We start from the raw sequence: 57,509 nt of genomic DNA, 5'->3' as shown, positions 1-57,509 counted from the left end.
GTCCTTCCGAGAATATAATTGAAATACCATTACTAAACTCAATATCTGTCTTGCTAAGGATGCCGTTCCAAAAGTCCTTAATGATCTCGTTTTGAACATACTCACGATCTGGATTCTCTACCAGGTAGTTATCGTAGTAAGCCTCAACGTAATCAAGATAAATGTTGTAAACCTGATTGATACTATAACACCCGTAGAGAGCCATGAGTTTGTCACTACGCTTTTTACTGAGGCGACGTGAAAACTCTTCTAGCGTCATGGCTTCATAACTAACCCACCAGTAGTAGCAAGAGCGTGAATCTCGTTCACCGTTATCTAAAACAGCTTCACGCCACTGTTCTTCTGTAGCTAATTTGTTTTGGTTGTCATGAAATTTCTCTAACATGTTCTCAAATCGCTCATAATCATCTTCATATTGCTCTTCCCAGAAAGCCATATTCAAGCTTTCATAAAGCTCACTCTCAACTGTGTTCGAAATAGGATAGTCAGAGATTCCATAGACATTATCGTTAATCTCATTCTCTATCAGACTCGTTATATCTTCATAAGTATTCGCATACAAATAGACATCTGTTCTGTGTCTGCGGTCAAAATTCCTTGTAAATCTTACAACTTTTTGGGTTTTCATAGGCCCCTCCTTGTTTAGTGCTGATTTAAGAGTTTGCCTGCTCTCAACTTCCTCTATATTATAACCCTTTAATTATTTATCGTCAAGTGTTTTTTTCTTTTCAATAAAAAACCCAACTTTGAAGCTGGGCTGTCTTATCATATTTTTAAACTAGGGGAAAATGGGAAAATGGTTGTTTAGTTATTCTTTACGCTTTACGTTTAACACCTGCCAATGCTACAGCTGAGAATAGAGTAGCAATACCAGCAGTTACCGCAAGTCCTGTCTCAACTTCACCTGTTTGTGGCAACGCTGGAGCTTGATAAGTAACTGGTGCTTTTGGTGTTTCAGACGGTGTGTAAGTGACTGGTGTTTTGGGAGTTTCAGTTGGTGTAGCTGGTTTAGCTGGTGCTTCAGGTTTTGGAGTTTCTTTAACTTCATAATAGTGAACAGTCACAGCTACTTTTGGTTTCCCTACAGTCACTTTTTCAAGAGTCAATACTGGTTTTGTTGGCTCTACAGGGATATTTGAATCTTCCCCAAAGATACCACCAACGATAGATGTGTTGTTTCCTGATGTTGCGTGCGTGAATGATGCTTTACGTGCTTTGCTATCACCGTACACCCAACGAATACTGTTAGAATCTAGCTTGCTTCCAGCAGCTTGTGTTACGTCACCAGCGCCAGCACCATAGGTTCCTGAACCTGTGGTTACATTTGCACCAGTTTCTACTGCTGTTCCATCAAATCCTGAAAGATCTGAGAGCGTTTGATCGTTGTCTAGGTCATTAAATGTAACAACTTTAACGCCTTCTGATGTTGCTAGAGCCAATTTATAGCTGTAGATATTAGTGAGTACGATATTTCCAGCACTACCAGCGCCAGATGCACCTTCACCAACGCCACCACCAGTATTAGCACCATTAACAAGGCCAAAGACTGACCAAGCAATACCGCCGTTTGGTGCGCCGTAGATAGCTACATAATTTGAAGTAGCTCCAGATGATTTGATATCAGAGAATGTCAAATCAACGTCACCTTTAGTAGTGTTTTTGACTTTCACTGTACCAGTTCCATTAATTTTGAAGATGCTGTCAAAGTTTGCATCTGTATTCTGGTTTAGATATGTTCCTTGAGTGGCATATTTAGCAGCAGTTTTCAATTTTCCATCGGCCCAATCGATGACTTGTTCGTCACCAGACTTGAACTCTGCGCCTTGGCCAGCTTCAAGCTGAACTCCGTTAGACCAAGTAAGACCTGTTGAGCTCACAACGCCATTCTTGAAATCTGTATAAGATTTAATGTAGTTGTCCAACTCTGTTTTAGCAGTTGCAGCTGTTGCTGATTGCTTAGCTACTGCTGAATCAACGGCAGTCCCATATTTCTTAGCATTGTCGTTGAGTTGTTTTTGAAGTTCTTCTGCTGTTTTAGCATTAGTTTGATACTTAGGTGTACCGTCTGCTGTCTTAACATTGACAGTCACTCCTGCTTTTTTAGCATCTGCTTCTACTTGATCAACAGCTTTAGTTGATGTTGCCAATTCTTTAGCTTTGGTATCAACTGATTCAACAGCTTTTTCTGCTGTTTTGATTGTTTTATCCTGCTCAGTCAAATCCGTTAAAATCTTGTTAGTTTCGTCTGTAGCAGTTTCATCTGTGATTGTTACTTCTGTTTTATCCTTAGCTTCCTCAACTGTGACACCCTTTTTCTGAGCTTCAGTAGCATCTGCTTTCAAAGTCGCTTGTGCATTATCTACAGTTTTAACTGCTTCAGCCTGAGTTACTGACTCAACTTTAGCAGGGATTTCTTTTGGAGCTTCCTGAGTTGTAGTAGGTGTTGCTGGAGTATTAGCATTTGTTGTAGCTGGAGCTGTAGTTGCGTTTGATGTTGTATCAGTTTCAGTTGTTACAGCGGTTGTTGGGGCATTAGAAGATGTAGCATTTGTAGCTGTTACTTCATCTGCTGATGCACTTCCACCGATAGCTACAATGGCAGCAACGGCCAATACAACGCCACCCAAGCTTTTAATAGCTTTGTTTTTACGAACTGAGAAAGTTTGACTTTGTTTGCACATTTTAATATAATCTCCTTAGGCAGGGAAGTCCCCTGTTATTTTCATTCATTGCTAGACACCCAGGCCAGTGGGTGTCTTTTTTAGTTAACATTAGTTAGTTGTTTTTTTCTTACCAAACAAGGCTAAGCCCATTGCTGTCATAATAGCACCTACCAGTGCAAATACACCAACTTGGCTATCTCCTGTCTCTGGAAGTGTTTCTTTTTTGCCTTCACTATTTGTAACAGTGTATGTTTTATCACTGTTCTTAGTTGCACCAAGATCTTCCAATTTAGCTTGTTGACCGTTATCAAGTGTCGCCACACCATTTTGAACTCCCGTGATAACTTGTCCTTGACTTGTTACGACAGGGTTCGCTGCGCTAACATTACGAACTTCTTGATTTGTGACAGGCGATACTTCACCAATTTGAGTAGCTACTGTTGGAGCTTCTTCTGTGCTTTCTGATGGCTTAGCAGACTCATCTGATTTTACAATCTTATCTGTAGAAGCACCTGGCTTAAGCACAGGAGTAGCTGCTGTGTGATCATTAGGTTTGACCTCATCTTTATCAGAAATCACAACATCACTTGGTTTAGTGTGGCTTTCTGAAGGCTTGCGGTTATTCCCTGTCTCCTTATCTGTAATAACAACATCACTTGGTTTTGTGTGATCACCAGTTGTTGGAGCTGGTGTTGTTGTCTCTGGAGTCGAGATAACAACATCGCTTGGTTTCGTGTGATCACCAGTCGTTGGAGCTGGTGTTGTTGTCTCTGGACTTGGAGCAACTGCATCACTTGGTTTAGTGGTGTCACCAGTCGTTGGAGCTGGTGTTGTTGTCTCTGTGCTTGGGGCAGTAGTGTTTGGTGCAGGGGCTGGAGCAGTGTTGTCATTAGCGATAACAACATTTGCGTAAGACTGATTTGATGTCGCCTCATCCGCATTTGCTACCGCTGCGCTTGCAGCAATGACTGTCACAGCTGCAAGAGCTGTCCCACATTTCAACCAAAATTTATTCATTCTGATTTTCCTTTCTTTTTCTCTAGTTTATTGACTTGGCGGTCTTTTGTTTACTTGTATAGTATGCCACATATAAAATAAAAAAACAAGCCCTAAAATGGAATTAATTCACGTTTAGGGCTATTTTTTTAATTTAATTTTTATACAATTTCAATTATTAACTCTTTAGCGTAGCTGTAGAGTTTTGAATGGTTTCTTTCCACGAATTTAACCGTTGTCGTTCTTAGCGTTTGGCCTAAAAATCGCTGGCTATCCTCGTTGCTTGTAAAGAGATTTTGGCATTGTTCTTTTGCGTTCTCATAGAGGACTTCTTTCAAATCTTCTACAATCTCACTGAATACTCTATCAAATCCGACCTCTTCGATTACTTCAGCTTTTCTAATAGCACCTTGCTTAACATATTCCTGAGAGACATTGACCATCTCTGTATTGCTTAAATTGGTGCTTCTTAGAACTGATTGAATTTGCGCAAACGTTGGTTGCGATTCCCCTAGCTCTGCTACTATTTTCGCTTTTGCCAACATAGAGCCTTCTACAAAACCTAGAGAGCTGATTTTCATAGCAGACATTAGGGTGAGGATAAGGTTATCAAATTTATGTTTAAGGAGCTTTAATTTAGCAGACTTATCCGAAAAGTCACTAATAACAGCTTGTAGTTCTGATTTATACTCTAACTCAATATTAGTCACCTCAGATTTAACACGAAAAACTCCTAGCTCATCAACCATTTTATCAAGGTTTTTATATTGCTCTTTCGCATGTTCCAAACGTGCTAACAATTTAGAGATTTTTTGATCAACATACTTAAGCCCAATCGCATCGCTTGCGGCCTTGATATCACCTGCTGGTTTCCCCAAGGCGTTCGCATAATGCCTCAATGCAATCTTTAGCTGTTCTGTTTCTTTTAACATCAAGACCATTGTTAGTTAGTTCCTTTCATCTTCACCAGTTAGTTTCTGGCCACTATGTAGTAATTTGCAAATGTGGTGTAATTTGCACGTCCAAGGCTTTCTGACAAAGTTTCTGTAATCAACCTTCCGCTATCTTCCAGGGCTAATTTTGTAAACAAGTCAGGGTAGACCTTAACTGCTTCGTAAATATCATTCTCATCTTGTAAAAAAGCAGCTTTTCTGAAGTTATTTCTCAAGTTTTGGTAATTTGGGCCAGCAAATACTTTTTCGGCCACATTCCATAGGTTTAATTCTGTAAAGAGCCTAGAAATATCTTTTGGTGTACGTCTCTCATACTTGCCTACTGAGATATTACTGAAGTTCGTTTTGGACAATATGCTGGACAACGTGTAGCTGTGTTTTAAATCTTTTAGCGTTAGCTCATCAAGATTTAAGCAGACATGTAAAATACGTTCCATCTCTTGTCTTACTTCCTTGGTTAGGCTAGTTAACGTGTATTGAATAACCAGATGCTCTTCTGCTGTTTGAATAATACGATCAATGATGGCTGGTTCAAGCTCAGCTTCCTCCAGGGAGTCTCTTAACCGAGCAGTGTTGATTAAGCTGTTTAAAGATGGATTTTTCTCCTCTTTGTATTTCGGGGTTAGCTTTTTCTTAATCAACTCATTATCAAATGCCATTGCATTTAAGCAATCGTAAGCATCTTCTGTGTAGTCATCTTTATTCCAATCAACTGGTTTTTCTGTGATAACTGTTAAATCAGTAACAACGCCATCAACGCTTAATGTTAAGTAAACTTCGCTATCTGAATCAAATTGACGTTGAATTAATTGTCTAACAAGATCATACTTTTCATCTGGTATCATTTTTATAACCCCTATTTTTTATTTGACAACTCTATTTTACTATAAAAATTCAATTTTGAAAAAAATCGCCCTAAACTTGCTTATATATAAGTTTGGATAATCTATTTTATTATGATACAATAATAAAAAAATAATAAGAGGTCTACAATGAATTTTTTAAACAAACTATTGAAAAGAAATAATGTCGAGGACGATACCGCCAAACTTGCAGAAGTTGAGGAGTTAGCAACTATCGCGGATTCAAACAGAAAGCAGGTTTTCCTAGAGTTTGATCGATACGTCAAACGCATGAATGAACTTGAAGGGTTAGTTGATCCTGAAACTGGCTATCCTGTCATGCTTGTTATGGCGGAAGCGAACAAATATGCTCAAGACCTGGACAAACAAAACAAAGATGAAGGCATGTACTACTTTAACTTGTTCGATACTTTCCTTGATCAAAAGGTTGAAATTGTGCATGGTAAATTCACCGATAATTCCGACGGATTGATTCGTGTTGTTCTTAAAGAGGATGATGAAGGCGAAATTTTATGGTACAAATACCGCCCCAATATTGATACTGAGCCCGTTCAGAAAAGCCTAGACTCTTTAACACACACGCTTAATGAAATGATGATGCTAGAGCGTTATCGTGACGATAATTCAGATGGCAGCGAATTTCAAACAAACGGTTACTTCGAGTTTGCCCTCTCTCCTTCCCGTGACTATCACAATCTAGAGAGCAAGGATGGCAGCGAACCTACTGCTGATGAAAAGATTAATGGTCTTAAATTTATCATCAGTTTGCAACAAATGGCCATCACCATGATACAAGATGCTCATGCCTGCATTGATGATTGTTACGAGTTATATGATCTTATCAATTCTCTTGAAGAAGACAACAAAAACAAATTTATCGCGTGGCTCGAAGAAAATAACTACTAAGTCAATAACATAAAAAAAGAAGCTCTTAGGCTTCTTTTTTTATGTTTTTAAGCTAGATTTCTCTCCATCTCATCAAATTCTGGACTAAATAACTTGCTTGAAGGAGAAACAATCAAAACCTGACGCTTTTCAGTGATATCAATTTCTGAAACCCTAAGGTCCTTGAATTTTTTCCATTTATTCAAGATGGTATATTTGTTTTCTTGCCATTGTTTAATGGTCAAGTAAATCATATCATCTTTGGTCCGATAATCAACGCCTGAGAGCAAGTTAAGTAATTGTTCTTGCTTTTTTTCAGGCATGTCAGTTGAATCAATTTCGATAAACCGCATAACATCACCTTAATAGTTTACAGTGCTTTGGAGCCCTTGGGCATAATGTAGCATCATGTTTGTAAAGTTCAAAGCAAACAAGACGGCAATTACAGCCATAACTAGGTATTTCCATCCTTCACGTTTACCTTTTACCCAAACGAGCCATCCGCCACGGATTGCACTAACAAATGCTCCAATCCAACCAACAACCGTAAGAACTGCTGAACCAATAAGTTGCATCGTAGCACTTGCATCACCACCGAAAAGTTTATTCATAATAAACTCGAAAATTTGTTGTACCATATTTTATTCTTTCTCCTTTTAAATAAATATCCGTGTCAGAATAACACAATTACTTGAATTTATCAACGACATTCTTAGCTTTGGTATAAGTATCAATACCCTTTCTTGCTGCTTTTCCGACACGTGTGTCAGGAAGCATCTTAATGGCATTAGAAGCTTTATCTGCGGCTGAGACTGTCTTCCAGGCTGTTCTGTAAGCCATGTTCTTCGCTCCCTTATGGATTTGACTAGCTCGCTCTGAGATAGCATCCACTGAGCTTGTTTGACCAGCAATAAACGCTTCAGGATCCGCTCCTGCTTTCGCATTTTGGTAAGTGTCATTAATCTTAAGCCACTCTTTACCTTCATCTGAAAGGACACGTTCACCACGACTATTAGTCACTCCAAAAGCTTCTAGAGCTTCAGCTTCTTCAGACTTCATAGTGTTGTAGTTATCTACAAACTGTTGACGTTGTTCTGCTTGCTCTTTCGTCTTAGGACGGCCTAGACCTCCAGGTTTACCATCTGGTGTCATGTATGAAGTACCATTTGTCAAAGCATTGACAAATTGTTCACTACCATATTTTTGTAGGAATCCAGCATCTTTACCCTTCATTCCAAGGGCGACACCTGCTTTACTTGCTGCGAATTTACTTGCTGAACCAAGTGCTCGTTTACCAAGGACTTTAGCGCCCATAGTAACCGCTGCTGAAGCACCACCTGTCATTGCTGCTGCCCCAATAGTTGTTGCTAATTTAGCACCTTTGACAAGTCGCTTAGTCTTAGCTGCTCGATCCAATAGATTTGATTGTGGATTGTTGCGTGGACTTTGTTCTTGGTCGTCATGATCGTTACCAAACTTGTTACCAATGTAGCTTCCAGCCGCACTTGTAAGAAGGTTACGCATGCCTCCGCCATTCTTGACGTTACCATTAAGGTTTTCTGCTTTAACATCGAAGTTACCTCCTGCATTACCGCCATAAAGCAGATTTTCAAAACGTTGAACAGGAGCTTTAACCCAGTCACTGAAAGCCAGTGCAATCAAGATAATAAGGTCAATTACTGATACTTTACCATTGCTACCAAAGGCTGGGTATTTAATCATCCGCCAGCTTAAACCAACTGCGATGACGATTGCAAAGAACCCCACCACAAACGGAACAAAGCTAAGAGCATCTGGTAAAGAGGTCATTGCTTTTGTAATGATAAAACCTGTCACTGCCCTAGAAACTTTCCCTAAAAGGAATGTCCACTTAAGTGTCAAATCAATAATGAAATACATGATGAACGCTGCTACTGAACCATTAGCGAAGATAGAAGCAAAATTCTTCCATTGTGGTCCTACCAAGCGTCCAAATCCAATACGAAGCAATGAGAACAGAACTCCTAATGACAAAATTGCTTGAGCAATTTGGTAGTAGGAAAGAATACTAATCTTACGCAAATAGTCACCTGCCCCATTGTTTGGGATGGTGTAACGCTGGAAGGCAACCCCGTTCGCAGCTGTAATACGTCCTTTATCCGCATCAGAGAAGTTTGCGTAGTAACCACTGTAGGTTAGCTTGTTAGAGCCAAATGTTGTTTGTAGAAGCATTGCTGTTGACTGATTTGAGAATCCACCAGATTTTGCTCTAGTGTTAGTTGTGTTTGTCCCAGCATATTTGTTAAACATCGCAATAGTGTAATTATTGGCCCATTGATAGTATTTTGACTCCTGGCCATAATATTTTGATTTTTCTTCGCCTTTTAAATCTTTACCTTTAGCCTCGTCCATTTTTTTCTTATGGTTATCTCTAGGATCACCATCTTTAGCGTCTACTGTGCTCGTTGCATCCTCTCCATTACCAATCTTTCCAGTTAATTTATCATTCATAGCGTTGCCTTTGCCAGATGTATAGTTAGCTAAATTAGCTGTCATGTAGGAGTTGCTGGCTTTAATTCCATAAAGGTAAGTCCAAGCATCTCCACGTCTCAAAGGTGTTGCTTGATAGTTTTCACTACTGTAAACAATTGATTTTGAGTCAATAAATGAGCGATAGCTATAATCTTTCTCTTTCGCTTCTTTGCTATCATCTTTTGGTTTGATGTTGTCAAAGAAGATCGGTTTGCCTTTAACAGTTAAGGTTTTCCCCATAACATTTTGCATATCACCAATATCTGCGACATCAAAGGTGGTTTCCGCCTTGTCACTCCAAGACATTCCTGTTTCTGACGGTAGGTTATTAGCATGCGCTGTTGTGTTGCTTCTATAACGTCCTGTAGAAGCCATCTCGATGCCAGCAATATATTCTGATACGTCGATGGTCTTTCCTGAAGTGATAGCCGCTAACGTACCTGTAACTTGTTCATCTGTCAACTCACTTGCTAGATCTGCTCCAAGAATGGTATTTACTTGCGTATTAGCCGCAAGAACGATATCATCTGTCACCTTGAACTTCGAGAAATCAGTCATGATACCCGTGTTACTTAATGAACCATAAGCATTAGGATAAATTACCTGTAGATCGTAGTTAGAAGCAACTGCTAATTTTAGGTTGTCAACTACAATGGTATCATTAAGTTTGCCATCGATTTTCAATTTATCAGTGTCTATCTTACCTTGCAAGGTTGTCATATTGTTCCATGAAGGGTAAGTCGATACAAATAGAATGGGAACTGAAATTTTAATAATCAATCTCCTAAAGGGCAATAGAGTTCCTTTAAGGTTACCTCTGATGAAGGCTGAGCCAACTGCTACACCTGCGGCTATAACCCATACAACCAGAGCAACGTTACGAACAATGGTGAGCATTTGATTCAAGTCACCAACCAAATTCGTGATGATAGCTCCAAATAGGTCTGTAATCCAGTTCTTGTCTCCATAAGTACCACTAGCGGTTTTCCCAACCCAATCGATTAAATTGGCTGGTGTAGACTTGTCTACAACCCAAGCGTAGGCATCTGAAAATACATTACCGATATCTGTTAACCCTTCACCGATTGTTCCGAGAATAACAGATATTCCTGTTGCGTAGGCTGTAACCACTTCCCCTACCGCCTTAGTGATGATTTCCCACCATGACGGGTGTGTTTTGTAAGTGACGAGCCAACCTTTTTTAGATAACACTTTGATGGTGTTAACTAGAGTTGCCCCTTCCGTCGTGTACTCGCCACCCTTACCAAGATTTGTATAATCAAAAACTTGATCATCAGCATCAGAATCAATCTTAGGATATTTTGCCAAGCTCTCGTAGTTGATTGAGATTTCCTTAATCCCTCCCTCAGAGCTTTCTGTATACAGAGCACTCTGATAGAGGTTTTGATACGTAGGCTCATCACCTAAGGACGCGTTCGCATCTGCCGTTCGACCTGTCATCAGTATTCCAAAGATAGCAAGAACGGCCGTTAATGTTGCTATTGTTGTTTTCTTTCTTAACCTAAACACTCTAACTTAACCTCCATTTCTTCATGAGATACATTCTGCAATAGAATACCCCGATTAGGAACAGTTAGTTTGAAGTGCTTCTTGCTTTCATCTTCGTAGATTGTTCTAGCAATCAATTCTTCAATCTCGTCTTCAACTGCCGTTTTCACCTTACGGGCTCCTCCTGAGCGACTGTCTGTCATATCTACCCTGACGGTCGCTAGGAAAACAGCTATTTCTTGAGCTTCAAAATCACTTGGAGCTCCAATGATCTCATCTTTCTTAATGGTGCTAGGTTTATTGAGTTCGACAACAATGCCTCTCTCTAGTTCTAGATCTGATAAATACTGGTTTAACAGCCGTTCTGCGATTTTAACACCGTGATATTGTGATAAACGCTTGTAGAGAACAAATTTATCCATCCGTCCTAGAAATTCTGGCGTGAAGCCGTAGGTTTTCAATAGCCTTTCTTTGACGCTTGATTCAAGTTCTTTTCGTTTGGCGCGTGATTGTGGTGTGTCTTTTGTCTCATCGTACTCATCACCACGTTTTTCATCACCTTCAAAAACTTCGTGTCCTGCATTTGAAGTAAAGATGAAGCAGGTGTTTTGAAGTGTTGAAGAATACGTTTCACGATCTCCCTCTTTATTCCTTGCGTCGTAGATAACTTTACCATTATCCGTTAGACTCAAGAACGTAGGGAGCAGGTTATTTTTAACCTTGTTGCTCTCTCGATAAACGCCTTTTTCAACCTCATCAATTAGGAAAATTGTTTGAGGATGGTGTCTCGCCTCCTCACCAATATCCCTACGGAGAACCAAGTCTCCTTCATCAATCATCGAATAGTCAGGAGTATTAATGAACTTCATGTTCGCTTCTCCGTCATATAAGACGCGATTAATGATTCTGGCTGTTTCTGTTTTACCAACCCCTGTAGGTCCTACGAAAAAGAACACGCCTAATGGTCGGCTACGCTGCCTTCCAACCCTAATGTTAAATCGTTTAAAGAAGTCCATAATCTGGAACTTGGCCATGTCTTGACCAATGATGTCGTGTTCCAGGTGGTAAAGAACATCCGCAGTGTTGAAGCGGACATTGGTGTGAACGCCATACAAACTTCTAAAGATATCTGCAACCACCTTCAACGAAGGTTTTGTTTGGTCAATCCGACACCAAGCCTCCAGCCCTTGGATAATCTTAATGGATCTCCTTGGCTCTGAAGATTCTTCTTTGTACCTCTGACCAAACTCTAGAACTTTATCTATGAACTCTCTTTGCAGTGGCGCTATCTCATTTCCTCCGAGGTCATCCCACCAAGATAACAAGATATTCTGTAACTCCGTGTGAGTAAATTTCTGGAACTCAATTGGAGTGAAACGCTCTTTCAAAGGATCATCTAGAGCAATAGAACGGTCATACTCTTTACGCGTTGTTGCGCCTACCACACAGACCTTTGCTGGTGTTAGCGAGCTTTTAAGTAAGTCTCCTCCGATTTTTGAACCTGGTCCAAAAATAGAAATGACAGTATGTATTTCATCGATGAACAGGATGAAGTGAATACTATTATCATTCATTACTTCACGCGCCTTCTGTTGCAAATGTTCAATCTCAGAAAGCAATTGTTGTAGTCCTGCTTGGAACTTATCTAGCCCCATTGCAGACATCAAACCGATTTGAACTTCTAGTACAACATATTTACGCGAAGTCCCCTTCATCTTACCCTCGTTCACCATTTTGGCAAAATAACGAACCAGGGTAGTTTTGCCCATACCAGCTTCAGCTAGTAGAATGGCGATTGGATCCTTTTTAAACTCCATAACCTTCTTCAGGGTATCAAGTTCTTTTTCCCGTCCGATGAACGGGTTTTTAGGCTCTTCCAGCAACAACATAGCATTAGCTATACTTGCATTGTAGTTATCAAACGATTCCCTAAATTCCTCGTTTTCCCAAAGAAGCTTAGAGATCGACACATAGTCATTAGCATCTTTTTCCGACACTTCTTTAGGTGGCGAGCCAGGTGAGTGTGGTAGTAATTCGATATCACCCACAATTTTGCTTAAATCAGTCATCTAAACCTCTCTTTCTTTATTTGTTGTAGACGAAAATCTTAGTTGAATAATCATCAAATAGAGACGGATCATATTTCAACTTACGATACTTCGATAAAGCTTCAGCCTGTGTGGTTTGGCTATCAGCTTGATCTTTTATTTGACTTTGCAGATCGTCAATATTTGATTTTGCAATTTCATCATCTGGATTCTCGTTATAACGTTTTTGGAAATCAGATAAGCGAGATTCTAACTTAGCAATCGTTGTCGCTGTTTTAGAAACCTTTCTAGAAGCAATGTCAATCATGTTCTGCTTATAAGTCATCGTCCAGAACGTTTTAAAGTCAAAGGTTGTCGTTCCGTCAGAGTCAGTTTTAAGAAGACTCTTTGTCTTCAATTTCGTTACTTTATAGTCGTTACTATCAAGAGCTGGATTCAAGGTAAGTTGGAATTTGATGCTGTCTCGTTTAGTCTTAGAAGCAGCTTTGCTTTCCTCAATCTCCCCTGTTCCTGCTCCAACGGTATTCGCTTCCGAAACAACTCGGGCAATAGAACCTTTTTCAGTATCAATTACCTTATTGTCATTCTTAACCTCGATATCATTACCCAAGTAATTACGGTTGGCAATAACAATGTGATAAACCTCTTTGGTTGGTTTAGGGATGATAAGGAATAGATCTCCGTCTGTTCCCATACGACCAAAGATAGCTGGTATGCTTGATTGATTCCCTTCGTAGTCTGTCAAAAGGACTAGGTAATCTGTCGCCTTATATGGCAATGGAGAACTACTGTTCTCATCCACAGAAATCGTAACACCAATAAAGCTTTCTGACTCATCAGTATAATAGTCTTTGATAGTCGCCTTGGCACTTGACCGCTCAAAGGTTGCTGAAGTTCCTAGCGCCGTAGCCGAATGGTTTTTCAAATAGATATTTCGACTATAGCCCTGGATATATAGACCAGTGCTCAGAACTAGCAAGCTAGCAATCGTAGCGATGTGCCTTGCCGCTCTACTCCCTTCTTTATCAAGAAATGTTTTTTTCATACAAATTTTCCCTTTCTGGTGTCATCTCCCTTTTAAAAAACTAATATTATTATAACATAAAAAAATAGCTCTAAACACTCTTTTTTTAATGTTTAGGGCTATTTTTTTAAAAACTTCGAATTTCCTTTAAGTACACCCGTAATCTTCTTAGTCCTCTGAAGGTTAAAAGACCTATAATGAGTGTGAATAGTGTGACATTTTCCCTTGTTTGAGCTTTGGAACGCTCATACATTTCTTGGTTGTGTCGTCTATTGAGGTAATCTCTCAAAGACTTGGCTTTTCTAGGATCGGTAGATTCCCAATTAGGGTTTTGTAAAACATAAAGAAAAACGAAAAATCCAAAGATGCCAATAAAAAGATTCTTACTGAAGATGAACTTCATAATGTGATAGAACAACGCCATTGATAGCGTATTATCTATGATACCGTATTGCTCTCCCAATTGAAAAAAGAAATAAATCGCTGGTATCAGGAGCAATCTTCCTAATCTCCAGCATCTTGAAACGTTAAGGGGAGTTTCATCAATGTAATAACTGAAAAAATAACTCCAGAAGAGAAAAACGAGGCCTAGTTTCTTAACAATTTGAAAGCAAAAATACATGGCCAATCCAGCAGAGGTTGACGGTGTATCGATGTAATAGCCGAACTCGAAATAATTATCCAGCAGCATTACAAACGGCCTTCTCCAATCAAGATAGCCTATCTCAATTCCTGGTGCTTTAGGAAGAAAGAGTAATTTTATAGACAACTCAATCACTTGCGCTACTAGAAGGATAACTACTCCCAATAGCAGTTTGTCTAGGTTGCTTTTTCGCCTCATATTGCTTCTCTCCTTACTGACGTGTTAATCTACATTTTCTACATAAAGTCCCTTTATAGTCTTCAACGGTACATAAAAAGGGAAAACGTTTCGTTCTGTTTTGCTTTCAAAACCAAATGGATGAACTAAAAATTCAAGCTGGTAACTATCTCCGTAAGAAACAAATTGTCTAGTATTTTCTTGTTTGTCGATTGATGCGCTATGATAAGGGCCAGACTCTGATGTTGTTTTAAGCAAATTCAACGTAACGCAATCACGGTAGTCTTCTTGAATTGCTTGCTTCTCAATAGCGCTCAACTTAGCATTTAGTTCATCAACTTTCAAGGTTTCGTACAAGGTGCCCTCTTCTAAGTCAGAAGGCTCTACACCTAGGTAGGTACCGTTTAACACTTTGCTAAAAAGGTAGTTATCAAATAGTGCTGAAGCTACATAGGTGCCACATAGATACAAGAAGAGGCTACCAGCACCCCATTGTACCGCTGAAGCGGTAGAAAGACCTACAGCAATCCCTGACGATACGAATTTCAAAAAGAATAATGCAACGGCCAAGGTCATCACCCACAGCCCTAAGTCAAAGCGACGTGCTTTGTTGTAATGACGTTTAATAAAGGGCCATAACATAACCACTACCAATAGCGTTAGCTGCATCCCAAAAGCAAAAGCATAGGCCTGTGTTTTTGGGAGGGAGTGGGCTAGAATGGTACCAACTTCAAATAAGGCGATGGCGACCAATTGCAATTTGAATAGTGTCTTTAGAAACCAGGTCAAAGTCAATGCTGCAAATAGTCGTACCCCTTTTGAAGTATTCGTCTTTACGGTGTTATTATCCATGAATTAGATTCTCCTTTTAGATAAACGGTAACAAGTCACAGAAGTGAAGCGTTGCTGTCTCACGTCTACGAATCAAAACACGACTCTGAACATTCTGAGATGCCAAGTGCGCACTCATTCGAGAAGTCAGACTTTGGTTAAACAAATGCTCAACTTGATCAATGTGCATTAAAGGAACACGTCCTAAGATGGCCCAATCAAAATCAAGGTCAAAATCAGAGTAAGCACGCCCTCCTCCTAGTGAGAAAATGTTGCTGTTATCCATCTCGGTTGTGTTGTCAAACGAATAGAGAACACGCACATTTTTCTTAGAGATCGCGTCAAATTCTTCTTTAAGGTATGAGTCAAAAAGACGGCCATCTAACTTGTTTGCTCCATGAATAACGATTAGGTCCCCTTCTTTTAGGGAATCCGAAACGTAGTTGATGATATTTACAAACTGCAACATTTTAGTCTTATCGTCACCAACTTTAGCAAATTCATAATAAGTTTGTTCTGCTGTTGGCAAGCGTAGACTGGTTGCACGTCCTAGAAGCGTCTTGTTATTTTCAATAACCTGGTCTAGGTTTGTTACCAGCGTTTCGGTAGCTGTGGCCAACTCACTCAAGTTACGTTCCAAGTGAACTTCCGTTTGAGTTTCTAGTGTCGCTGCAAGCGTAGATAGCGTTGGGAACAACTCAGGATTTTGATTAACCAACTTACCAAGGTTGGGTTTTTTATCGGCTTCTGTACTCCACTTACGTGTCTTATTGTAAGTCTCACGTAGGGCTTTCTCGATTTGGGCCTTGGCGTTGTTATCAAGTGTGAAGTTCTGTAGAATATCGAAAATCAAAGAGATCTTGCTTTGCATACGTTGGTAAATCATCTTCTGGTCTTCAACACTACCATAAGCCTGAATGACATTTACAGACTCTGTTGACACATCAATCTTTTGAATATCTGTTTCCTTGTGGCTGTAAAGGTCCACGTTTTCAGTTTGGGCATAATCAAAGTCATTTAAGACGAAATGAACAACCTTGTGGTTTTCCATAACAAATTGATTGGCGCAAGCTTGAGCCAGAACACTACTGATAGGGCTGATTTCTGAAGGTTCGTCTTTGCGTTTAAAGAAGATATGAGAAGCGTTCTTAGGAATAGCAATGGCTGCTCTACGGTGTGTGCTTCGCACAAAGTCATACATGATAGTATTTTGTGCGGTTGAGAAGGTATCATAGCCAATCTTAACACCGTTATCATCTTGCAACGTTGAAACCAAGTAAAAATCTAGACCGCTATAGTTATCTGGTGTAGAAGTTGATAGTGATGGATCATCTACATCCAAGTCATCAAAAAGTTTGCTATATTCTGAGCCTTGAGCTCCTGTTACAGGGTTTAGTTCAAAATATTTCAAACGCTCACGGCCTCTACTTGCTTCAGAAAGGCCATCCCAGTTATCACGAATAATCTCTAACTGTTCTTCAATCAGCTTAATGCTGGTAGCTCTAATAACAACCCTCCACTTAAAAGCAGTTCCTACACTATCATCAGAAGATTTCAATTGCTCATAGGCGTTGTAATGTCTCGCACGACCAGCAAGGAGGGTATTACGAAAATCATCTTCATCCCCCTCGTTAGCTGTGGCCGACGTCACCCTTTTGTTGAGCTTAAAATTCTTCATGAACTTCAGCATTTTTGAGTGGTTAATATTTTTATGTGCTTTAAAATAGCGAATATCACAGCCCGTCAAAACGTTGGAAGCTGTAATTTGCAAAATATCTTCTGTATCTAAGCCATAGCCTCGGCCTTCAGGAACGTCTAAAGAAAAGACGGTATAGTAATAACCGTCTTTCCAAGAGACATTTTTTCCTTCGACAAGGTTGAGCTCTCTTAATTCAACTGTCATCGTTAAACTCCCTCTAAGAACTTACGTGTCTCCTCTTCGGATAAAGTAACAACTCGTTTGAAGTTATTATTCAATAGCAAGCCTAGTGATTTCTTAACTTCTTCAAGTTCCTTTTTGTTATGAACGCGGTACATTACGGTTGTTTTCAAAATTTGTTCGCTCCCCAACTCTCTATCGTAGTGTAGGCGCGTGCGTTTGGCCAATGTTCTTTGATAGTTTGTTTTGGCGTTTTCTTGTACCTTGTTTAAATAGCGACGTTGTGGTTGAAACTCTGTTTTAGAGATTTCAAGCATAGAAATTATAGTTGTTTCCATCAATCGACTTCGGATAGTAGTTAACTTACGTCTAGCTTCTAAAACATCCTTTTCAAACATCGTTTGATTGAAAACTCCCTCTACTTCATAGCACATACCAATCGTGCGATCAGTGAAATAGACCAAGTTTCCCTCAATGCGATCCACGCTAAAGCGGTTTTTACTGAAAGGATAGTAGAAAAAGTTAGATAAGAAATATTGGACTCCCACTTCTAGAGTGCTTTTCTGCTTCATTGGCTTAAGAATGAGGTAAGCTATATAAACAAACACAATGACAATCAGAATGTTAGGTAAAAGAAGATAGCTCTTTTTCTCGATAACGCTACGAGTTGATAAATACCAAGGCACAGCAAAAGCTAAAACCAAAGATAAGCCTGATAAGGCGATTCTAGAGAAAGACAATGCCTTACCACCTGTTAAAGAGTCCAGGAATGAAAAGTAAACTGGTGTAGAAAAGAAGTTCGAACGCACATCTGTCATGAAATCCGACTTTGGAATGGCACTCAAAGATTCCGTTCTAGCTTCGTTTTCCAAGTCTTCTGTCAAATCTGCCACTACCAGTCACCCCCTTCTGTTTGTTTCTTCTCTTCTTTTTGTTCGGAAGGAGTTTTTGGGGTGTCATCATCTTCGTTGTTCAAGATAGATAGAACCCCTATCCCAAAGGCACCCACTGATTTGAAAAAGCGGAAAATCCCTTTGATAATTTCAGCTACTACCCAAAAGAAACTCCCCTCCTGAGAGGCAAAGAAATTTTTAAAAAAAGTTGTAATTCTCTTCATTCGTTACCACCATTGTCCACTTTCAAGTTTCAGCACCGCACTTCCTCCATCCTCACTAACAGTCAGGCTATAAACCACAGTCTGATTGAATTTTTCATACTCATCACCAGCCAACTTTTTACGGAGCTCTTCAGCAACTTTTGAAGCCGCACTATCTCCGTTACTGTTTCCTGATTTAGCCGTCCTAGCAGTAAGAGTGATTTTATAGTTGTTGCCATCTGGTTCAATCTTGCTATCTAGGACAATGCCTGAGATAACCACACCAGAATTATCAAACATACCGAACATAGCTTTTGTATTATCATCAAGGCTTACATGCAACTCTGATAGTGATTTTTTCACATCTTCGTAGTGCTGATTGCTGCCTTGGGAGAAATCATTTAATTCTTCTACATCTCCTAGAATCTCTTTCGTATGATTCGCAATCAGAAATTTCTCCTCAGATGAGCTACTACTTTTTTCAGTTGTTGAGCTACTTTTAGTGCTACTTGAAGGAGACTTTTTGGCACTAGAAAGTGTTACTTGATCTGTTCGCTCTGGTTTATTGTTTAATACGACATAACCGATAGAAAGAGCGATAACTGCTGATGCAGCTGTTACACCATAAATTACTTTTTTATTCTTCACGTGTTATTTCTCCATGTATTTTGACAAGGTAGACTTGAAGTCTTTATCTGTTACTTTGACATTTGCTTTCTTGAAATCTTTCCTGATGATAGCTTCAACTGCGTCTGTGTCGCTGTCCAGTTTATTTTGTTTAATACTATCTGTAAGCTCACTCTTGTATTTAGACATATCATTTCCTTTATCGGATGTTTCTACCATTTTTACGATAAAGTAGTAAGTCGTATTGTCATCAGGGCTATAGCTTTGCAAGGTATACTCCCCATTATGAAGCTTATAAACTTCCTTCATCACACTTGATGGCAAGTATTTATCTGAATTACTGTAAGTTCTTGTCTCACCTTTATAGCTATCTTCTGAGTAAGATTTAGCTAACGTACTAAAGTCAGCACCATTATCTAACTGTTCTTTGACATTATTTGCTGTTTCTTCTGAAGTAAAGGTCATCATCTGGATTTTGACATCAGAATGGAAGTTAGCCCATGCGGTCTTCAATTCACCTTCAGATACTGCGAGTTGCTTCTTAACTCCATAATTAAAGGCTAGCTGTTTTTTTAGAGTGTCTTTGTACTCTTGTTCAGAAATACCAGCATTTTTCAGCTGCTGAGCCAAAGATGATACTCCAGAAGCATCTGACTTGTAAGCTTTCTCAACATCGGCTTTTGTAATTTTATCGCCATAGAGATGATCATAAACTTCTAGGATAAGGGAATTAGATACAATCGTTTGGGCATTAGTAGACGTTTTGATCTGTTTATACAAGTCTTGAGCTGTAAGATTTCCACCGTCGTAAGTGGCGATATTTTGGAATGTTTCTCGAGTTCCTGCCAGTGTTATTGTTGTCCCAACGGCCATACCTGCTAGGACACTGACTGTCACCAGGGCGATTTTACCTTTGCGCGTGCTGTAAGAGAACTTTTCTTTGAAAAGGTTCTTGATTTTATTTTTTTGTGTCTTGTTTAGTGTTTGTTTAGATTTAGTCATTTTATCCTCCTGGATTAGTTGTAGTAAAAAAGCAGGCTAAGATAGCACTGCTTTTTCAGCTGATTATTAAGAAATCAAGCTCTTAGTTTACAGCGTCTTTTAATGCTTTTCCTGCTTTGAAGGCTGGCACCTTAGAAGCCTTAATTTGAATGGTTTCCCCTGTTTGAGGGTTGCGACCTTGACGAGCTGCGCGCTCTCTTACCTCAAAGTTACCGAACCCAATAAGTTGGACCTTTTCACCTTGCACTAGGAACTCTTCAATCGCTTTAAACGTTGCATCAACAACGCTTGCAGAGTCTTTCTTTGTAAGGTCAGTTGCTTCAGCAACTTTGTTAACCAAGTCTTGTTTACTTGCCATAATAATTCTCCTTATCCAGGCAATCACGCCTGTGTATTTCTTTATTGATACGTTTATTATATCAAAAATTAATCTTGTGTAAAGATAAAATTGCTCTAAATACGCATATATTAGCTTTTAGGGCATTTTTTGTAAATTTCATAAAAGAAGTAAGGAGATTACTTTTCTTTTTTACTACTACCAGCTCTTCTCCTCCTCGTCATTGTTTAATAAGTTCTTAATAGGTTATATATGTTTATTATGTTATATATGTTTATTATGTTGTATGGAACAAAAACCCTATCAAATAGGCGTTTCGAAGACCTTATTGAAGTTTAAATATCCCTTATTGAAGTTTAAATATCCCTTATTGAAGTTTAAATATCCCTTATTGAAGTTTAAATATCCCCTATTGAAGTTTATTTTTAAAAAAACTTTACATAATACATCAAACATGCTAAAATCAAATATATACAACTTTAGGAATATTTTTTAAAATATTCTGATATTTGAAAGAGGTATAAAGCAATGAATGAAACAGAAAATAATGGAAAGATTATCTTAGATAATAATGCCATTATCACAAAAGCAAATCGACTTTCACTGGCCAATTTAGAAAGTCCGATTTCGCTGAAACAAGCACAACTACTGTCACTAGCCATTCTTAAGTTTAGACCTGAAGAATTAGAATCAACGATTACCTTGAAAGAGTTCTCTGAATACTCAGGTGTTGTTAAATATCTTAAGAGACAAGCTGTTGCTGATAGCGATGCTATACAGGACTTAAAATTTGTCACTGTTGATGACGATTTCTTGAATAATGACACTACCAAAGGTAAACGTTCAAGAAGATCTATCGTTATTGATACGTATTATCAAGATGGGGTGCTGACGTTCGAATGGAATCCGAAGGTACTACCACTACTAACCAACCTCGAAGGTTATTACATGATGATTGATATGTCAATCACCAAAAACTTTTCTTCAGTTTATTCCTGGATTCTATACGAGTTCTTGAAAATAAACTACAACAAACGTAATATAAAGCATTGCGAAATCGATGTCGAAAAGCTTAAAGGTTTGTTTAACGTAAGAAATAAAAGCAGCTATAATAATTTTTCTGTTTTCGCTAAAGCAACTCTTGATGTCGCTGTAGACGAAATCAACCGCTTTTCTGAGATGGATCTGAAGTATAATAAAATTCGAAAAGGGAAAAAAATTACTGCTATCGATCTGGTTTGGTCCATTAAGCAAACAGAATTTTCTCTAACGACCAAACAAATGTCAGCTCTAGAAAACTTAAGTGAGGAGCTAAACCACTATGAATCCTTTAGACATAAGGATAAGTACATGAAGCTCAGAGAAATCATGAAATCCGATTATCGTAGCCTTACAAAGAAAAATGCTAATGCTATTATTTTTGCAGGGAATAAAGCTTTAACAGAACTAGATAAAGCTTATAAAGATATGGATATTCTGGATCCCGATTTTATTTTCCAAACCAGTGAGGATGAGGAAAATAAAAAACAAGGAGTTAAAGCAATATTCTCGGAAGACGAGATAAAGCCCCTAGTCATTGAATTATTGATTAAAGATGTGGGTCGGTTCTTAGGAGAGTATTTTGGAGATATTTTTTTCTCGAGATTTTACAGTAAGGCTTTAAAAACAAAACGCTATATTAAAGATAATTCCGATTTAGCCAAATACATTAGCAACGGGATTGCTAATGAAATTCGTCGAGAAGTAAACAACGGAATAAAAGAGTAGGAAAGACAAGGATTTAACATGTTAAAATCAAGAGATATTGAAGGAGAAATTGAAGAACAAGTAAAGAACTCGACTAACTATAGCGAATTAGAAGATGAGCTAGAGGCGTGTTATCAATTTCTAACCAACATCCATTACCACGAAACGTCACTTGCAGAATATAACAAGACATTCGAAAGATATTCTGAATTGATGGCTGAATTGAATAAATAGGAGCAGTCATGGGAAAGAAAGTTAATCGCAAAAAGCTGCTAAAACATAGGCTAAAAAAGGAAAAGAATCTTAAGCAAATAAAAGAAGTAGCTAAAGAAATAGAGGTTCCGAAGAAAGTCGAAAAGCAGCAAGTTTCTGGGAATCTTGGTGCAGGCAATAAGAAAGCTAGAAAACGAGCAAAACAGCTACGTCATAAGTTAAAACAAGAAGCTAAAATACAGAAAAAAATTAGCGATACCCCTTCTTTAGATTTAGAAAATAAGTCTACTGAAAAAGAAAAAGCAGTTCAAAATAGAGCTGCTTCAGGCAATGCTAAAAATAGGAAACGAGCAAAACAGCTACGTCATAAGTTAAAACAAGAGGCAAGAAAGCAAAAACTTGCCACACCATCAGCAAAAACTTCTTCTTCTAGCTCAAACCTCGTACAGAATTTTGCTTCAGGGCTTAAAACAACTAAAGCCCCACTTCCAAAAGTAAAAGCTACTTCTACTGTAAAAACCTCAACAAGTAGGGGAACAACTAGAGAATCTGATTTTGAGGATTATGTTTCTAAGCTACCTCTTGACTTTTATCGGGAGCAACTAAGAGCAGCTGAAGAAGAATACTCAACGGAAGTCGATAAGTACATCAAGAGGGAAGTAAGCCGACGCATAGTAGAGAAAAAAGCGGAGGTCGTAGATAACTACCAGACAAAACCTTTGGTTTGGGTCGATTATGTGAAAGAACTTCAAAGGTTAGGCTTGGATGTTGAACCTGGAGACGTTAGAGTTGTACCTGACCTTGGCCGAATGAGGTTGTTCGTTGAAGATTGGAAAGACGAATACCGTCTTATAAGAGAAGCGAATAACAAGGGATATGGTGAAATCATGGACCAGAAATTTAGCGAAGAAGATGCTATGGCAGAAGCTACTAGATGGTTTATTAAATACCAGGATGATTTAGTGAATTTTAGACGATTTGCAGAACATCTAAATGGTGTCATGTATAATGCAATTATTGAGTATCGAAGAGAAGTCGAAGCTATCGTCTTTTAAGCCAGTCAGCATCGCTGGCTTTTTTATTTAAACTAATTGAACGCCTATAAAAAGCTTGCCTAGTTTTTCGATAACCTAATAAAATAATAAATAATACAATATATTATATAATAATATATATTGATATATATAAATATTATATAATATAAAGTAATTAAAAATATTGTTTTATATTGACAAACAATATTTCTTGTGTTATATTGTAAATGATCAGAATTTCTGAACAACACTAAACAAGAGGTAAAATAAATGATCAAGAAAGATAGAATAAAAGAAAAAATAATAGCTGTCCTCAATCAAAAGGGAGGGGTCATGAAGACCACCCTTACCCTATTATGCGCCCAAGCTTTGGCATCCCTGGGGTATAGTGTTCTGGTAGTCGATATGGATGCACAAGCTGACCTTACGACTGGCGTGGGATTAAAAGAAGAGGATAAGAACATTTTCTCTGTTTTGAAAGGTGATATTTCTATTATCGATGCCATCAAGAGAGTTCAAAATTTCGATATAATCCCTGGGACTTCTCAAATGAAGCTATGGAACTCTATCGCTAAGACTCTCAAATCTAAAGAGTCGCGCTTGAAACGAGCGTTGAAGGAGATAGAAGGTGTCTATGACTTCATCCTGATCGACAATCCACCAGCTCTAGATGATGCCACAATAAATTCTTTAGCAGCTGCAACACACATTGTTATCCCTACAGAAGCAAAAGAATTTTCAGTTAAACGTATTCTCGCTCTAAAAGAGGATATCGACGATACTAAAGAATACCTTGCTAATCCTAACCTTCGAGTTGCAGGGATTATTCCTACAAAAGTAGAGAAAGGTAACTTTGGAAAGCCTAAGAAGACTACGGCGCAAAAACATATTAAAGAACTAGAAGAAGTTGCTAAAAAGCTTGATACTAAAGTATTTGACATGTTTATTTCGTACAATATCGAATACGAGGAGATTGCTGAAACAAAGGAAAATGTATTTGAGTCTTCTAAAGATTCTGTTCCTAAAAAAGAAATCGCTAAATTTGTAAAAATGTTAATTGAGGAGGTTGCCTAATGACTTTAAATGCTGTTGTTGTATCTGTTCTAAATGATGTTCAATCACATATTAATGATGGAGAATATAAAGAAGCCTTAGAACTTTTTAATTCTAGAATCAAAGGCAAGGATAGTGAAAAAGAGTTTTTGGAAGAGTTGTCTAAAAACCACGACATTGCATTCCTAAAAGATGAAAAGAAAATAAGTCGAACTAAAAAACAAGCTCAAAAAGAAGTTAAGTTCAAGACCACTACAATCAGACTCTCTACAGAGGAGTTGGAATTTCTGCGTTCAGTAGGAGAAGAAGAAGGGATTTTAGGAACAGGTCCTACCCTTAGATACTTAATCGCAAAAGCTCGAAAGCAGCGAGACTTGTGACAAAAACGAAGAAAGACTTTAAATTATTTTAAAGTCTTTTTGAATTTTTAAGAAAAATATTTTATAATATTTTTAAAGGACTACAAAAGGTTTGGAAGTAGAGATGACACGAAAAGAAAAGGACATAGCGTATAAAGACGAGATCGTCACAAAATATGCCCAGAAAAGAGGCATTTTTAAAAAACACGCCTCAAAAGATATTGAAATATTCTTAGAAACCTTGGAGGAACTGATGGTTGAGCATGACGCTGTAATGCTTAAGAATTTTGGTTCTTATAATGTTAGGAAAAGAAAATCCACTAAAGCTGATAAACCAGAAACAATAAATGTTGTTTTTAAGGCTGGAGCTAAATTGAAGAAGAGGTTAGTCGAAGCTAAATTGACAAAACCCTAAAAAAATATTAATATAGATGTACTTGTTTAGTGTTGTTGTTAGATTTTGCCAAATAATTATATTTAACAATGACAGAGCAACCAGAATTTCTGGTTGCTATTTTTTTATAAAAAACAAAAAGATATTGACGAATTGTATCGAAAAAGCTATAATATAAATAAGAGAAAGGTGATAAGAACATGATTGATTTGAAGAAATTAGATAAGCTCCTAAAGCTTCAGCCGTATTCGCCTTATCGTTCGGCTGTTAAATCAGCAGGCATAACACCTCAAGTTCTTCTACGATACTATGAACTGGAGAGTTGCGAACAAATGTCTGTTAAGACTGCTCAACAAGTGAATAAACTTGTTGAGCTATATGAATCTGAAAATGAACCCCTGGATTCCTCAGATAAAATCCTAGATGTTGAGGAGTTTGATAAACTGCTGCACAGTGGAATCATCACAGGTTATGAAATTAGGAAAACAGGTATTATGAACGCAACAAATGGTAATTTGTATGTGAAAGGACAGAGACCTACCGAATCCATGCGATTAGATAGAGCTTATAACCTCTACAAATATCTGAAGGAAAAATCTAGCGAGCAATAAACGCTCGCTTAAAATTTAATATATAATAATATATTTTAATATTATATAAACAAAAATATTTATATATAACATATATAAATATAAAATAAGCTTTTTTTATCACAGCTGGTAGGACAAGGAGGGACTTGCGTGAAAACTTTGATTTGCGACTTTGAAGGAACAACCTTCAACGGAAGAGACAAAGAAACCAAAGTATGGTTATCTTGTATTTCCGATTTTGATATGAGCGATCATTATATCATTGGCAATTCTATTGAAGATTTTATGAATAGCATTTTAGAGAATGAATGTGCAAATGTCCTCTTTCACAATCTGGGCGGATATGATGCTCATTTCATCTTTAGTTGGTTGAATAGGAATGGATATCATAGGGTGACAAAAACAGATGTACCTCGTCCAACTGAAGATGATAATGCTAAGTTACTAAAAAAAGGATTGCCCAAAAAAGACTGGTTAGAGAAATTTTTTATCGGAGATTCTAAAAGCTTTACAGTCTTTGATGGTGATAAAATGTTCAACTTTTTTGATACGCTAAAAGTTCTAGATGGTAGCCTTTCTGAGATTGCTAAGACTGTCGGTTTGAAAAAAGGAAAGACACCTCTAGTTAAACACCCTAAAAAAGAGAAAGTGACACAATTTTCTAAACTAACAACAAAAGGACATCTCATTAAAGGGGTGTACCCTAAACAAAAAATTGCTCTTTCTGGTGGAGGAGAAAAGCGATATCTTTACTCCATCAAAGAGCATATTATCACTAACGACGACATTGAATACATTAAGATGGACACACGTATTTTAAAGGTCGCTTTGAAGAAGTTTAGACTGGTTGAGTGTATCGAAAATAGAATGTATTCTATTTCCAATATTGCCTATCAAACAGCTTTATCGGAAAAACCACATCTAGAAGTAGAACGAATTGAAGAATTTGAACCTTTCAACAAGTACAAAGGATATAAACAATTATATCGTGAAAAAAGGTACTCTAAAATTCAAATCGGGAATGTTGTAACAGCCAGACAACCTGAAGGGCTGGAGTTTAAAACAAAAAGAAGGACACGTAAGCATATTGAAGAAATCGAAGCTTACATCGATCATTTTGAAACACTGATAACTGAGGGCAGGTATCAAAATGAAGATGAAAAAAGTTATTTCGAACAAATTCTAGATAAGTTGCACACTTACAAATCAGTGCAAATTCAAATGATGAGAAGGAACCTCACAAATAACTACTGTAGAGAGAGTTATAGAGGTGGGCTTGTCTATCCTAATCCAAGATATCAAAATAAATGGATAGAGGGTATTGGAATTACTATCGATGTAAATAGCCGTCATACTTCAAACTACACTACACAAAAACTACCTATGGAATGTGTAGGGATTGTTGATTCTGTTGAAGAGTTTACTAGCAAATTCAATCCTAATCAATTTGTATACTTTATTCGATTTGATCGATTAAAAGCTTCTGTAAAAAAAGGAAAGGTCCCAATCATCAAGATAAGAGAAGATGATTTAGGGAACAAATCCACGCTTGAAGATGCAGTTAAGGCAAAAAAATATCAGGACTCAATCGATTATAAAAATCTAATACTTACACAAATTGACTTTGAATATGTGCTCCAAAACTATGAAATAAAAGAGGCCCTAAATACGCGTTTATTTGTGTTTAACCTACATGAAAAATTGATGAAAAAACTTTCAAAGCATGGGGAGTTTTGGTATAATGAAAAGTGTATCAGCAAAGAAAACGGTGACACCTTTTCTTATTTCCAAAGTAAGGCTATGTTAAATAAAGTCGTAGGGTACTTAGGAGTTAATCCAGACAGCCAAAAAAATATGGGGCATGGAGGACGTTCAACTCAAAGTAATGTTGCTGCTGCAAGCTTTATAAATGCTTATGCTAGGGTACAAATGGCAGAAGTGATCAATAATATTGGTCTAGAATACTATTTGTACGGCGATACAGATAGTATTCACTTATTACTCCCACCTAAATGTCTAACTAACGGTGACTTCGATGAAGAAAAAACCATCGAATATCTAAAGACGGTTGGCGTAGAAGTGGATGAGTATAAGCTAGGTGCTTGGAAAATCGAACGAGTGTTCAGGAAATCTAAATTTATTGGCACTCGAACTTACGGTGAATTAAGCATTGATGGTGACTGGCACTCAGTTGTTGCTGGCTATAAAGAGCAAATCCCGATGGAGCGATTTAGGGTTGGTGAGAAACTGAGCCATCTGATGAGACATACAGTCGAAGGCGGAACATTGCTATTACCTACTGAATTTACAATAGAGAGCCTATAGGAGATAAAAGATGAACACGTTGGATGAACTGATTCAAGAGTATCGACAATCGATTGCTGTTATGAAAACACAAGATATTCCAGGGGCAGACCTTATTGTAGAAAATCTTGTTTATCACTTAAACAAGTTATTAGACATGAGGAATGATTGGAATGGTTTCACCGAAGAAACTGCCACCCTTACCAAACAGGTTGATAGAAATACTCAAGAAGTAATAAGCTATGAAAGAGAGTTAGGACAATGAATGAAATAAATGAAGCTATTGAATTATATAAAGAGCAAATGTTAGGATTGATTAGCGAAGTAGAGGCAAAACGCAATAGCTACTTTGATCAGCTAGAACAATTCTCTAGCAGCCTTGAAACGACAATTAAAGGACGTGTCTTTAAGGCGACTCAACGTTTTAAAAACCTAGAAGTCAAAACAGAGATTTATGACGAAACTATTGGTAACTTTAAAAACAGAGTTGCCAACTTCTCCTTTGAAGATGATGGTAACTTTGAAGAATACGTTCAAATTGCAGAAGCTCTCGAAAGATTTGGGCAACAAATTGATGAGGATGTAACTACGTTGGAAGGAAAATTATGGGACAAATAACCTTACAATCAACTCATATATTGACCTCCCTAAGCTCCGTAAGGAGTTTTTTTCAGCCATACTACCATCCCAAACCTAAAGAGCTTGTAGAACTAGAAAATTGGAATAAAGAACATCCAATTATTCCAGATCGCATTTATCAAATCCCAGAACATTATGTTCAACCTAAAATTTATATAGACTCAAAGGGGAAAGGGGCTAAAAATTTTGTTAGAGGTGATAAGCCTGAGTTAAAAATTTTGGAAGGGAATCCAAAACACGACGAAAGTGTTGATTTAGAGAAACTCTTTGAGAGCGGTGAATATCCTAGAGACTATGGAACCGTTTGGTTTAACCAAACCTCAAAAAGATTAGAGGTCCTGGCATACCTTGAAAAAGGAACGAGTCAACATTATCAATCTAGAAATCAAAATAACAGACGTAAATTAAAATCCAGAATCCAACCTAAGGTGGACCCTAAAGAAATTCCGATGGATCGCACCCACCTAATCCCTGTAGGCTATCATGGAAGTGAGAGTGATAACCGCTTGATGGTTTTATGGGATCGTAAAGACAATCAGGTGACATTCAATAACTTTGAAGATGGCATGAAAAATACCCAAAGCGATATTTATTGGTATACGGGAATAACTAGAAAACCGTATGGTTTGGAGTGGCATTATAAAGTTGTTGATGCAGAAAGTGGCGAAATTTTAGGCGAACTTTTCACAGAGATGGGTTCTCGTTCAAATCCAATAGATACTAACTGGAACTATGGAGATGGTGTCTATATTCCTATGGATTACGAATCTGAAACAAACAGTGAAGACGAAGAAAACACTAACGTTGAATATCAGTTTGATCCCGAACTTGAAAAAGAATACTTGTTGAAGACGAAGGCAAAAGCAAATCTTGAGTTTGTCGTTGGGATAAATAAAGCTGGAGAACCTGTTAAGTTAGATTTGTCTAAATGTCCTCATCTCCTCGTTGCAGGTGGTACGGGTTCAGGTAAGTCTGTTGGTGTCAACTCCTGGGTACAACAAATGATGGCTCACAATACGCCATTTAACGTACAATTTCTCGCTATCGACCCTAAATTTGTTGAGTTCTCGGCTTATAAAGATAATCCTTACTTCCCTATCGACCCTGTGACTGATATGGAAGATGCTCTTGCGTTGCTTGCATGGGTGTGTGAGGTAATGGATAAGCGATATAGAATGTTAGAAACAGCTGGAGTTAAAAACATTGGTAGTTATAACAAAAAAATTGCCAAGAATGTTGAGTGGGCAAGGGAAAATGGTCTTTTTCATCTTAATGATATTGTCTTTATTGTAGATGAGTTTTCAGACCTCAGAGACGTTGCTGGAGACAAGGTAGATGATTATATCAAACGAATTGGACAAAAAGCCCGTGCTTGTGGCATTCACTTGATTTTGACTACACAACGCCCTTCAGCGGACGTAGTTAGCGGAGTTATTAAAATTAATATCCCAGCCCGAATTTGCTTCTCTGTACCTACATCAGGAAATAGCCGTATTATCTTAAATGACCGTGAAGGGGGCGAAAAATTACTTGGCCGAGGGGATCTACTTCTATTAGACACAGCTAATAAGGGACCTGAACCAATACGTTGTCAGTCGCTTTATTTTGACGATGACGAACTTAAAAGCCAGCTAGAATGGTATAAAAATCATTACCCTAAAGTTAATAAGATTCCATACAAAAGAGAGATGATTAATTGGAAATTGGCTGAATGGGGGCCTGATGTTAATGAAGATACACCTGAAGAGGAACGCCATATTGTTGTTAAAAAAAGGAAGGCAGGATAATATATGACATTTGAAGAAGTTAAAGAAAAATATCATCTAAGAAATAATGTCTTCCCCCACGCAGCATTTGGAGTAAAACTGTTAGGTTTTGTAAAAAAGTTATTTGTCACACTTGTAATTTTGACGTTGCTCTATGTCGGTGCATTGTTATTTTTGAGACCTCGAAATAATGGACCTCAAAATAAAGAGCAAAATATAACTACTTCGAAACAAGTATCTGATGACCAAAAAGGTATTTTAGATAACATTATCACCTCTTTAGGTGGAGATACTAACAAGGTTAACACCCAACCTAGTGTTTCGAAAGACACACAATCCTCATCTTCTGATACTGAAGCACACCTAATTAATTTTGATGTGAGAAAAATAGTAACCATTTTATTGAAATTAGCATGGTTATTCGAAGGCTTTCTAGCACTAGCGTACCTCTCAAATCTATTAAAAAGACAGCGTTTATATGAACGTAACGTTCTGAAAAACGATTTGCAAGCAATAAAATTAAAGAAACGTATTCTTAAGAATCTCAAGATTCGAGAGCAGAAAAATAGCATTGAGAGTCGGATAAATAAACGAGACAAGCGCCTAAAAAATAGTAAAGACGCTGATCGTAGCGATTTAGGAGCTACCGTTGAAGAAACTTACACATTGGAAGCTCTAGAACAAATGTTGAATATCACTGTTCTTGTAAACACCAGACAAAATAGCGAGCACATGATAGAAACTATCTATAATATCTTGGTGTCTCCTCCCGAATCTACTGGTGGACAGAGTGAGCTTGAACAAAAATGGTTAGGGAAATTGCCAGATACAGCGTCTAAAGCCACTGGCTACAAAGTTTATTTTGGGGAACAGCGTTCGACCAGCGAAGGTAATTACTATTTCCAAGCTATTGGTGATAGAATAAACGATCCATATTATTTTGGTGACAAAATAAAAGAACTTCAGGAGCGCAAGGAATCTTTCAATTATGAGCATACGATGCCTTATAGAAGTATCGAAAAAGATGGCAAGACCTATGTTGGATTGAAGGACCATAGTGCCGAAAACGAGAAGAGAAAACGTGAAGCGAAACGCTGGGCAGATAATCAAATAGATGTTCTAAATGAGATGCTTAGAGGTAATGGCATAAAAGCTATCTTTGATAAAAACGAACCACAAGCAACGACAGCGGAATTTTACTTTAATATTCCTGAAGAAGTTAATGTTAAAGGTATCGACAGAGCTGAAAAAATGATTGCGGAAAAAATCGACGAAAAGTTACAATGCAATGGGACCACATTGAATTTAGGGCTTAACAGTGCTTTTATTTCTATCCCTCTACCTAATGGGCAAGGAAATTCAGCAGATTACCGTCAAATGATTAATAATGAAGATGTCTTACGACGTGCATTTGGATAACAAAAAACGTTCTAAAACCATATATAAGGGGTTTTAGGGCGTTTTATTTTGTGGTATAATAGAGTAAATTGTTACTAGAGGTGAATGTATATGGATAAGAAAAAAGTTATTTATGGAGTTGCTATTGGGGCAGTTCTTTGTGGGGGTATCTACATTACTACGCATAAAAGCAACACCAATAAAGAAACTCAGATCGAGCTGAAGGCAGCTAATCCGTCAGAAAAGAAGTCGGACAAATCATCTAAAAAAAGCAAAAGTAAAGGTAACGAAGACAACCTTTCCGAAAACGAAAAGAATTTCGAAGCAGCAAAAAGATTACTAGAGTCCACTAAATCAGCCAATGAAGACGAGAAAAACGATGTTAGTGGCCTATTTAAAAATGCTGTGGAGGCTATCCGTAGTGGAGGGCCAACCTTCAGCGTTCAAGAAGTATCTACAAAATATTTCTTGAGTGATACTAACCTGGTTTCTACACTAGGGATACTGGTTAACGTTAACCAGTATGAGTATGATGAATCATCTATCATTGTAAATACTTCAAATAGCAGCGATGTTCGACAGTTTGTAGTTCGAATGAAAAAGGATGGAGAAGACGACGTTTATTTTGTTGGCAACTACAACGTCACCCTCAAACAAATGCAACTGTTAGCATATAAAGGGCAAGTTAAAGGGGCTACATTCGGATAAAAAATATATAATACAAAGCAATACAATATATTATAAAAACATAAATAATATTATTATGTAATCTTTCTTAATAAAAATGGGGAACAAACATGACTAATAAAGCCACCACTCTTAGTTTGAGAAGTATTTCTGAAAGCGTGAGAACGTCTCTTGGGAAAATAGAGGCTGAGAGTGATCTATACAGAACATATTTACAAACAATCAAAAAGCAACTAGGTGAAGATTTTACGAGCCACCTAGATCTTGAAAGTTTTGTACCAGAACTTTCCGCAGAATTGAAAATCATTGATATTCTAGGAGAGGTAATCGCTAAACTGAAGAACGCTTACTCAATTGAAAATGTAACCGAAGATGATTTGTTTGTAGAGGAATCAAAAGAAGCTGCTGAGCTACTTCCTATTACCTTAAAAGACTTAAGAGGGAATACGTTTGATGACTACAAAGTAAATTTAAAAGAGTCAGTAGAATCTGATGAAATTAGATTTAAAGCAAAGACCATAAACACAAATATCGAGCATATTATTGATAGTTATGAAAGTCTCCAATCGTTAGCGAAGATTTTAGTAGAACTAGATAAATTGATGCGAAGTGTAATCGAGGTGGCATAAAATATGGCATTAGATTTAAAAGACTTATACACCACATTGGAACTACCAAGTGTGATAAAAGATTTGGAAAGAATCCGAAACATAGAGCCTGGCTATATCGCAGATATGTTGAATTATGTTATTTATGATTTTAAACAAATATGGAATGGAACTGAGACTAAGGAGGATATCCTAGAAATCATAAGATACCACAGCGCACTTTCCGTCGACATAAAAAAATCAGGGGAAACTGAGCAAAAAAGGCGTGCCTATGACTGTATGTTACCAATCTACACAATCTATCTGGCAATCAATACTATAGACGGGAAGGAAGCTACCAATGAGTGATATGAAAGAACTGCTAGCTTCATTGCAAGCAACTATAAAAGAAGGGGAAGAAAGCAACTTAAGTAAAAGGATCTCCTCTATTCCGAATATATCTTCTATCTTGTCTAAAGATGAAGACGCTAACGAAAACAAACAGGTGCCACATGATACAAAGCCTGTTTTAGTAAGGAAGGATATAGATTATATCGACAGAATCAAAGTTCTCAAGAAATTAGAGCAACAGATTCCCCAGGAATTGTCTCATTCAAGCTACCTTAACGATGCTGCTATTAGTGACATTATAGGTTTGGGGTTGAAAGGGGCCATTGAGGCAGGAGTAGATTATGAACAGATTGAGTTGGTTAACACCTCGGATGTTCGAGAATTTTTATTTGATGTTAGCGAACAGATCAGCCAGAGAGTTGTTAGAAATATCAATCTATATCGTTCAGAATTTGAATTAGATGAATTAATGAAACCTGTCTTATATGATGATGAGTTTAGAAACGGGGCCTCTAGGATATTCAACAAGAATAGCTGGCAAAAGTTGGCGGTCTTGGGAAGTAATTTACGTCTAAATGCAATGGCAGATATGATTTTCTTTAATGAAATCATGAGTGACTTAGAATTTGTTGAGTACGGCACTCACCTATCTATTTACTTTGTCGTAAAACGTTATAAACGATCAAAAATAAATAGTGATAATGTATCAGATTTGACTAACTACTATTATGAGTATAATTACCAAATCAATAAGAAGGGGTATAAATGGACACAAGACAAAAAATCATTATAGTTCTAACTTCTGGAACTATTCCTGACGAAGTATTGGCCGAGTACAGTGACCTGTTTGGACTTTCTGAAGGGGAAAAAGAAGTTGTAGGAACATTTAGTTATGGCCATAATCAGATTGGATTATATTTCCCTAGTGAATATCAACAGAAAGTTGTTGAGCTCATAAAAAGTGGGAAAGTGGAAAAGGATGCTGCCTACACTTCGTACTATGAGACAGATTCAGATACAGGGCAAGGTGTCCTTGCACCAGTTCAATATTGGAAAGAAGTCTCTATTGACGAAAATGGTACCAGCGAATGTGAGGATATTATCAACGAGGCCCTCGAAGTAGATCTGGAACCTGGTTTGGGATTTAATTTGGATAATATTTCTAAAGGTTATGCTCAAATGATTTCTGGTTTTGAATCAGAATTAAACGATATGAAACAGGCTATACCAAAAGATATTCAAGCCTACCATAATGATGAAAACATTGAAGAAATTAAAAAGAACGCTATTGAAAAGGTAATTGGCAGTGAAGAGTACAAGAAACTTGTCAATTTACAAAATAACTCTAAGGTAGATCCTGAAGAGGTCGAAAAAGAGGCCCAAGCATTACAGGAACAATATGAGCTTGAAAAAACAAACTACTTTTTTGAGAACAAAATTCCTATAAATGCAGATACTATACGTGAATACGATGCGGAGGAAGGTCGCCTAGACGATTTACAAAAGAAAATCGATGAATTAGGTGAAGCTTCGATTCCGACGGAAAAACAAGCCGAAATTAAGCAATTAGAAAAAGCAATACGTAATCAAATCATCTCGATTGTTGATCAACAAGTAGATTATGATTTTGCTAGTCTGGCTGCAATTTCGCAAAAGAAAAAAGAATTTCTGAGTTCACTAAAAGAGGTTTTAGACGAGGGTGACTTACAGACGGAAGTTTCTACGCAACCTAATAGTCTATTACTAGATGTTATGAGTTCTCCAAGTGAGAGCAAAACAAATAGTGAACCAAGTTCCGAAACCGAAAATCTACAAGAGTTTGATGAAGTACCTGAGGTTTTATCAGTAGATCAAATAAACGATACGCAGCCTGACAACCCTACCCCTGAAGAGGATGAAGGTGATTCTTCAACAACCGCAGAAGATTCCATCGAAGACGATAGACTTCCAAAAGAACCAAAAGATGAACCTCTTGAAGAATCTGAGGAAGTAGTTGATCTAGGAGACTTGGATGCGTCATTGAATAATGAAGACGCTGAGCAGTTTGGAGTCTCAGGTTTTAGAGCTCTCGAAGGAGAACCTATGATTAAAGAGGAAAAGTCAGATATAGAAAACGGAGAAGAAGAAATGAAACAAGAAGAACACACAGAAGAGCAGGCACAAGGACTGGATGGTTGGTTTGATACTAAAAATACTCCTACCGAAAAAGAGGAAGTAGTTGCTACCAAAATGGAAGAGCCAAGGGATGAAGAAAAAACTCCTAAGAAACCCAACAAACAAGCGTCTAAGAAAGGTCTTGTTGGTAAGTTTAATAAATTGGAAAAGAAAGAAAAGATTTTCTTTGGCGTGACAGGTGCTGTCGGTGTTATCATACTAATTTTGGGAATCAGTACAGTGTTAAGCATCTCTAAAGCGTTGAACGCCCCTAAAGACAATTCTATAAAATCAGAAAAAATTGAAAGTAAATCTTCTAAGACAAAGAACGATTCTTCTTCATCTAAATCAAAAAGCAAAGACTCTAAGTCTTCAGATGATGCAGATAGCAACAAAAAATATAAACTCAGCAAATCTCAATATGAAGACTATGTGAACCGTCTATCAGCTCTTTCTGGAATTTACATTAATTCAGATGGTGGCTTGGGTGGAGAATTGAAATTCTCAGACGGTTCAACACGACGCATTAAGAAATTCACTCGCGATGGGGAATTGATCGTAGTTGACGAGGATAAAAAAGAAACCACATTTGATAAGAAATGGGTAGATGGCTTGTTGGCACGTCTAGAAGCTGAAGGAACTTCAAACAAAGAGAGTGGGCAAAGCGAAGAAAGTACAGACAAGTCAAAAGAAGGTGGGGAATAATATGGATGTTATAACTGAGTGTTTTTCCAAGATATTTTACATTCTCCAGCTTCTGGGACAAAAAATCTTAGATCTATTCGTAAATCACCCTACAATAAGCTTCACATGCTGTGCTATCTTTATTTTCGTTACGTGGTTGATTGAAAATATTGACTCAACTCGATAGAAGGGAAAGTTATGACAAAACTAGAATTTGATTCTCCAAATAAAGCAAGAAAAAAGAAATATACTTGGCGAAATCGTGAATATTGGCAAGGACTAGATTGGAAAAGCATAGGACTTAAACATGGCCTACCTATAGGTATAACCTTAATAATCGGACTTACATGGGGTTATAAGATGGGAAATCTAACTAAAGCCCTAACTACAAAATCAGGCAACGTATCAATTGTGAATACCGTTGACTTACCAGAACAAGTTTCTGAGCTTCAAAACACTCAATTGGATGTGTTTAAGAATACACTCGGACAGTTAGGTACAGATGATTCTACATCTTCTTCCTCTACGTCCTCTACATCAACTCCATCTTCATCTGCTGTAGCAAGTGATGAAGAAGCAGAGAATAATTTAGGGAACACTATTGCTTCTGTCAATTACCAAACAGAGCTAGACGCATTCTTCAAAACATACTTAGGATTAGACTACACGACAAACGCTGAAAGTCGATATCTTCTGCTGAAAGATTACCTAGCTGACGATGTGAAAGTTGACAACAGTTCTAAAAAAGCTACTAAATTAATGGATAACATGATGGAATTTCTAGAAAGCAATTCCTGGGCCAAATCTAGCAAAAGTCAAACAGCTTTAGCTGGTAGTGTTATTCCTAGCATCATGGCTGGTTCAAACGATAAAAATATTATTTACAATGTTATTGTTCCAGCAACTAATGAAAAACGTGAGTTTGCTAACCTATCTTTCATCGTGAAAGTTGATAGAAATAAAAAAATCACAGCAATAACTTATCAAGGAAAAATCAGTGATAATGGTAATATCAAGCTTTGGTATGATAACTTAAATAGTATTTTGACAGGATTGCCAGTAAATGATACTAGCACTGATAATTTCGCTCCTAACTCACCTAAGGAGAAGAAGGAGACGACGGATGGTGATAAAGCTGAGAATAAGGAAAATAGTGATACTCAAAAAGAATCATCTAAGGAAAAGTAGTGAGGTGAGCTGTTATCAATAAAAAAGTTAACAAGTTGGTAGCTCTCGTACTGCTAGCTATACAATTATCTGCCATTACGCTTCAAGCTTCTGTATCAACGGTGGCTTACGCTCAAGATGATCGCAGTATCTATGTTAAGAAAAAGAAGAATAATGATTGTGATATTGAAGAAATCCAAGATTCAAGTGATTTGCCAAATGTATCGCCATCTGACTGGAACTTAGTTCTTGTCAATCGGGATAACGTCAAAGAAGAAATGAATCCTAACTTGGCTACAGTTGACAATATTCAAGTAGATTCTCGAATAAAAGACGCAACCGAAAAATTGATTGCAAAAGCCAAAGAGATTAATCCTGCGTTTCATTTGATTTCAGGTTATCGTAGTGTAGAGACACAGAAAACCCTCTACGAGAACTACACTAAGAAAGAGATGTCAGAAAAGCACCTTTCTAAAGAGGAAGCTGAAAAAGTTGTTCAAACTTATTCCCAGCCTCCAGGTTCATCAGAACACATGACGGGGCTAGCAATAGATATCTCAACGGTTGATTCTCTTAACCAAATGAGTGAATCTGATGCTAATGCTTTGGAAAAAATTGCTGTAGAATTAGGGTTTGTGAAGCGTTTTGAATCAAACTATAAAGATGAAACAGGGGTTGACAACGAGGATTGGCATTACCGATATGTAGGAACCGAAAGTTCTAAATACATGACAGATAAAGGCTTATCTTTAGAAAAATATCTCGAACAACTAAAGAATAAACCAAAAGCTAAATCAAAAAAATCTAAAAAGGATGGTAAATCTTCTGGTCCTTCGTCAGAATCAGCTTCTATGGGGGATGCTGGAGGGGATTGGACTACTCCAGGAACACCAAGCTACAAAGTTGCAGAGACACTTTTCAAGATTTTAACAGAGGATTTTGGACTAAGTGGAACAAGTGCTGCTGGTTGGATGGGGAACGTGCAAGCCGAATCTGGTTTTGATATGGCAGCCGTCGAAGCAGAGAACAACCAAAGTTATGCTGGTAGGGGATATGGTCTTTTCCAATTCACCCCTGGTTCAAAGTATTTGGATAGTGAATTTTATAAAAAAGGCGCTAGTCAAGAAGAAGAAATTAAACACCAAGTGGAGTTTGTATGGAACAGTGAATTTGCTAACGGAGCCTACCAAAGCTATCTTCCTAATGCGTCCTCTTGGTTTGGATTAAGCGGAGTAGATAGCATCGATGATGTCTTAGACAACGATAACGTCGAAAATGCAATGCTTATCTTCTTCTCAGTATATGAGCGTGGGGATGTTGCTCAAATGCACAGAGAACGACGTCTTACAGCTGCAAAAGCAGCCAACTCATTATTTAACACAAAGAACGTAAAAGCTGATAAATCTAAATGGAAACTCTCAGGCGGAACATCTTCGAACACAGCAACCATTACTACTAAAGCTGGTCTTAACGAAGATAACGTTGATTGTGATGAGGACTCAAGCAAGGACTCAGATAGTGGTGGAGCAACTGATGGGACTGGAACGGTTCCTGCTGATGCCACAGCGTGGGGGTATAAACCAGATGAAGTTCCTGATAGCTTGAAAGGTTTTATCCATGATCCAGCAAAACTAGGCATGGAGTATGGAGGTTCAAAAGGATGGTATGATCCAGGTTCTCTCTACCTAGCTGGGCAGTGTGTAAACCTCACTATCAGTATGGCCAATATTATTTGGGGCCATGAAGGTAGTGTAACAGGAGATGGTATTTCACAGGCCCAAGGTTGGGCTGGTGTATTTGGAAATTCTACCAAAACCAAACCTAAAGCAGGAGCTGTTTTCTCTAGTGGTTCTTCAAATCCTGGACACACGGGTATTGTTAGTCACGTCTTTGAAAACGGTGATATTTTGATTATAGAGCAGAACACCCCTCTATCTGGAGCAGATTACTACGGTAAATCATGGACATGGAATTACCGCATTCACACAGTAGCACAACAAAAAGCAGATAACTTTGTTTTTGCTTATCCAGACAGTGGAGAGCCTAAGTGGTAAAAAGATAGCATTAGCTATCTTTTTTTATAATAAAACAAAGAACTATTGACGTATAGTATCGAAAGAGTTATAATATAACTATAAAATGATTCAGGAGATAAAATATGATTAATAATGTTGTGCTGGTAGGTCGTATGACTCGTGATGCGGAACTTCGTTACACACCAAGCAATGTCGCTGTTGCTACATTCAGTCTTGCTGTTAACCGTAACTTTAAAGGCGCTAATGGAGAGCGTGAAACTGACTTCATTAATTGTGTTATCTGGAGACAGCAAGCCGAAAATTTAGCGAATTGGGCTAAAAAAGGGGCATTGATTGGAATTACAGGCCGTATTCAAACCCGTAACTACGAAAATCAGCAAGGCCAACGTGTCTATATAACTGAAGTTGTTGCTGATAATTTCCAAATGTTGGAAAGCCGAGCTAGTCGTGAGGCTGCCAGCCCTGGAGGATATAGCAATAATAACTTTGGGAACACATCAGGAGCTTTTGGTGACAGCCCTGTTACGGACGGATTTAATTCCACACCAGCAAACAACTTCCAATCAGGATCTAATCCATTTGGTGCTGCTGGATCTATCGATATTTCAGATGATGATTTACCATTTTAACTAGAGAGGAGTATATATGACTGAAGAATTGAAAAAAGAGTCTCTTAGAGAGACTTTTTGGAGTAATGCCAAGAACACCCTTAATGGCAAATTTTGGAAGGATAGAAGGACATACAATGATTTGTCGGAAGCTACTGGAATACCTGAAGGTAGTCTTCGCATGTTGTTCATGAACCGTCCTAAAAGCAGCATAGAGAAAATTGTGACTGTTACAAATGGACTAGATAAAATAACAAAGGATAAAGTCAGTTTAGCAACACTTTTGTCTAGCGAAAACATAGACGAGAAAGAACACCCTGAGTTCTCTAAGGAACCCGAGGAAGTAACGAAGGATTTTTGGAGAAATATCCGAAATGCTATCCAGATATCGGATAGCACAAGTCCTTCAGAAGCAAAAAGACGAATGACGAAGTTTATAGTTTCGACAGGAATGTCATCAACGAACTACAAACTTAACAACCAAACGGGTACAGTATCTCTCGATACGCTCGAAAACTTTGCAAGACGTTTAGAGGTAGAACCTTACGAATTGCTCGCTAAAAGTAAAGGAAAATGATAGGAGAAAAGATATGGACAAAACAACATACAATCTACTAAAGGTTAGTGAAAAAGAAACTAAAGAAGGCTGGGGAGCACGCGCATATCTCTACGAAAACAAATATTATATCGATCCTGACGATTCGCAGGCGTTTAATTCTGAAGAAGAGGTAGAAGCGTATAAGAAAGCCCTGGTTAATGATTTCTTTGCTAGTAAATAAGGAGGGGATTATAGCTTGAAGAACAAGTTAACAATCATTATCGCAATATGCGTTTCTATTGCCCTTGTTGGAGGATTGTTTTTCTGGGTATCGTCTACTAATACCCAGAACAAGTATACCTATGATTACCAGGTATCTAAACAACCTTTATCCGCAGAGAAACGCTTGAAATCCCCTGATAAGGGACAAATCGATATTTATATCGCTTTTAAAAAGACCTGCCCTGTTTGTCAAAAACAAGAGAAGGCAATTACTGAAGCTACTGAGAAACTACCTAAAAATGTGAACGTGACCTATATTGACATTACAGATGGTCTTCCTAAGTATCTGTCCTCAGCTTTTCCTGAAGGGACTTATGAAGGAGCTAAAACGCCCTATGTAGTCGTTACCGACAATACTATTGATGATAACGGGAAATTGCATTTAATCTACACAGGGCGCTTATCGAACGATACAAATATTGAAAAATTCAACACAGCTATCAAAAACGCTCAATAAAAAATACACTGCTCACTATAAGCAGTGTATTTTTTTATATTTTTGTAGAACTTGAAATCAAGTAAACTGTATCACTCTTTAACAGGGGTAAGTGTTATGTCCCCCTCATCATCATCGTGATAATATACTCTTGCAGTGATTTTATCACCGTTGATAGAGATATCTTTTAACATTACCGCAGCGTTACCTGAGCCAATACCACTATTGTTGCCATCCCCATCATCACTCAGAGAAATTGTTTTACCATCTTTGGAAATGGAATATGTATGCTTTTCATCTTTAACATCGCTATCAAAGTTGGCATCTGTGTGATCTAGAGTATAAGAATATTTTCGGTAATAACCTTGGTTTTTATCAGATACTCCAAAATACAACGCACCTTTAATAGTCTTACCGTTACTTCTATTCCAAACGTAATTATAAGCCTGTTGGCTAACAGTGCTTGCAGGATCTTTTTGTCCCACACAGCCTGCAAGACCAATTAGTAGAAGTGCTGAAAAAACAGCTAGAAATATTTTTTTAAATGTCATTTTATATACCATCCTTTAATTAAAATTATAACATAAAAAATAGCTTAGACAAGGCTTTTATTCACATTTAGAGCAAATAAAAAAATTAAAAAAAGACAAAATCCACTTGACTATACCTAATTAAAGAGTTATAATATAGAGGAAGTTGAGAGACGGCAAACTCTTAACGCAACACTAAACAAGGAGGCCTATGATATGGCAACAACGTACACTCTAAAAGCAGTAGAGGATTTTCTTTCAAATTGCGCACAAAAAGATGGGGTTGAAATTCACTGCTTCCCTGGAGCGCTTCTGGACTACTACCTAGTTACATACCCAGATGGGTATAAGTGGAAATATGTCATGATTGACGTTATGTATATTGACTGCTGGAATAGTGTTTACACTATCAAACGTAGCAACAAGGCCCAAGTTGCTGAAGCGTTTTGTAAACAACACCAGGAATCAGAAGACGTAGCCTAGGAAGGAGCAGCGACATGAAAAAAATGATTGCGTTTGTAGTTTTTATTTTCTTTGCAGCTGAAGCGGTGGACTTGCTGGTACAACTGCTTGTCACCGTGTTAGGACTTTCAATAGGCTCAATAGTGTTCCTATTTGCACTAGCTTATCACGATCTCAAGAAGGAGGCTAAAGCCCACTTACAGACTCATTGATAGAGTCACCACCACGCGCAGCAATAGCCTATACCCCCTTATTCCTATCCGAAAGTCTTTGGATAGGTTTTTATTATATTCAAGCAGCATAGCCTTGGCTATTAGAACACACCTGATCCCTCTCTATGCGACTCCAGGAAGCAATAGTTGCCCAAATGTATACCTTTGGACTACGGGCATTAAACAGGCCCAAAATAGACGATTTAGAGGCCTTCTAGATAGTTGCTGTCACCCTAATGCACGCGCAAAAATCCCTATCGCTTTTAACCCCTTGGGGCTTTATAACACAGGTAAGGAGTATGGCTACTAAGAGTTGTTTTGGGTGCACAAATAAGCTATAACTTTTTGAAAAACGGTGCACTAAAAACACTTCACGCTATCGGTTTTTTGGCCAAGAAGAGTTAATTCAAAGTCAAGTTCTTTTTCCGTCATAGGTGTAGGCAGATTGTATTTAATTAGGCTATCAGGGCCCGTAGGGCTTGTTTTAAGTTGGTCGTTTTGATCTTGTAGCGCAAGGAAACCAACGCTGTTTTCTAGGAACAGGGCTGTCTTCCAGAAATGAACCATCGAAGTGTAGAAATAGGCGAAGAGGTCTTTAATTGCATGGCCACTTTGTTGGCCAATTTTCACTTTGGAAATAAAACGCTCGATGGTCCCCTCTATGTCAGAGGTCCATAGTTCCCCATAAATTTTGGTATCACCAAATAAGGCAGCTGAAAAGTCTTTTTCGACTTTCCGTTTTGCCTGGTAAATTTTATCTTCCAGAGATTTTGCGTCTGTTCCAAATAGGCTTAATAGTTTTACTGCGCGTGCCGACAAGAAACCATGATTGCCCATCTGGAAAGCTTCAGAGTGTGAAAGGGTGGCTAGAGGCTCATCCTCTTTTGTGTATCGATTAGTATCGATTTGGGTATTATATTCAGTATCACTATATTCAGTATCATTAGTGCTTAACTTTTGTGCTACCCTAGTGTATTTTGCGTACCAGCCCCCCTTACGTTCCTTGCGTTCCTTACGTTTTTTTGTGTTAGGGGAAATAGTCTCGTTTGTAGGTTGTGGGATAGGTGCTGCGAGTTCTACGGCTTGGCTTTGGTTTTCAGGTGCTTCCTGGATAAAGTCATCTTCTAGTTTTCCAAGATAAATGCGGTTAGGAAGGTTCCCTTTTGCACTGTTAGATTGTCTAATCTCGTAAATTAGGCCATGCTTAAGAAGCTCTTTTTTGACTTTTAAAAGAGTGCTCTTAGAACAGTTGAGCATCTTAGCAAGTTTAGAGTTAGAGTACATCAAAAAGACAAAGCCGTTTTCGTCAATCCATCCATTTTTTAGAGAGAGGTTTAAACGATCTCTAAAAAATGTGTAAACTACCTTGGATTCAAGGCGAAGTTCCATGTAGAGGTCGTTTTCAAAAAGCGTTTTGAACAAAGGGTAGAAACGCCCCATATCTTGAAAGTCATTTTTGCTGATAAGGTTTAAGTTATTTGTTGTAGTAGATACCATGATGAGTCTCCTAGAAAAGTTATTTTACAACATAAAAAGAGAACACAGTCTAGGTCCTCTTAGATAACTTTTTAATGCTTCTGACAAATATACTAAAATAGTCGAATAGGAATTAAAAAAATTTTCGTAAGAGGACATGAACAAATGCTACAAAATCCAACCCTAACGAAAAACACCTACTATTTACAGTTGACAAAAAATGTCATGAGTGATACAATTTTTCTAAATAAATAAATAAGTAAATTTATGTTGTTATTGAATTGATTGAACCCTCAAACAAACAAGTAAGTAAGTAAGTAAGTGAGTGAGAGGGTTGGATTTGTAACATTATTCTCAGTATAAAGTGCGCCAACACTTTATACTTTTTTTATGTCATATTTAGAACAATTATATCTTAATTGAGAAATTTTGCAACCGCATTACAGAAATTTCTGGATTATAATAAGGCGGTATTTCCAAAATTTTTTAACATTTCATGCAAAAAATTAAAAAACAATCAAAAGACCTATTGACACATGATAATTAAAAGGTTATTATAGAGGTGTAAAAAAACAGACCTCTAGGAAATCAGTTGAAAAAGCAGAACTGCCAATTCTGTAGCTGCTAACGTAGGGTTCTGATTAAAAGACTATCCCTGTCAGAAGAGATAGTGAGGCTATGATTTTAGCCTAAGTGTTGTTGTTAAGGAATAAAGGTACCCAATCAGGTACCTTATTTTTTACAAAAAAAGCAAAAACTACTTGACGAGAACTAAATAAAGAGTTATAATATAGATGTAGTTGAGAGATGGCAAACTCTTAACGACAACACTAAACATAAGGAGGGCTAAACATGGCTCAACAAACCCCAAAAATGAAACGGTTAATCAAGAATTACCGTGGCTACACCTTTGAAAGTTCTTGCTTCACAACTAAGGAGTACAAGAGCTTCCAAACGAAATATATCAATGTCCTTAAGGATATGGCAACCAATCTAAATGCTGTCCTTACGGTCAACAAGAATCATTTCTGTTTCTCAGCGTTCTTTGAACAAAAAGAGACAGGAGAGGTAGTCTATATGTCTGTATCAGATGTTCGCAGTTTCCAGGACGAATGGTTAACGAATGTCATGTATCGGACAGCTAAAGACACTAAGGATTACCGAGGAGGACAAAACAACTGGACCGACCTGGAACACCTTGAAGACGGAATCTCACAGATGATGCAACGTGAGTACGCCCGTAAAAACCAAAGTCGAAAAGAAGATCACATTACGTCAACTGACTATGCTGCTTAATCAGTAAAACAGTCATTATCTCTTTTAAAAAACGAAAGCTCTAAACGTTAGTTAAAGCATGTTTAGAGCTATTTTTTATTGACACGCTTAAATTAAGCGTGTATAATTATAATAAAGTTAAGACTGACAGGACTTGACTTAAAAGAGTGAAATGAAAGAGAGGTTTCAATGAAAACTTCAACATTTTGTAGCGTTTTACTAACAGTCATAACTTCTTTCTTGCTATTTTATTTGAAATCAGTTGAGACAAAAGGCATTATTTTAGTGCTTTATTTAGGATTTATGCTGGTATCGTCTAGCATTTCAGAGAAGAAATAAGGAGATGATATGGCAAGCGTTGAGAAGGTATATTACCCAGCTTACGTCATCCAGGATAGCGAAGGGGAATATAAAGCTTATCTTCCTGATTTTGGAAACGACTGTATCGCAAGCAGCAACAATCTACAAGAGACTGTAAAAGGGGCGCGTGAAGCGTTACATACATGTATTTTTAAGCACGCGCAACAAGGGAACAAACTTCCTAAACCTTATACAGGCACCCCTTTAACGACGGGCCTTCTTGTAGAGATTGATGTATGGCTGGAGCCTATTATAGATCGTGCCAACATGCAAGCTGTAAACAAGAACACAACTGCCCCTAGATGGCTAATTAGGTTGGCTGAAGAGAAGGGGATAAACTTTTCGGAGGTTTTACAAGCAGCATTGAAGCAAGAGCTAGGGATTACAAATTGTATTCCCAGGGCTATATTTGATGATGAAGATAGCAAAGGAGAATAGTTAGGGATATGGCATCAGATAGTGTTTGGGCTTATATCACGCTTGTTCTAGGCGTGATATGCTGCCTGGTAGGATTAATCTTAATCGTGGTTGATCAACGTAGAAAAACACCCTTATCTAAAGACAAGGCAGAGTCACGCTTCTTGTTAAAAATGATTTTGTTTTCAAGTGCCATTTTATTTGTGGCGCTGTCTCGTCTTTTCTAAAGAGTGCCTATCTAAGTTAAACTGATAATAAGTCAGATAAAGGAAAAAATATGATGGATAAAAAAGATTTTGATACTTTTTTAGATTTTTACTCTAAAACGTCTAGCCTATATACGGCCCTAGATATGCTGCTTAAGGTAGACGAGAATGGCAGTGATTTTGTCGCTTCAGCTAAACGTTATCTGTTAGCTGAAGAAAAAGAGACGGGAGTAAATTGGCAAGATCTATTTGCTGGCCGTTGGTTAAAACATAGAAGTAATGGTAAATAATAGGAAAATGAAGATGAAGCGCAAAAAAATTCTTTGTATCATTTCAGGAGGGTTGTTGTTAATTGCTTTACCTACATTATCCTATTGGAATCACAAAAAACAGAGTGATTACGCAGGGATGAAGGTGGTTAAGACGTTTAACAACGGGAGAAAGCTTTACTATGATCCACAGGGAGGAAGTACCCCCTATGTTTTAGAAGGAAACCCTGATACAAAATATCGTACAGAAGTAACATTTATTGATAATGATGCTGATTTGGAAAAGCAACAGACAATGAATGATCTCTACGGAGGTCTTACAGTAGATGTTAGGGATGGATGGAAGGTTAAATAATAAGGAGATGTAAATGAGTAATAAACTCAGAGCGCTAGGCAGTGCCTCGTCAGGACGTAAAGAAGAAAACATGTTTAAAGCCTTTGCTTACCTAAACACCAAAGGCGATTTCAACCCTATTCTGCTTAAACAGCGCGTGGGGATGTCTGATAAAACAATCGAGAGCTATTTGAAGCAGCTTCAGGATGCTCAGATGCTTACAGTAGAGTATCAAGAACGCCTTGCTAAACCATTTGCAGAACAGTGGTATGCAAAGATGGCAGGTGTTCAGTTGAAGCACGCGCAAAAACAATATGAACTGTGGGAGGGGCGCTTAAATAAGCTTAAGGCAAAGAACGAAAGTGACAAACAAGCCTTATATCAATTTGTCTTTTCTGGAAATGCTTATATTTCACAAGAAGAACTCTATCACCGATTAGAGTTGGCTTTATTGACATTCTCGTTCATGAACGCACCAAAGAAGGAAAAGGTTTAAGAGGATAAAAAGTGTAATTAATAATCATTGAGAGGTATTTACAGCATCATGAAATTTAATCATAATCTAGCAAGCAAGCAAGCAAGCAAGCAAGCAAGCAAGCAAGCAAGCAAGCAAGCAAGCAAGCAAGGGCTAAGAGTCTTTGAAGCATTTGCAGGTGTTGGGAGTCAAAGAATGGCTCTTAGGAATCTAGGAATCAAACACGAAGTAGTGGCTATCTCGGAGATTGATAAATACGCAATAGCAAGCTATGAGGCAATACATGGAGAGACACCAAATGTCGGAGACATATCAAAAATCAGAGATAAAGATATCCCAGATTGCGATTTGTTTACCTACAGTTTTCCTTGTCAGGATATATCAACGGCTGGTAATGGCCGTGGCTTGGAAAAGGGAAGTGGTACTAGATCTTCCCTCCTGTGGGAATGTGAACGCATTATTAGAGTGAAACGACCTAGATTCTTGCTGCTAGAGAATGTTAAAAATCTAGTTGGAAAGAAAAATAAGCCACATTTTGATGAGTGGCTTAATCTTTTAGAAAGCTATGGTTATAAAAATTTCTGGAAAGTTTTAAATGCCAAAGATTACAATATTCCACAAAACCGAGAACGTGTCTTTGTTGTAAGTGTACTGACGACAGAAAATATTTCTTATAAATTTCCAGAACCAAAAGAACTTAAACATAGGTTAAAGGATATTCTTGAAAAGGATGTTGATGATAGATATTATTTATCAGATGAACAAGTAAATAGGCTAACTTTCACAGATAAGAGAGTTAAAGAAGCTGTTTTAAAGCGTGTTAGCAACTTTGGTTCTAGTGGAAAAAGAATAGATGGAGAGGGCTACGACACAGAAGGCTTAACCCCTACTTTAACAACTGATAAAAGAGAGGGGGTGAATGATGTAAATGTTGGAATAGGCCAACTACTGAGGTACGATACTGAACGTAGACAAAACACCAACAGATTTCGGGTTTATGAAAAATTAGGGTGCGCCCCCACTTTGGATGCTATGCAAGGTGGGAATAGACAACCCCACGTAGTAGATAAACTTTGTATAAAAAATGCTACTAAACGTGGTTACCTTGAAGCAGAAGCAGGAGATGGTATAGATACTGCTTATCCTGATTCGAAGACAAGGAGGGGGCGCGTGCAAAAGGGTTTGGCCCATACATTGACTACGGATGATAGTAAGGCTGTTGTCGTACCAGTATCTGTGCAGAATGGAATACAAGAACCTTTAACTTTAGATAATAAAGAAGTTGTTGCTGATAAACCGCAGCAAATGTCTATTTTTGATTTTCTAGAGGAGAAAGAGGTTTTAGGAATAGATGCCCATCCTTTTTCCAAAAAAATGGAGTTTCGTGGCTATAGTCAGTCAGAAGTGTCCCCTTGTATCTTAGCAACCGAGAGCAAGGCACCTAAAACGGTATTGGAAACCAAACCATATCATCAGCAAAGTAATGAATTTCTGTTATCAGATATAATGACGATTAGAAAACTAACTCCTTTGGAGTGTTGGAGGTTGATGGGATTTAAAGATAATGATTATTACAAAGCAGAATCAGTTGTTTCAAATACCCAACTTTACAAGCAAGCTGGGAATAGTATTGTTGTCAGTGTTCTGGAAGGGATATTTGAACAACTTTTCAAGATATAAAAGAGGTAAATGACAAATGACAAATGACATTGTTAAGGGTAAAAGAAACAAGTTGTTGAGTTGGGCCAACAGAAAGCGCGTGCTTTTCATCGTGCATTTTCTGTTCAATCTCTTGGCCTATTGGATGACTTACGTAGAATTTACAAAAGTCTTTATCAAAATAGGTACATTGGCTAAGCAAGCAAAGGCATTTAGCGACATTCCGATTGAAAAAGGTTTGTTCACACCATTTCTAGCTTGGCTTTTGATCAGCATTGCTTCAGGAGTTTGGATGTACTGCTATTTAGCAGTATCTTATTGGAAAAACGCTAAGAGCAAGGAAAAATAACAGATAAGTAGCTAATAAGAGTTAGGGGATAAAGGAAAATGACATTAAACACAAAACCAGAAACAATCTCACAGTATTGCATGGTAAGCTCGGTTACGTTCAAAAAAACCAAGGCTGGAAAAGAATATGCAGAATTGACCTTATCAGATAAGACGGCGACTATTCCAGCTTGCAAAGTGTGGGACGTTACAGAAGAAATTAAAGAGACATTGAAAAATAACGATGTACTCTATATTGATGGAGAGGCTGATAATTATGGCGGTTCCTATAAGGTTACAATCAAAAATGTTTCTCTTCCAAGTGGAGAAGTACCTCTTTCAGAATTAGTACCTAGCGAGCCTATTGATGTAGAGGGTATCTATTCCAGTATTAAATCAGAAGTAGGGTCCTTCAAAAATGAGTTGTTGAAAAAGGCAACTCTGGGGCTACTAGAAGAGTATGGAGAAGCCCTAAAAAGCATTTCAGCAGCTAAACATGTCCACCACTATAAGCGTGGAGGCTTGTTGCGACACGTTCAAGAAATGCTTAATCTAGCACTCTATATGCAGAAAATGTATCCAGTAGCTAACCGAGAATTGTTGATATCAGGTATCATTTTTCATGATATAATGAAAGTCAAAGAATACACTTATAATCATGGCATTGCAGGAGACTTCACTGCGGATGGTGTTCTTTTTGGCCATATCTTCCTTGGCGCTGAACTGCCTAAACGCTATGTCAGACAAGAAGAAGCAGAGTCAGAAGAAATTAAAATGCTACAGCATATTATTCTATCTCACCACGGCATTAAAGAGTGGGGAAGTCCAGTCGAACCAGCGATTATTGAAGCAGTTATTATCCATCATGTAGATAATCTTGACGCTAAGACCTATAGCTTTGCAGATGAACTCAGCAGAATGGACATGGGTGAAGTCCGCAAGTCAAGAAATATCTTTGCGACAGTTTATAAGCATGAACTAGGAAATTATGAAGAATAAGGAGTGACAATGGCTTATTTAACAAAAATATCTGATTTAGATCCAGCATTGGTGAATGCAGACCCTGAACAAATTTATCTTCCTAAAGCCCTAATAGAGCATAATGATTTTAAGGGACTCAAGCTTGAAGCAAAAGTGCTCTACTCATTTTTGTTAGATAGGTTGAGAGAGCCACTTGATTTTATCCATAAAGGCTATGATGACAATGGAGATACCTATGTTCAATTTAAAATTGTGGAATTATGTGAATTTCTTAACCAAAGTAAGAGCACTGTTGTTTCTGCGAAAAAACAGTTAGCTCAATATGGTTTGATTGAAGAAGTTAAGGTGGGCAGTGACCAGCCAAATCGTATCTATTTAACTGATAAATTGGTTCCGTATCTCAAGGAGTGAAACTATTTTGTTTTTCTCTTAGGCGCGTGGTGTTTAAGTCGGGGGTTTTAAAATGGTAGTATCACACAACAGAAACCGCCAAATCCAGAAGGCGATGGATCGAGATTACAGGTTAAGAGATAGGGAAAGAAACCGCATGAAGAACAAGAGGCCACCTAAATACAAAAGAAGGGACATAAACCCTAGAATTATCTTCTCAGATAGGATTTTAGAAGAGGAGGTTTTCTATCTTACTCTTGTGATCAATTATGCTAATAGAGCGGTTGAATTTTTAGCCTATAAGACTAATCTGAAAAGCATTCCTTGGCCAGACATTGCCTTGGTGACAAAAACACCTTTTAACAGACGCATACCTTTAAGCGAGATAAAGAGGACAAGGAGAAAATTCTTTACTTTAGCTGTCCCTAAAAGTGAATGGCTGACCACGAATGAAGAGGGGAAAGTAGAGCTTTTAAAAAGGTTATATCCGAGATTAATGGCCCCTGATTTTGACAGAAAACCAGAATAACCAAGCACCATTTTGCGGTGCTTTTTTGTTACCCAAAATAAAATAAAAAACAAAAACCACTTGACGAGAACTAAACAAAGAGTTATAATATAAATGTAGTTGAGAGACGGCAAACTCTTAACGACAACACTAAACAAATGGAGGTCAACGATGTTTGACAAAGATTTTTACCCTACACCAAAATCACTGATCTACAAAATGGCTGATAAAGTTAATTGGCGAAACGTCACTTACGCCCTGGAACCATCAGCAGGGAAAGGTGATATTGTAGATCACTTTACAAAACCACCTTTAAGTCATAGAGGGGGCAGACAATATTGGGATCTCGTTGAAAAGAATAACGAGTTAAGAAGCATTTTATTTGGAAAAGGCTACACAGTGACAGGAGAAGATTTCCTGGATTACCAAACCAACACTGAGTACGATCTTATTCTGGCCAACCCTCCTTTTTCAGAAGGTGTTAAACACTTGCTGAAGATGATTGAACTGGCTGAACAGCAGGTTTATAGTGATTGCCAAATCATCTGCCTACTTAATGCAGAGACGTTGAAAAATGATTTCAGCAATTCTCGGAAACATTTGGGGACTCTCCTCCAGAAATATGATGCTGAAGTTGAGTATCTGGAAGGAACCTTTGCGAACGCTGAAAGAACAACGCAGGTTGAAGTTGCCCTGGTGACTCTAACAGTAAACAAGTCAAAACGCTCAAAGGATTACTTTGAAGATGTTTTAAATAAGTGTAACCAGGAGCGAACAGAAGAGTTCTCTTTGGCCCTTCCAACGACGGACCTTGGCTATAAGGAGGAAGAGATTAAACGCCTTATTTCTCTTTATAACGAGCACGTTAAACGTTTTAAAGCGTTCTTCAACGCCTTGGGTGATCTATCATCTTACTCAAAATATGTTGAAGATGATACAGATTTGACGACTAGAAATAAGCTGGTAGATTTTAACTTAAGCTATAATGCTGAGCTTCAAAAACTACGTATTGCTTATTGGGAAAAGATGCTTAAAACAGATCAATTTAGGGAGCTATTGACCTCATCTGCTTACGCTGACTTGATGAAAAAAATTACAGCTTTGGCTGATATGGAACCGACACTGGAAAATGTTTATACGATGCTAGTGTCTCTATCTCAAAATAATAAAGCTATTTTAACAAGTGCCTTGGAAGAGTTGTTTGATAAGTTTACTTCATATCACCAAAAAGAGTTCTCAAAGAATATCCATTATTACAACGGTTGGAAGACAAATGATGCTTTTAAGATGAATAAGAAAGTAATCACCCCTATTGGAGGTTCTCTTGGTTGGCTACGTTGGGAACGAAATGGGTACCAGAACGTTGATTATCAAGTTCGAGAACGCATTGAAGATGTTTTAAAAGTGGTTCAATTAGTTAGCAAAGTCCCACCAGGGAAATGGCAACAGCTAGGGGACTACGAGTTTGAAAACGACCTTATTCGCTTCAAGGTATTTAAGAAAGGAACCTTACATATTTGGTTTAAGGACCTTAAGGCACTCGATAAATTGAACTTTATTGTTGGACAAGAAAAGAATTGGCTTCCAACGGACGACGAGATTAAGACAGATGACGATGCTGCTAAATATATCAAGAAGCATTTTCCAAATATGGATATGGAGCAACTGAGCTATCAATAAGAAACGAAACGCCTAGAAAAATCTAGGTGTTTTATGCAAAAATGACTTGACGAGAACTATACAAAGAGTTATAATAAGAGAAGTTAAGCGCTAGGAAGCATTTAATATAAATGCTAAACTAGATTAGTTGAAGTAATTCTAGTAAAAAATATCAGAGTAGGAGTTTAAAGATGACGGAATTGGGTAATTTTATGAATGAAACGCTACTGGGAAGATTGATTTGTGTTTTAATTTTATGTTTAGCTGTATACATTGCTACAACACGAAAGGGGGATTTAGAAGATAAAATTAAACGACTGCGATCAGTCTCATTTTATCTCTCAAATGTCGTAGTCCTATCATCGTTATTGACAATTTTGGGATTGTTGAAGTTTGGCTTTGCTTCAGTCATGATTATTTCAGGGTTTATACTCCAAATTGGAATGCAAGTGATTATTTTCCATCTCGAGAAAGAAGCAGAAGAACGTGAAACGACACAGAAACTTTTGGAGGATAACGAATGAGATTACTTAGAAAGTTAGGGGCGCTATCTATTGCTTTTGGCAATATCTGGTCATGGGCGGTCATCTTAACAGGAGTATCGAACAACAACATCGAAACAAGGGAATTTTTGCTATCTGTAAGCGTGATATTTGCTACTTACTTCTTCGGATTGTTCAAGTTACTTGGCGCATTAAAGCCATATCATGGAGAGCTGGTAATAACTCACGCGCTCTCTCCCTCTCTGGGTCGAGCAGTTCTTAAATCAAACAGCGAGCGAAATGTCTACATGACATACGAGGTTAAAGAGGATAGAATTTCAGAAGATGATTGGAAAGCCTTTAAAGTAAAGATGGAAGATTATGCTAAGAATTTTCTGGAGAAATATTATCCTACTGTAGTTGTTGACTTTGATTTTAGATTGCTAGACCAAAAGCTAGACAAAAACCTAAATGGACAACACACAGCTTTATACTCGTATTTTGGTGCCCATGATAACTATATTTACTTATCCGATTGGATGGTTCATGCTAGTATTTATTGTGATGATTTTTCAATCGTAGTACCTACGTTAAGTCACGAATTGGTTCATTATGCCTTGTTTAAATTGGGTAAAGGACACCGTGACGGACAAAATGACTTTGAGAAAGAGCTGGAACGAATTGGCTTGCCATCAAACTATAATCGAAAGTTTATGGCGATACACGTTTTTAGGAAAGAAGAAAGCGGAAAGACGATAGCTGAGATCTATGTCGATAAGAACGAGCAGTCAAAACCCAGTCTGGGAATGGAAAAGATTATAAAAAGAGCCTAATGAAATAAGAAAGGTGGGATTAGGAAATGGCCATAAAAAGTGAACATGAGTTGCTAAGCAAGTTCATTCAGTTATTTAACGCTTACCAAGACGGCGAGTTTGGAGATAGCGGATTAGCTGAGCGTATGGATGTACTGATAAATGCTTACACCCCAGAAGAAAAATCACTTCCAGGGACGTTGGTAAAAGCCTTTACGGCAGAAAGCTTGGAAGGATTAGAGAATATCGTAAATAACTTTATCAGTTTCTTGACAGAAACCAATTACCGCTTAATGGGACCAGTTCAATACAGCACCTATAAAGAGGGGGCGTTGTCAGGAATTACTTACAGTGCACTGCTCACCTACGAGAAGCGTCAATAATAACCTAAAGGCACCGTCAGGAGATGGTGTTTTTATTGTTCTCAGGATCTGCTGGAGGGGAAAAGGGGGAAGGAAAAAAAGCAAAAAGCAAAAATCACTTGACGAAAAATAAATAAAGGGTTATAATATAAAAGAAGTTAAGGGACGGCAAACTCTTAACGACAATACTAAACAAGGAGGCCAAAGACATGGCACAACAATTAGAACAGCTAAGCATCCTGGCGCATCAATCTAACGGGCGCTGGTACCCAAATATGAGCGAGGAAATGGTTAACAGTGTAGAAAGTTTCCTTTTGGTTCATGATCCCTCTATCTTTGAAGAGTGGCTAGGCTACAAAGAAGGTGGCATGAGTGATGAGTTGTTCGCCTTTCAAGCGCGTCTTACAGTTGGGGTGGATGATTCAGGGGATTCAGGGGATTCAGGACAAATGGAAATTGTTATCCCTCTATCAGATGGCAGCAAGCTTCTTTTCACGGAAGACGCATCGCGTACAGGCCTAACGCAGATTGGTACTGTAGAGGATGAGAAGGAAGTCTTTGATCAAGGAAAAGACAATGATGTTCGAGGAGGTGCCAGCATGAAGGCAAGCCATTACTATGTAGAAAATTACTATGGCGGCAAGTTTGCTCTAGTAGAAGCTGAGCTTCTTCCTAAACTGGAGGGGCGAAAGGATTCTCTAGGAACGCCCCTCTTTATCCGTCCGATGCACGGAGACGAGAATTGGGATAAAACGATTAATCACGAAGGGCAATTTGATAAGATCTATTGTGCGCTAGATGAAAGCAACATTGAAGACTTTCTAGCAGATTAAAAAGGAGGATAAACAATGACACCAGAACAAATTGATAAAATAGATGGTCTTTTCTCATACGGTTTGCTTTCAGGAAAGATTCTTTTCGGGTTATTAACGGTAACTTTATTCTACCCTTATACCAAATTTGTGCTTCTAAATCTCATGAAAAATTCCCGATACGCTTTCTCCCACCCTATCGACTTTGGTAAGCGACAAACATTATTGGACAAGTTTTTATGGTTTGTAGTAACACCATTCCTACTAATCAGACTAGCCATATTTATCGTTTTATTTATAATAGTCTATTTCTAGGCCACCCAACCCCCATAGCCACGTACAGGTCTTAAAAGGTAATACAACGCCTCTGCGCGTGGTTAGATAGTCTAAAAAGCCAGGTTGGAAGTTCATCAATAATAACCTAGAGGCACCATCAGGAGATGGTGTTTTTTTATTGTTCTCAGGATCTGCTGGAGGGGAAAAGAGGGAAGGAATAAAAAAAGTGAAATAAAAAGCAAAAACCACTTGACGATAACTAATCAAAGAGTTATAATATAAATGTAGTTGAGAGAGGCAAGCTCTTAACCAACACTAAGCAAGCAGCTGTGAACAAGAAAAACCTTGACGCAACTAGCTATAGATGATAAGATAAACTCCTTTGTCTGAATGGCCAAGGAGAAGAAGGAGAACATAAAATGGCAAACAATCAAGGAAAAATCGAATTAGGTCTAGTTTCAGATCGTCATCCTCTTCCAGTTGAAGATTATATTTTCCAGGAAGGAGACATTACCTTCCCTATTAACCCAAGCCAACTAGGTCAGTTGGTCGCTAAAAAGTTCAATGACTTGGGAGTTGAACCACAAACTGGAGACTTTGTTGTTTACGTCACTGGCTTGACTCCAGCAACCACAGCAGTGATTAGAACATGTCTTACAAATGGGCATTTGCTGACTCTTAAACACTATGATCGTGATAGTGATAGTTGGATTGATGATCCTATTCTTACCGCCTCTATGGTTAATATGGACACTGAAATCCCAACATGGTTAGCATGTCCATAAGACGCTGGGAAACAATGTCTGTCCAAGACATAAAACTAGGAAGGTGAAAACTTATTAGAGTAAGGACAAATACACAAAATCTTACCTAGTAAGCGAGTAGGACTGCTCAATGGCAGGCAGTATAAAAAAGACTTGTATCGAGTCCTAGTAGTGCGCAATACTAGAGCCATCGCTGGCGTAGCCAAGTTGGATAGGCTTCGTTTGTTAGTAACATACGAGATAGGCAGGTTCGAATCCTGTGGCCAGAATAAGATATAATAAGCAAGAGACAAAAGGAGAAAATAATGGCAATTACTAATTACGTTCATGAAAATATCGCTGGGACTGGATTAAAATGGCATCCAGTGACAGAAGAGGGGGATGTTTTATACTACCCTTGCGGTGAGAACCTTGAAGATGTCAAGGCGTTTGTGGAAGCGTGTGGCGATTTAATCGCTGACAAGCTGGCAGACGAAAAAAACAATTACGGTTTGGCTTTCTATGCTTGCGGTTATGACGGCAAGGCCCAACAAGACTTCATTGATAGTTGGGCAGAAGAAGGCGTGTCAGTATTTTAGACACGCAAGGGAGAAAAAGATGGTAGTTAGAGTGATAATCTACGCTGTTGTTATTGTATCTGTAACGCTCTTTATGTTGGTGACTCTAAATGAGATGATAAAGCGTAAAAGTAAAGCTCCCACGTCATATAGGAAAGCGCCACTTATTTCTATTTTAGGAGGCCCTAGCCATTACTATGTAGAAAATTACTATGGCGGCAAGTTTGCTCTAGTAGAAGCTGCTTTACTTCCTAAACTAGAAGGGCGTAAGGATTCTTTAGGAACTCCCCTCTTTATCCGTCCGATGCACGGAGAAGAGAATTGGGATAAAACGATTAATCACGAAGAGCAATTTGATAAGATCTATTGTGTGCTAGATGAAAGCAACATTGAAGACTTCCTAGCGGATTGACCAAGGAGGATAAATAATGACATCAGAACAGCCTGACACATAGATGCCCTTTATTCAGGTGGTATGCTTACAGGAAAGGTTATTTTGGGGGTAATAACGGTACTTTTATTCTGTCGTTACTATGAATTTGTAATGTCAAATATCGCAAAGAACCCACGGTATGCCTTTGCCCACCCTATATCATTTGGTAAGAAACAGACACTACTGAACAAGTTCTTTTGGTTTGTAATGACACCGTTTCTGCTAGTCAGACTAACCATGTATATCATTTCGGTTATAATGGTTTATTTCTAGCCCCCAGCCCCAAGAAGGGGCTTTTTTGTTACCAGCAAGGAGTAACTACTAAGAAAACCCCTATAAAATGTTCTCAGCGTCTCAGATAGCCCAAAAAACGCCTATGTCTTATCACCCAAGACCGATAA

The 57,509-nt window shown here is 37.9% G+C and carries 65 protein-coding genes and 2 pseudogenes (1 of these 67 running past the window's edge); 47 read left to right on the top strand and 20 right to left on the bottom strand.

The features are described from left to right. From H7U04_RS07640 to H7U04_RS07620, 5 genes are all read right to left on the bottom strand, one after another. A protein-coding gene (locus H7U04_RS07640; RefSeq protein WP_201059569.1) for a hypothetical protein crosses the window boundary here: on the bottom strand, positions 1–628 show its 5' portion. 35 nt of this gene lie to the left of the window's left edge; only the first 628 of its 663 coding nucleotides appear in the window; it begins with the start codon at positions 626–628; the stop codon falls past the left edge of the window. 187 nt (positions 629–815) lie between these two features. Next, positions 816–2,681, bottom strand: coding sequence for an LPXTG cell wall anchor domain-containing protein (locus H7U04_RS07635; protein WP_201059567.1), 1,866 nt, complete (start codon positions 2,679–2,681; stop codon positions 816–818). A 90-nt stretch (positions 2,682–2,771) separates the two neighbouring features. Beyond that, positions 2,772–3,680 (bottom strand): LPXTG cell wall anchor domain-containing protein, encoded by a 909-nt coding sequence (locus H7U04_RS07630; RefSeq protein ID WP_064523963.1) that lies wholly within the window; start codon positions 3,678–3,680, stop codon positions 2,772–2,774. 140 nt (positions 3,681–3,820) lie between these two features. Continuing rightward, entirely contained in the window at positions 3,821–4,591 is a 771-nt protein-coding gene (locus H7U04_RS07625) for a hypothetical protein (RefSeq protein WP_201059565.1), read from the bottom strand. A 38-nt stretch (positions 4,592–4,629) separates the two neighbouring features. Beyond that, on the bottom strand, positions 4,630–5,457 hold the full coding sequence (locus tag H7U04_RS07620; protein ID WP_201059563.1) for a hypothetical protein: 828 nt from the start codon (positions 5,455–5,457) through the stop codon (positions 4,630–4,632). 147 nt (positions 5,458–5,604) lie between these two features. Here H7U04_RS07620 and H7U04_RS07615 point away from each other — a divergent pair, with 147 nt between their 5' ends. Next, positions 5,605–6,381, top strand: coding sequence for a hypothetical protein (locus H7U04_RS07615; protein ID WP_201059561.1), 777 nt, complete (start codon positions 5,605–5,607; stop codon positions 6,379–6,381). Positions 6,382–6,428: 47 nt separating this feature from the next. On the opposite strand, the gene H7U04_RS07610 is transcribed toward H7U04_RS07615, so the two are convergent. From H7U04_RS07610 to H7U04_RS07550, 13 genes are all read right to left on the bottom strand, one after another. After that, positions 6,429–6,713 carry a hypothetical protein gene (locus H7U04_RS07610; RefSeq protein WP_201059560.1) on the bottom strand — a complete coding sequence of 95 codons (285 nt, stop codon included), beginning with the start codon at positions 6,711–6,713 and terminating at the stop codon, positions 6,429–6,431. A gap of 9 nt (positions 6,714–6,722) precedes the next feature. Beyond that, positions 6,723–6,998, bottom strand: coding sequence for a hypothetical protein (locus H7U04_RS07605; protein ID WP_201059557.1), 276 nt, complete (start codon positions 6,996–6,998; stop codon positions 6,723–6,725). Between the two features lie 49 nt (positions 6,999–7,047). Next, positions 7,048–10,401 (bottom strand): hypothetical protein, encoded by a 3,354-nt coding sequence (locus tag H7U04_RS07600; protein WP_201059555.1) that lies wholly within the window; start codon positions 10,399–10,401, stop codon positions 7,048–7,050. Next, complete coding sequence (locus H7U04_RS07595; protein ID WP_064523981.1) at positions 10,389–12,449, bottom strand: AAA family ATPase; 2,061 nt, start codon at positions 12,447–12,449, stop codon at positions 10,389–10,391. The genes H7U04_RS07600 and H7U04_RS07595 overlap by 13 nt, the downstream gene beginning before the upstream one ends. A 16-nt stretch (positions 12,450–12,465) precedes the next feature. Beyond that, the gene (locus tag H7U04_RS07590; protein WP_201059553.1) at positions 12,466–13,473 is read right to left on the bottom strand and encodes a hypothetical protein; all 1,008 of its coding nucleotides are present in this window, start codon (positions 13,471–13,473) and stop codon (positions 12,466–12,468) included. A gap of 106 nt (positions 13,474–13,579) precedes the next feature. After that, the gene (locus tag H7U04_RS07585) at positions 13,580–14,293 is read right to left on the bottom strand and encodes a hypothetical protein (protein WP_064523986.1); all 714 of its coding nucleotides are present in this window, start codon (positions 14,291–14,293) and stop codon (positions 13,580–13,582) included. Positions 14,294–14,317: 24 nt separating this feature from the next. After that, entirely contained in the window at positions 14,318–15,124 is an 807-nt protein-coding gene (locus H7U04_RS07580; RefSeq protein ID WP_201059551.1) for a hypothetical protein, read from the bottom strand. A gap of 16 nt (positions 15,125–15,140) precedes the next feature. Further along, positions 15,141–17,006, bottom strand: coding sequence for a hypothetical protein (locus tag H7U04_RS07575; protein WP_064523989.1), 1,866 nt, complete (start codon positions 17,004–17,006; stop codon positions 15,141–15,143). Positions 17,007–17,008: 2 nt separating this feature from the next. Continuing rightward, positions 17,009–17,875 carry a hypothetical protein gene (locus H7U04_RS07570; RefSeq protein WP_201059548.1) on the bottom strand — a complete coding sequence of 289 codons (867 nt, stop codon included), beginning with the start codon at positions 17,873–17,875 and terminating at the stop codon, positions 17,009–17,011. Continuing rightward, the gene (locus H7U04_RS07565) at positions 17,875–18,099 is read right to left on the bottom strand and encodes a hypothetical protein (protein WP_201059546.1); all 225 of its coding nucleotides are present in this window, start codon (positions 18,097–18,099) and stop codon (positions 17,875–17,877) included. The genes H7U04_RS07570 and H7U04_RS07565 overlap by 1 nt, the downstream gene beginning before the upstream one ends. A gap of 3 nt (positions 18,100–18,102) precedes the next feature. Next, positions 18,103–18,726, bottom strand: a complete 624-nt coding sequence (locus H7U04_RS07560) for a hypothetical protein (protein ID WP_201059544.1) — start codon at positions 18,724–18,726, stop codon at positions 18,103–18,105. Between the two features lie 3 nt (positions 18,727–18,729). Then, positions 18,730–19,707, bottom strand: coding sequence for a peptidylprolyl isomerase (locus H7U04_RS07555; RefSeq protein ID WP_064523994.1), 978 nt, complete (start codon positions 19,705–19,707; stop codon positions 18,730–18,732). A gap of 82 nt (positions 19,708–19,789) precedes the next feature. Then, entirely contained in the window at positions 19,790–20,065 is a 276-nt protein-coding gene (locus tag H7U04_RS07550) for an HU family DNA-binding protein (RefSeq protein ID WP_064523995.1), read from the bottom strand. A 507-nt stretch (positions 20,066–20,572) separates the two neighbouring features. Between H7U04_RS07550 and H7U04_RS07545 the strand changes: the two genes are divergently transcribed. From H7U04_RS07545 to H7U04_RS07430, 24 genes and pseudogenes are all read left to right on the top strand, one after another. Beyond that, positions 20,573–21,811 (top strand): replication initiation protein, encoded by a 1,239-nt coding sequence (locus H7U04_RS07545; RefSeq protein ID WP_201059542.1) that lies wholly within the window; start codon positions 20,573–20,575, stop codon positions 21,809–21,811. 18 nt (positions 21,812–21,829) lie between these two features. After that, the gene (locus H7U04_RS07540) at positions 21,830–22,024 is read left to right on the top strand and encodes a hypothetical protein (protein WP_064523997.1); all 195 of its coding nucleotides are present in this window, start codon (positions 21,830–21,832) and stop codon (positions 22,022–22,024) included. A gap of 8 nt (positions 22,025–22,032) precedes the next feature. Beyond that, positions 22,033–23,058, top strand: coding sequence for a hypothetical protein (locus tag H7U04_RS07535; protein ID WP_201059540.1), 1,026 nt, complete (start codon positions 22,033–22,035; stop codon positions 23,056–23,058). Between the two features lie 249 nt (positions 23,059–23,307). Continuing rightward, positions 23,308–24,111, top strand: a complete 804-nt coding sequence (locus tag H7U04_RS07530; RefSeq protein WP_201059537.1) for a ParA family protein — start codon at positions 23,308–23,310, stop codon at positions 24,109–24,111. Beyond that, positions 24,111–24,470: a hypothetical protein gene (locus H7U04_RS07525; protein ID WP_201059535.1), complete on the top strand. Its 360-nt coding sequence runs from the start codon at positions 24,111–24,113 to the stop codon at positions 24,468–24,470. The genes H7U04_RS07530 and H7U04_RS07525 overlap by 1 nt, the downstream gene beginning before the upstream one ends. Before the next feature lie 103 nt (positions 24,471–24,573). After that, positions 24,574–24,864 carry an HU family DNA-binding protein gene (locus tag H7U04_RS07520; RefSeq protein WP_064524004.1) on the top strand — a complete coding sequence of 97 codons (291 nt, stop codon included), beginning with the start codon at positions 24,574–24,576 and terminating at the stop codon, positions 24,862–24,864. A 179-nt stretch (positions 24,865–25,043) separates the two neighbouring features. Beyond that, positions 25,044–25,454: a hypothetical protein gene (locus H7U04_RS07515; protein WP_201059533.1), complete on the top strand. Its 411-nt coding sequence runs from the start codon at positions 25,044–25,046 to the stop codon at positions 25,452–25,454. A gap of 129 nt (positions 25,455–25,583) precedes the next feature. Continuing rightward, positions 25,584–27,758 carry a DNA polymerase gene (locus H7U04_RS07510; RefSeq protein WP_201059531.1) on the top strand — a complete coding sequence of 725 codons (2,175 nt, stop codon included), beginning with the start codon at positions 25,584–25,586 and terminating at the stop codon, positions 27,756–27,758. 10 nt (positions 27,759–27,768) lie between these two features. Next, positions 27,769–28,002 (top strand): hypothetical protein, encoded by a 234-nt coding sequence (locus tag H7U04_RS07505; protein ID WP_201059529.1) that lies wholly within the window; start codon positions 27,769–27,771, stop codon positions 28,000–28,002. After that, entirely contained in the window at positions 27,999–28,355 is a 357-nt protein-coding gene (locus tag H7U04_RS07500; RefSeq protein ID WP_201059528.1) for a hypothetical protein, read from the top strand. Before H7U04_RS07505 ends, H7U04_RS07500 begins: the two co-directional genes overlap by 4 nt. After that, positions 28,343–30,163 (top strand): FtsK/SpoIIIE domain-containing protein, encoded by a 1,821-nt coding sequence (locus H7U04_RS07495; RefSeq protein WP_201059526.1) that lies wholly within the window; start codon positions 28,343–28,345, stop codon positions 30,161–30,163. The genes H7U04_RS07500 and H7U04_RS07495 overlap by 13 nt, the downstream gene beginning before the upstream one ends. A gap of 3 nt (positions 30,164–30,166) precedes the next feature. Next, positions 30,167–31,561: a hypothetical protein gene (locus H7U04_RS07490; RefSeq protein ID WP_201059524.1), complete on the top strand. Its 1,395-nt coding sequence runs from the start codon at positions 30,167–30,169 to the stop codon at positions 31,559–31,561. Between the two features lie 90 nt (positions 31,562–31,651). Next, the gene (locus tag H7U04_RS07485) at positions 31,652–32,248 is read left to right on the top strand and encodes a hypothetical protein (RefSeq protein ID WP_064524018.1); all 597 of its coding nucleotides are present in this window, start codon (positions 31,652–31,654) and stop codon (positions 32,246–32,248) included. An 89-nt stretch (positions 32,249–32,337) separates the two neighbouring features. After that, a complete protein-coding gene (locus H7U04_RS07480; RefSeq protein WP_201059522.1) occupies positions 32,338–32,856 on the top strand; it encodes a hypothetical protein in 519 nt (172 codons plus the stop codon). Between the two features lie 3 nt (positions 32,857–32,859). Next, positions 32,860–33,183 carry a hypothetical protein gene (locus tag H7U04_RS07475; protein WP_064524024.1) on the top strand — a complete coding sequence of 108 codons (324 nt, stop codon included), beginning with the start codon at positions 32,860–32,862 and terminating at the stop codon, positions 33,181–33,183. Continuing rightward, positions 33,176–33,958 (top strand): hypothetical protein, encoded by a 783-nt coding sequence (locus H7U04_RS07470; RefSeq protein WP_201059520.1) that lies wholly within the window; start codon positions 33,176–33,178, stop codon positions 33,956–33,958. The genes H7U04_RS07475 and H7U04_RS07470 overlap by 8 nt, the downstream gene beginning before the upstream one ends. After that, the gene (locus tag H7U04_RS07465) at positions 33,931–36,024 is read left to right on the top strand and encodes a hypothetical protein (protein WP_201059518.1); all 2,094 of its coding nucleotides are present in this window, start codon (positions 33,931–33,933) and stop codon (positions 36,022–36,024) included. Before H7U04_RS07470 ends, H7U04_RS07465 begins: the two co-directional genes overlap by 28 nt. A 177-nt stretch (positions 36,025–36,201) precedes the next feature. Beyond that, on the top strand, positions 36,202–37,191 hold the full coding sequence (locus H7U04_RS07460) for a hypothetical protein (protein WP_201059516.1): 990 nt from the start codon (positions 36,202–36,204) through the stop codon (positions 37,189–37,191). A 257-nt stretch (positions 37,192–37,448) separates the two neighbouring features. Then, positions 37,449–38,522, top strand: a pseudogene (locus H7U04_RS11430) (phage tail tip lysozyme); the annotation flags it as partial. A 156-nt stretch (positions 38,523–38,678) separates the two neighbouring features. Then, positions 38,679–39,224, top strand: a pseudogene (locus H7U04_RS07450) (CHAP domain-containing protein); the annotation flags it as partial. Positions 39,225–39,328: 104 nt separating this feature from the next. After that, positions 39,329–39,835 carry a single-stranded DNA-binding protein gene (locus H7U04_RS07445; protein WP_201059514.1) on the top strand — a complete coding sequence of 169 codons (507 nt, stop codon included), beginning with the start codon at positions 39,329–39,331 and terminating at the stop codon, positions 39,833–39,835. A gap of 16 nt (positions 39,836–39,851) precedes the next feature. Then, positions 39,852–40,391 (top strand): hypothetical protein, encoded by a 540-nt coding sequence (locus H7U04_RS07440; RefSeq protein WP_201059512.1) that lies wholly within the window; start codon positions 39,852–39,854, stop codon positions 40,389–40,391. A gap of 13 nt (positions 40,392–40,404) precedes the next feature. Then, the gene (locus H7U04_RS07435) at positions 40,405–40,593 is read left to right on the top strand and encodes a hypothetical protein (RefSeq protein ID WP_201059510.1); all 189 of its coding nucleotides are present in this window, start codon (positions 40,405–40,407) and stop codon (positions 40,591–40,593) included. Between the two features lie 15 nt (positions 40,594–40,608). Beyond that, on the top strand, positions 40,609–41,091 hold the full coding sequence (locus H7U04_RS07430; protein ID WP_201059508.1) for a hypothetical protein: 483 nt from the start codon (positions 40,609–40,611) through the stop codon (positions 41,089–41,091). Between the two features lie 71 nt (positions 41,092–41,162). On the opposite strand, the gene H7U04_RS07425 is transcribed toward H7U04_RS07430, so the two are convergent. After that, on the bottom strand, positions 41,163–41,621 hold the full coding sequence (locus H7U04_RS07425) for a hypothetical protein (protein WP_201059506.1): 459 nt from the start codon (positions 41,619–41,621) through the stop codon (positions 41,163–41,165). Between the two features lie 195 nt (positions 41,622–41,816). On the opposite strand from H7U04_RS07425, the gene H7U04_RS07420 reads away from it, so the two are divergent. Both H7U04_RS07420 and H7U04_RS07415 read left to right on the top strand, forming a co-directional pair. Beyond that, a complete protein-coding gene (locus H7U04_RS07420; RefSeq protein ID WP_201059504.1) occupies positions 41,817–42,083 on the top strand; it encodes a hypothetical protein in 267 nt (88 codons plus the stop codon). 14 nt (positions 42,084–42,097) lie between these two features. Then, positions 42,098–42,274 (top strand): hypothetical protein, encoded by a 177-nt coding sequence (locus H7U04_RS07415; RefSeq protein ID WP_201059503.1) that lies wholly within the window; start codon positions 42,098–42,100, stop codon positions 42,272–42,274. Between the two features lie 360 nt (positions 42,275–42,634). Here the strand turns inward: H7U04_RS07415 and H7U04_RS07410 are convergent, their stop codons facing one another. Beyond that, entirely contained in the window at positions 42,635–43,771 is a 1,137-nt protein-coding gene (locus H7U04_RS07410; RefSeq protein WP_201059501.1) for a replication initiator protein A, read from the bottom strand. A gap of 831 nt (positions 43,772–44,602) precedes the next feature. On the opposite strand from H7U04_RS07410, the gene H7U04_RS07405 reads away from it, so the two are divergent. The 20 genes from H7U04_RS07405 to H7U04_RS07310 all read left to right on the top strand — a co-directional run bounded on the left by H7U04_RS07405 (position 44,603) and on the right by H7U04_RS07310 (position 57,087). Next, positions 44,603–45,046: a hypothetical protein gene (locus H7U04_RS07405; protein WP_201059499.1), complete on the top strand. Its 444-nt coding sequence runs from the start codon at positions 44,603–44,605 to the stop codon at positions 45,044–45,046. A 327-nt stretch (positions 45,047–45,373) separates the two neighbouring features. Beyond that, positions 45,374–45,823 carry a type II toxin-antitoxin system HicB family antitoxin gene (locus H7U04_RS07400; RefSeq protein WP_201059497.1) on the top strand — a complete coding sequence of 150 codons (450 nt, stop codon included), beginning with the start codon at positions 45,374–45,376 and terminating at the stop codon, positions 45,821–45,823. An 8-nt stretch (positions 45,824–45,831) separates the two neighbouring features. Next, positions 45,832–46,029, top strand: a complete 198-nt coding sequence (locus H7U04_RS07395; RefSeq protein WP_201059495.1) for a hypothetical protein — start codon at positions 45,832–45,834, stop codon at positions 46,027–46,029. A 53-nt stretch (positions 46,030–46,082) separates the two neighbouring features. Continuing rightward, the gene (locus tag H7U04_RS07390) at positions 46,083–46,298 is read left to right on the top strand and encodes a hypothetical protein (RefSeq protein ID WP_201059493.1); all 216 of its coding nucleotides are present in this window, start codon (positions 46,083–46,085) and stop codon (positions 46,296–46,298) included. A gap of 7 nt (positions 46,299–46,305) precedes the next feature. Beyond that, the gene (locus H7U04_RS07385; protein WP_207185735.1) at positions 46,306–46,632 is read left to right on the top strand and encodes a hypothetical protein; all 327 of its coding nucleotides are present in this window, start codon (positions 46,306–46,308) and stop codon (positions 46,630–46,632) included. Positions 46,633–46,645: 13 nt separating this feature from the next. Beyond that, a complete protein-coding gene (locus H7U04_RS07380; protein ID WP_201059490.1) occupies positions 46,646–47,107 on the top strand; it encodes a hypothetical protein in 462 nt (153 codons plus the stop codon). A 48-nt stretch (positions 47,108–47,155) separates the two neighbouring features. Further along, positions 47,156–48,766: a DNA (cytosine-5-)-methyltransferase gene (dcm, locus tag H7U04_RS07375; RefSeq protein ID WP_201059488.1), complete on the top strand. Its 1,611-nt coding sequence runs from the start codon at positions 47,156–47,158 to the stop codon at positions 48,764–48,766. 16 nt (positions 48,767–48,782) lie between these two features. Continuing rightward, a complete protein-coding gene (locus tag H7U04_RS07370; protein WP_201059486.1) occupies positions 48,783–49,094 on the top strand; it encodes a hypothetical protein in 312 nt (103 codons plus the stop codon). 38 nt (positions 49,095–49,132) lie between these two features. Continuing rightward, positions 49,133–50,071, top strand: coding sequence for a 3'-5' exoribonuclease YhaM family protein (locus H7U04_RS07365; RefSeq protein WP_201059484.1), 939 nt, complete (start codon positions 49,133–49,135; stop codon positions 50,069–50,071). Positions 50,072–50,080: 9 nt separating this feature from the next. Next, complete coding sequence (locus tag H7U04_RS07360; RefSeq protein WP_201059482.1) at positions 50,081–50,464, top strand: replication initiator protein A; 384 nt, start codon at positions 50,081–50,083, stop codon at positions 50,462–50,464. 52 nt (positions 50,465–50,516) lie between these two features. After that, positions 50,517–50,972: a hypothetical protein gene (locus H7U04_RS07355; RefSeq protein WP_201059480.1), complete on the top strand. Its 456-nt coding sequence runs from the start codon at positions 50,517–50,519 to the stop codon at positions 50,970–50,972. Between the two features lie 150 nt (positions 50,973–51,122). After that, the gene (locus H7U04_RS07350) at positions 51,123–52,631 is read left to right on the top strand and encodes a DUF4942 domain-containing protein (RefSeq protein WP_201059478.1); all 1,509 of its coding nucleotides are present in this window, start codon (positions 51,123–51,125) and stop codon (positions 52,629–52,631) included. A 170-nt stretch (positions 52,632–52,801) separates the two neighbouring features. Further along, positions 52,802–53,134, top strand: a complete 333-nt coding sequence (locus H7U04_RS07345; RefSeq protein WP_201059476.1) for a hypothetical protein — start codon at positions 52,802–52,804, stop codon at positions 53,132–53,134. Then, on the top strand, positions 53,131–53,925 hold the full coding sequence (locus tag H7U04_RS07340; protein ID WP_201059474.1) for a hypothetical protein: 795 nt from the start codon (positions 53,131–53,133) through the stop codon (positions 53,923–53,925). Before H7U04_RS07345 ends, H7U04_RS07340 begins: the two co-directional genes overlap by 4 nt. A gap of 26 nt (positions 53,926–53,951) precedes the next feature. After that, positions 53,952–54,287, top strand: coding sequence for a hypothetical protein (locus H7U04_RS07335; RefSeq protein ID WP_201059472.1), 336 nt, complete (start codon positions 53,952–53,954; stop codon positions 54,285–54,287). Between the two features lie 188 nt (positions 54,288–54,475). Beyond that, positions 54,476–55,099, top strand: a complete 624-nt coding sequence (locus H7U04_RS07330) for a hypothetical protein (protein WP_201059470.1) — start codon at positions 54,476–54,478, stop codon at positions 55,097–55,099. Positions 55,100–55,114: 15 nt separating this feature from the next. Next, on the top strand, positions 55,115–55,393 hold the full coding sequence (locus tag H7U04_RS07325) for a hypothetical protein (RefSeq protein ID WP_201059469.1): 279 nt from the start codon (positions 55,115–55,117) through the stop codon (positions 55,391–55,393). A gap of 380 nt (positions 55,394–55,773) precedes the next feature. Next, positions 55,774–56,139 carry a hypothetical protein gene (locus tag H7U04_RS07320; RefSeq protein ID WP_201059467.1) on the top strand — a complete coding sequence of 122 codons (366 nt, stop codon included), beginning with the start codon at positions 55,774–55,776 and terminating at the stop codon, positions 56,137–56,139. Between the two features lie 284 nt (positions 56,140–56,423). Beyond that, positions 56,424–56,696 carry a hypothetical protein gene (locus tag H7U04_RS07315; protein ID WP_207185734.1) on the top strand — a complete coding sequence of 91 codons (273 nt, stop codon included), beginning with the start codon at positions 56,424–56,426 and terminating at the stop codon, positions 56,694–56,696. Between the two features lie 19 nt (positions 56,697–56,715). Continuing rightward, positions 56,716–57,087, top strand: a complete 372-nt coding sequence (locus H7U04_RS07310; RefSeq protein ID WP_201059465.1) for a hypothetical protein — start codon at positions 56,716–56,718, stop codon at positions 57,085–57,087. The last annotated feature ends 422 nt before the right edge of the window (positions 57,088–57,509 follow it).

Origin of the sequence: Streptococcus sp. 22.1 (assembly GCF_016648645.1) — a bacterium.
Lineage (GTDB): Bacteria > Bacillota > Bacilli > Lactobacillales > Streptococcaceae > Streptococcus.
This window is presented reverse-complemented; position numbering and strand designations above follow the sequence as displayed.

Coding starts and splice junctions, on each gene's coding strand:
- H7U04_RS07465 (WP_201059518.1), top strand. CDS start 33,931: ATGGACACAAGACAAAAAATCATTATAGTTCTAACTTCTGGAACTATT.
- H7U04_RS07585 (WP_064523986.1), bottom strand. CDS start 14,293: ATGAGGCGAAAAAGCAACCTAGACAAACTGCTATTGGGAGTAGTTATC.
- H7U04_RS07520 (WP_064524004.1), top strand. CDS start 24,574: ATGACACGAAAAGAAAAGGACATAGCGTATAAAGACGAGATCGTCACA.
- H7U04_RS07325 (WP_201059469.1), top strand. CDS start 55,115: ATGACACCAGAACAAATTGATAAAATAGATGGTCTTTTCTCATACGGT.
- H7U04_RS07550 (WP_064523995.1), bottom strand. CDS start 20,065: ATGGCAAGTAAACAAGACTTGGTTAACAAAGTTGCTGAAGCAACTGAC.
- H7U04_RS07470 (WP_201059520.1), top strand. CDS start 33,176: ATGAGTGATATGAAAGAACTGCTAGCTTCATTGCAAGCAACTATAAAA.
- H7U04_RS07545 (WP_201059542.1), top strand. CDS start 20,573: ATGAATGAAACAGAAAATAATGGAAAGATTATCTTAGATAATAATGCC.
- H7U04_RS07605 (WP_201059557.1), bottom strand. CDS start 6,998: ATGGTACAACAAATTTTCGAGTTTATTATGAATAAACTTTTCGGTGGT.
- H7U04_RS07420 (WP_201059504.1), top strand. CDS start 41,817: ATGGCAACAACGTACACTCTAAAAGCAGTAGAGGATTTTCTTTCAAAT.
- H7U04_RS07555 (WP_064523994.1), bottom strand. CDS start 19,707: ATGACTAAATCTAAACAAACACTAAACAAGACACAAAAAAATAAAATC.
- H7U04_RS07485 (WP_064524018.1), top strand. CDS start 31,652: ATGGATAAGAAAAAAGTTATTTATGGAGTTGCTATTGGGGCAGTTCTT.
- H7U04_RS07310 (WP_201059465.1), top strand. CDS start 56,716: ATGGTAGTTAGAGTGATAATCTACGCTGTTGTTATTGTATCTGTAACG.
- H7U04_RS07345 (WP_201059476.1), top strand. CDS start 52,802: ATGACGGAATTGGGTAATTTTATGAATGAAACGCTACTGGGAAGATTG.
- H7U04_RS07435 (WP_201059510.1), top strand. CDS start 40,405: ATGGACAAAACAACATACAATCTACTAAAGGTTAGTGAAAAAGAAACT.
- H7U04_RS07495 (WP_201059526.1), top strand. CDS start 28,343: ATGGGACAAATAACCTTACAATCAACTCATATATTGACCTCCCTAAGC.
- H7U04_RS07355 (WP_201059480.1), top strand. CDS start 50,517: ATGGTAGTATCACACAACAGAAACCGCCAAATCCAGAAGGCGATGGAT.
- H7U04_RS07540 (WP_064523997.1), top strand. CDS start 21,830: ATGTTAAAATCAAGAGATATTGAAGGAGAAATTGAAGAACAAGTAAAG.
- dcm (WP_201059488.1), top strand. CDS start 47,156: ATGAAATTTAATCATAATCTAGCAAGCAAGCAAGCAAGCAAGCAAGCA.
- H7U04_RS07440 (WP_201059512.1), top strand. CDS start 39,852: ATGACTGAAGAATTGAAAAAAGAGTCTCTTAGAGAGACTTTTTGGAGT.
- H7U04_RS07405 (WP_201059499.1), top strand. CDS start 44,603: ATGGCTCAACAAACCCCAAAAATGAAACGGTTAATCAAGAATTACCGT.
- H7U04_RS07625 (WP_201059565.1), bottom strand. CDS start 4,591: ATGTTAAAAGAAACAGAACAGCTAAAGATTGCATTGAGGCATTATGCG.
- H7U04_RS07610 (WP_201059560.1), bottom strand. CDS start 6,713: ATGCGGTTTATCGAAATTGATTCAACTGACATGCCTGAAAAAAAGCAA.
- H7U04_RS07615 (WP_201059561.1), top strand. CDS start 5,605: ATGAATTTTTTAAACAAACTATTGAAAAGAAATAATGTCGAGGACGAT.
- H7U04_RS07490 (WP_201059524.1), top strand. CDS start 30,167: ATGACATTTGAAGAAGTTAAAGAAAAATATCATCTAAGAAATAATGTC.
- H7U04_RS07385 (WP_207185735.1), top strand. CDS start 46,306: ATGAAGATGAAGCGCAAAAAAATTCTTTGTATCATTTCAGGAGGGTTG.
- H7U04_RS07410 (WP_201059501.1), bottom strand. CDS start 43,771: ATGGTATCTACTACAACAAATAACTTAAACCTTATCAGCAAAAATGAC.
- H7U04_RS07580 (WP_201059551.1), bottom strand. CDS start 15,124: ATGGATAATAACACCGTAAAGACGAATACTTCAAAAGGGGTACGACTA.
- H7U04_RS07505 (WP_201059529.1), top strand. CDS start 27,769: ATGAACACGTTGGATGAACTGATTCAAGAGTATCGACAATCGATTGCT.
- H7U04_RS07500 (WP_201059528.1), top strand. CDS start 27,999: ATGAATGAAATAAATGAAGCTATTGAATTATATAAAGAGCAAATGTTA.
- H7U04_RS07635 (WP_201059567.1), bottom strand. CDS start 2,681: ATGTGCAAACAAAGTCAAACTTTCTCAGTTCGTAAAAACAAAGCTATT.
- H7U04_RS07590 (WP_201059553.1), bottom strand. CDS start 13,473: ATGAAAAAAACATTTCTTGATAAAGAAGGGAGTAGAGCGGCAAGGCAC.
- H7U04_RS07335 (WP_201059472.1), top strand. CDS start 53,952: ATGGCCATAAAAAGTGAACATGAGTTGCTAAGCAAGTTCATTCAGTTA.
- H7U04_RS07575 (WP_064523989.1), bottom strand. CDS start 17,006: ATGACAGTTGAATTAAGAGAGCTCAACCTTGTCGAAGGAAAAAATGTC.
- H7U04_RS07460 (WP_201059516.1), top strand. CDS start 36,202: ATGACAAAACTAGAATTTGATTCTCCAAATAAAGCAAGAAAAAAGAAA.
- H7U04_RS07530 (WP_201059537.1), top strand. CDS start 23,308: ATGATCAAGAAAGATAGAATAAAAGAAAAAATAATAGCTGTCCTCAAT.
- H7U04_RS07595 (WP_064523981.1), bottom strand. CDS start 12,449: ATGACTGATTTAAGCAAAATTGTGGGTGATATCGAATTACTACCACAC.
- H7U04_RS07515 (WP_201059533.1), top strand. CDS start 25,044: ATGATTGATTTGAAGAAATTAGATAAGCTCCTAAAGCTTCAGCCGTAT.
- H7U04_RS07315 (WP_207185734.1), top strand. CDS start 56,424: ATGGCAATTACTAATTACGTTCATGAAAATATCGCTGGGACTGGATTA.
- H7U04_RS07320 (WP_201059467.1), top strand. CDS start 55,774: ATGGCAAACAATCAAGGAAAAATCGAATTAGGTCTAGTTTCAGATCGT.
- H7U04_RS07400 (WP_201059497.1), top strand. CDS start 45,374: ATGGCAAGCGTTGAGAAGGTATATTACCCAGCTTACGTCATCCAGGAT.
- H7U04_RS07395 (WP_201059495.1), top strand. CDS start 45,832: ATGGCATCAGATAGTGTTTGGGCTTATATCACGCTTGTTCTAGGCGTG.
- H7U04_RS07425 (WP_201059506.1), bottom strand. CDS start 41,621: ATGACATTTAAAAAAATATTTCTAGCTGTTTTTTCAGCACTTCTACTA.
- H7U04_RS07565 (WP_201059546.1), bottom strand. CDS start 18,099: ATGAAGAGAATTACAACTTTTTTTAAAAATTTCTTTGCCTCTCAGGAG.
- H7U04_RS07480 (WP_201059522.1), top strand. CDS start 32,338: ATGACTAATAAAGCCACCACTCTTAGTTTGAGAAGTATTTCTGAAAGC.
- H7U04_RS07535 (WP_201059540.1), top strand. CDS start 22,033: ATGGGAAAGAAAGTTAATCGCAAAAAGCTGCTAAAACATAGGCTAAAA.
- H7U04_RS07340 (WP_201059474.1), top strand. CDS start 53,131: ATGAGATTACTTAGAAAGTTAGGGGCGCTATCTATTGCTTTTGGCAAT.
- H7U04_RS07390 (WP_201059493.1), top strand. CDS start 46,083: ATGGATAAAAAAGATTTTGATACTTTTTTAGATTTTTACTCTAAAACG.
- H7U04_RS07360 (WP_201059482.1), top strand. CDS start 50,081: ATGGCTTATTTAACAAAAATATCTGATTTAGATCCAGCATTGGTGAAT.
- H7U04_RS07415 (WP_201059503.1), top strand. CDS start 42,098: ATGAAAAAAATGATTGCGTTTGTAGTTTTTATTTTCTTTGCAGCTGAA.
- H7U04_RS07620 (WP_201059563.1), bottom strand. CDS start 5,457: ATGATACCAGATGAAAAGTATGATCTTGTTAGACAATTAATTCAACGT.
- H7U04_RS07475 (WP_064524024.1), top strand. CDS start 32,860: ATGGCATTAGATTTAAAAGACTTATACACCACATTGGAACTACCAAGT.
- H7U04_RS07350 (WP_201059478.1), top strand. CDS start 51,123: ATGTTTGACAAAGATTTTTACCCTACACCAAAATCACTGATCTACAAA.
- H7U04_RS07365 (WP_201059484.1), top strand. CDS start 49,133: ATGACATTAAACACAAAACCAGAAACAATCTCACAGTATTGCATGGTA.
- H7U04_RS07380 (WP_201059490.1), top strand. CDS start 46,646: ATGAGTAATAAACTCAGAGCGCTAGGCAGTGCCTCGTCAGGACGTAAA.
- H7U04_RS07630 (WP_064523963.1), bottom strand. CDS start 3,680: ATGAATAAATTTTGGTTGAAATGTGGGACAGCTCTTGCAGCTGTGACA.
- H7U04_RS07525 (WP_201059535.1), top strand. CDS start 24,111: ATGACTTTAAATGCTGTTGTTGTATCTGTTCTAAATGATGTTCAATCA.
- H7U04_RS07445 (WP_201059514.1), top strand. CDS start 39,329: ATGATTAATAATGTTGTGCTGGTAGGTCGTATGACTCGTGATGCGGAA.
- H7U04_RS07330 (WP_201059470.1), top strand. CDS start 54,476: ATGGCACAACAATTAGAACAGCTAAGCATCCTGGCGCATCAATCTAAC.
- H7U04_RS07370 (WP_201059486.1), top strand. CDS start 48,783: ATGACAAATGACATTGTTAAGGGTAAAAGAAACAAGTTGTTGAGTTGG.